General features: G+C 70.3%; 42 protein-coding genes and 4 pseudogenes. 25 read left to right on the top strand and 21 right to left on the bottom strand.

The features are described from left to right. Together ACZ7LK_RS29280 and ACZ7LK_RS29275 are read right to left on the bottom strand one after the other, a co-directional pair. Positions 1–2,336: lipase family protein (locus ACZ7LK_RS29280; RefSeq protein ID WP_471144397.1), on the bottom strand; the 2,336-nt coding region annotated here is incomplete at its 3' end. 654 nt (positions 2,337–2,990) lie between these two features. Next, entirely contained in the window at positions 2,991–3,236 is a 246-nt protein-coding gene (locus ACZ7LK_RS29275) for a hypothetical protein (protein ID WP_471144243.1), read from the bottom strand. A 175-nt stretch (positions 3,237–3,411) separates the two neighbouring features. Here ACZ7LK_RS29275 and ACZ7LK_RS29270 point away from each other — a divergent pair. The 4 genes from ACZ7LK_RS29270 (at position 3,412) to ACZ7LK_RS29255 (ending at position 6,144) form a co-directional block, all read left to right on the top strand. Continuing rightward, a protein-coding gene (locus tag ACZ7LK_RS29270) for an IS5 family transposase (RefSeq protein WP_471144242.1) occupies positions 3,412–4,241 on the top strand; the annotation gives its coding sequence in 2 pieces (ribosomal slippage) (positions 3,412–3,754 and positions 3,754–4,241; 831 coding nt in all). Positions 4,242–4,845: 604 nt separating this feature from the next. Continuing rightward, positions 4,846–5,061: a DUF6207 family protein gene (locus ACZ7LK_RS29265; protein ID WP_471144240.1), complete on the top strand. Its 216-nt coding sequence runs from the start codon at positions 4,846–4,848 to the stop codon at positions 5,059–5,061. A gap of 415 nt (positions 5,062–5,476) precedes the next feature. Continuing rightward, positions 5,477–5,614 (top strand): hypothetical protein, encoded by a 138-nt coding sequence (locus tag ACZ7LK_RS29260; protein WP_471144238.1) that lies wholly within the window; start codon positions 5,477–5,479, stop codon positions 5,612–5,614. Between the two features lie 23 nt (positions 5,615–5,637). Further along, positions 5,638–6,144, top strand: a complete 507-nt coding sequence (locus tag ACZ7LK_RS29255) for a hypothetical protein (protein WP_471144237.1) — start codon at positions 5,638–5,640, stop codon at positions 6,142–6,144. 298 nt (positions 6,145–6,442) lie between these two features. On the opposite strand, the gene ACZ7LK_RS29250 is transcribed toward ACZ7LK_RS29255, so the two are convergent. Next, positions 6,443–6,931, bottom strand: a complete 489-nt coding sequence (locus ACZ7LK_RS29250) for an IS5 family transposase (RefSeq protein WP_471144236.1) — start codon at positions 6,929–6,931, stop codon at positions 6,443–6,445. A 40-nt stretch (positions 6,932–6,971) separates the two neighbouring features. Further along, positions 6,972–7,571 (bottom strand): TetR/AcrR family transcriptional regulator, encoded by a 600-nt coding sequence (locus ACZ7LK_RS29245; protein WP_471144234.1) that lies wholly within the window; start codon positions 7,569–7,571, stop codon positions 6,972–6,974. A 115-nt stretch (positions 7,572–7,686) separates the two neighbouring features. On the opposite strand from ACZ7LK_RS29245, the gene ACZ7LK_RS29240 reads away from it, so the two are divergent. Together ACZ7LK_RS29240 and ACZ7LK_RS29235 are read left to right on the top strand one after the other, a co-directional pair. Further along, complete coding sequence (locus tag ACZ7LK_RS29240) at positions 7,687–8,301, top strand: flavodoxin family protein (RefSeq protein ID WP_469464535.1); 615 nt, start codon at positions 7,687–7,689, stop codon at positions 8,299–8,301. Next, positions 8,298–9,410 carry an NAD(P)H-dependent flavin oxidoreductase gene (locus tag ACZ7LK_RS29235; RefSeq protein ID WP_469464534.1) on the top strand — a complete coding sequence of 371 codons (1,113 nt, stop codon included), beginning with the start codon at positions 8,298–8,300 and terminating at the stop codon, positions 9,408–9,410. The genes ACZ7LK_RS29240 and ACZ7LK_RS29235 overlap by 4 nt, the downstream gene beginning before the upstream one ends. A gap of 206 nt (positions 9,411–9,616) precedes the next feature. Here ACZ7LK_RS29235 and ACZ7LK_RS29230 read toward each other — a convergent pair whose 3' ends face one another. Together ACZ7LK_RS29230 and ACZ7LK_RS29225 are read right to left on the bottom strand one after the other, a co-directional pair. Then, a complete protein-coding gene (locus ACZ7LK_RS29230; protein ID WP_471144232.1) occupies positions 9,617–9,748 on the bottom strand; it encodes a hypothetical protein in 132 nt (43 codons plus the stop codon). Between the two features lie 88 nt (positions 9,749–9,836). After that, positions 9,837–10,700 (bottom strand): alpha/beta fold hydrolase, encoded by an 864-nt coding sequence (locus ACZ7LK_RS29225; protein ID WP_471144230.1) that lies wholly within the window; start codon positions 10,698–10,700, stop codon positions 9,837–9,839. 484 nt (positions 10,701–11,184) lie between these two features. Between ACZ7LK_RS29225 and ACZ7LK_RS29220 the strand changes: the two genes are divergently transcribed. From ACZ7LK_RS29220 to ACZ7LK_RS29205, 4 genes are read left to right on the top strand one after another with little or no spacing between them, the layout of a single operon-like run. After that, a complete protein-coding gene (locus ACZ7LK_RS29220) occupies positions 11,185–12,456 on the top strand; it encodes a phenylacetate--CoA ligase family protein (RefSeq protein WP_471144229.1) in 1,272 nt (423 codons plus the stop codon). 46 nt (positions 12,457–12,502) lie between these two features. Then, entirely contained in the window at positions 12,503–13,639 is a 1,137-nt protein-coding gene (locus ACZ7LK_RS29215; protein WP_471144228.1) for a GNAT family N-acetyltransferase, read from the top strand. Further along, the gene (locus tag ACZ7LK_RS29210) at positions 13,636–14,784 is read left to right on the top strand and encodes a LuxE/PaaK family acyltransferase (protein ID WP_469464528.1); all 1,149 of its coding nucleotides are present in this window, start codon (positions 13,636–13,638) and stop codon (positions 14,782–14,784) included. Before ACZ7LK_RS29215 ends, ACZ7LK_RS29210 begins: the two co-directional genes overlap by 4 nt. Next, complete coding sequence (locus ACZ7LK_RS29205) at positions 14,781–17,300, top strand: acyl-CoA reductase (RefSeq protein WP_471144226.1); 2,520 nt, start codon at positions 14,781–14,783, stop codon at positions 17,298–17,300. Before ACZ7LK_RS29210 ends, ACZ7LK_RS29205 begins: the two co-directional genes overlap by 4 nt. Positions 17,301–17,913: 613 nt before the next feature. Here ACZ7LK_RS29205 and ACZ7LK_RS29200 read toward each other — a convergent pair. Both ACZ7LK_RS29200 and ACZ7LK_RS29195 read right to left on the bottom strand, forming a co-directional pair. Then, entirely contained in the window at positions 17,914–18,384 is a 471-nt protein-coding gene (locus ACZ7LK_RS29200) for a hypothetical protein (RefSeq protein WP_471144225.1), read from the bottom strand. Between the two features lie 31 nt (positions 18,385–18,415). Further along, positions 18,416–18,631: a hypothetical protein gene (locus ACZ7LK_RS29195; protein ID WP_471144224.1), complete on the bottom strand. Its 216-nt coding sequence runs from the start codon at positions 18,629–18,631 to the stop codon at positions 18,416–18,418. A 104-nt stretch (positions 18,632–18,735) separates the two neighbouring features. On the opposite strand from ACZ7LK_RS29195, the gene ACZ7LK_RS29190 reads away from it, so the two are divergent. Both ACZ7LK_RS29190 and ACZ7LK_RS29185 read left to right on the top strand, forming a co-directional pair. Then, positions 18,736–19,107: a hypothetical protein gene (locus ACZ7LK_RS29190; protein ID WP_471144223.1), complete on the top strand. Its 372-nt coding sequence runs from the start codon at positions 18,736–18,738 to the stop codon at positions 19,105–19,107. A 41-nt stretch (positions 19,108–19,148) separates the two neighbouring features. Further along, entirely contained in the window at positions 19,149–19,493 is a 345-nt protein-coding gene (locus ACZ7LK_RS29185) for a DUF6233 domain-containing protein (protein ID WP_471144222.1), read from the top strand. A 101-nt stretch (positions 19,494–19,594) separates the two neighbouring features. Here the strand turns inward: ACZ7LK_RS29185 and ACZ7LK_RS29180 are convergent. The 4 genes and pseudogenes from ACZ7LK_RS29180 to ku form a co-directional block, all read right to left on the bottom strand. After that, positions 19,595–19,777 (bottom strand): annotated as a pseudogene (locus ACZ7LK_RS29180) (DUF6207 family protein); the annotation flags it as partial. 186 nt (positions 19,778–19,963) lie between these two features. Continuing rightward, complete coding sequence (locus tag ACZ7LK_RS29175) at positions 19,964–20,437, bottom strand: hypothetical protein (protein ID WP_471144220.1); 474 nt, start codon at positions 20,435–20,437, stop codon at positions 19,964–19,966. A 163-nt stretch (positions 20,438–20,600) separates the two neighbouring features. After that, on the bottom strand, positions 20,601–20,807 hold the full coding sequence (locus tag ACZ7LK_RS29170; RefSeq protein WP_471144218.1) for a DUF6207 family protein: 207 nt from the start codon (positions 20,805–20,807) through the stop codon (positions 20,601–20,603). A 260-nt stretch (positions 20,808–21,067) separates the two neighbouring features. Continuing rightward, a complete protein-coding gene (gene ku, locus ACZ7LK_RS29165) occupies positions 21,068–21,982 on the bottom strand; it encodes a non-homologous end joining protein Ku (protein WP_471144217.1) in 915 nt (304 codons plus the stop codon). 938 nt (positions 21,983–22,920) lie between these two features. Between ku and ACZ7LK_RS29160 the strand changes: the two genes are divergently transcribed. From ACZ7LK_RS29160 to ACZ7LK_RS29150, 3 genes are read left to right on the top strand one after another with little or no spacing between them, the layout of a single operon-like run. Then, a complete protein-coding gene (locus tag ACZ7LK_RS29160; protein ID WP_471144215.1) occupies positions 22,921–23,115 on the top strand; it encodes a hypothetical protein in 195 nt (64 codons plus the stop codon). A gap of 2 nt (positions 23,116–23,117) precedes the next feature. Next, on the top strand, positions 23,118–23,759 hold the full coding sequence (locus tag ACZ7LK_RS29155; protein WP_471144214.1) for an RNA polymerase sigma factor: 642 nt from the start codon (positions 23,118–23,120) through the stop codon (positions 23,757–23,759). A gap of 4 nt (positions 23,760–23,763) precedes the next feature. Further along, a complete protein-coding gene (locus ACZ7LK_RS29150) occupies positions 23,764–24,399 on the top strand; it encodes a hypothetical protein (RefSeq protein WP_471144212.1) in 636 nt (211 codons plus the stop codon). A 597-nt stretch (positions 24,400–24,996) separates the two neighbouring features. Here ACZ7LK_RS29150 and ACZ7LK_RS29145 read toward each other — a convergent pair. Beyond that, positions 24,997–25,686: a DapH/DapD/GlmU-related protein gene (locus ACZ7LK_RS29145; protein WP_471144211.1), complete on the bottom strand. Its 690-nt coding sequence runs from the start codon at positions 25,684–25,686 to the stop codon at positions 24,997–24,999. A 135-nt stretch (positions 25,687–25,821) separates the two neighbouring features. Here ACZ7LK_RS29145 and ACZ7LK_RS29140 point away from each other — a divergent pair, with 135 nt between their 5' ends. Beyond that, positions 25,822–26,649: a glycosyltransferase family 2 protein gene (locus tag ACZ7LK_RS29140; protein WP_471144209.1), complete on the top strand. Its 828-nt coding sequence runs from the start codon at positions 25,822–25,824 to the stop codon at positions 26,647–26,649. Here ACZ7LK_RS29140 and ACZ7LK_RS29135 read toward each other — a convergent pair. After that, positions 26,646–27,737 (bottom strand): NAD-dependent epimerase/dehydratase family protein, encoded by a 1,092-nt coding sequence (locus ACZ7LK_RS29135; protein ID WP_471144207.1) that lies wholly within the window; start codon positions 27,735–27,737, stop codon positions 26,646–26,648. The genes ACZ7LK_RS29140 and ACZ7LK_RS29135 overlap by 4 nt on opposite strands. A 513-nt stretch (positions 27,738–28,250) precedes the next feature. Here ACZ7LK_RS29135 and ACZ7LK_RS29130 point away from each other — a divergent pair. From ACZ7LK_RS29130 to ACZ7LK_RS29120, 3 genes are all read left to right on the top strand, one after another. Further along, complete coding sequence (locus tag ACZ7LK_RS29130; protein WP_471144205.1) at positions 28,251–29,279, top strand: tetratricopeptide repeat protein; 1,029 nt, start codon at positions 28,251–28,253, stop codon at positions 29,277–29,279. A 176-nt stretch (positions 29,280–29,455) separates the two neighbouring features. Then, a complete protein-coding gene (locus ACZ7LK_RS29125) occupies positions 29,456–29,578 on the top strand; it encodes a hypothetical protein (RefSeq protein WP_471144204.1) in 123 nt (40 codons plus the stop codon). Between the two features lie 140 nt (positions 29,579–29,718). Next, complete coding sequence (locus ACZ7LK_RS29120) at positions 29,719–29,883, top strand: hypothetical protein (RefSeq protein ID WP_471144202.1); 165 nt, start codon at positions 29,719–29,721, stop codon at positions 29,881–29,883. 143 nt (positions 29,884–30,026) lie between these two features. On the opposite strand, the pseudogene ACZ7LK_RS29115 reads toward ACZ7LK_RS29120, so the two are convergent. After that, positions 30,027–30,696: pseudogene (locus tag ACZ7LK_RS29115) on the bottom strand (HNH endonuclease family protein). Positions 30,697–30,962: 266 nt separating this feature from the next. Beyond that, a complete protein-coding gene (locus ACZ7LK_RS29110) occupies positions 30,963–31,451 on the bottom strand; it encodes a hypothetical protein (protein ID WP_471144201.1) in 489 nt (162 codons plus the stop codon). Positions 31,452–31,538: 87 nt separating this feature from the next. On the opposite strand from ACZ7LK_RS29110, the pseudogene ACZ7LK_RS29105 reads away from it, so the two are divergent. Then, a pseudogene (locus ACZ7LK_RS29105) lies at positions 31,539–31,625 on the top strand (IS5/IS1182 family transposase); the annotation flags it as partial. A 48-nt stretch (positions 31,626–31,673) separates the two neighbouring features. On the opposite strand, the gene ACZ7LK_RS29100 reads toward ACZ7LK_RS29105, so the two are convergent. The 3 genes from ACZ7LK_RS29100 to ACZ7LK_RS29090 are packed head-to-tail and all read right to left on the bottom strand — an operon-like array spanning position 31,674 to position 34,282. Then, positions 31,674–32,777 (bottom strand): recombinase family protein, encoded by a 1,104-nt coding sequence (locus ACZ7LK_RS29100; RefSeq protein ID WP_471144200.1) that lies wholly within the window; start codon positions 32,775–32,777, stop codon positions 31,674–31,676. Continuing rightward, positions 32,774–33,628 carry an alpha/beta fold hydrolase gene (locus ACZ7LK_RS29095; protein ID WP_471144198.1) on the bottom strand — a complete coding sequence of 285 codons (855 nt, stop codon included), beginning with the start codon at positions 33,626–33,628 and terminating at the stop codon, positions 32,774–32,776. Before ACZ7LK_RS29095 ends, ACZ7LK_RS29100 begins: the two co-directional genes overlap by 4 nt. Positions 33,629–33,661: 33 nt before the next feature. Further along, positions 33,662–34,282 carry a TetR/AcrR family transcriptional regulator gene (locus tag ACZ7LK_RS29090; RefSeq protein ID WP_392277591.1) on the bottom strand — a complete coding sequence of 207 codons (621 nt, stop codon included), beginning with the start codon at positions 34,280–34,282 and terminating at the stop codon, positions 33,662–33,664. 115 nt (positions 34,283–34,397) lie between these two features. On the opposite strand from ACZ7LK_RS29090, the gene ACZ7LK_RS29085 reads away from it, so the two are divergent. Next, positions 34,398–35,069 carry a DUF998 domain-containing protein gene (locus ACZ7LK_RS29085; RefSeq protein WP_471144196.1) on the top strand — a complete coding sequence of 224 codons (672 nt, stop codon included), beginning with the start codon at positions 34,398–34,400 and terminating at the stop codon, positions 35,067–35,069. Positions 35,070–35,147: 78 nt separating this feature from the next. Then, the gene (locus ACZ7LK_RS29080; RefSeq protein ID WP_471144195.1) at positions 35,148–35,360 is read left to right on the top strand and encodes a DUF4287 domain-containing protein; all 213 of its coding nucleotides are present in this window, start codon (positions 35,148–35,150) and stop codon (positions 35,358–35,360) included. Positions 35,361–35,486: 126 nt separating this feature from the next. On the opposite strand, the pseudogene ACZ7LK_RS29075 reads toward ACZ7LK_RS29080, so the two are convergent. Then, positions 35,487–35,685, bottom strand: a pseudogene (locus tag ACZ7LK_RS29075) (hypothetical protein); the annotation flags it as partial. Positions 35,686–36,142: 457 nt separating this feature from the next. On the opposite strand from ACZ7LK_RS29075, the gene ACZ7LK_RS29070 reads away from it, so the two are divergent. The 3 genes from ACZ7LK_RS29070 (at position 36,143) to ACZ7LK_RS29060 (ending at position 39,080) form a co-directional block, all read left to right on the top strand. After that, positions 36,143–36,370, top strand: coding sequence for a hypothetical protein (locus ACZ7LK_RS29070; RefSeq protein WP_471144193.1), 228 nt, complete (start codon positions 36,143–36,145; stop codon positions 36,368–36,370). A 60-nt stretch (positions 36,371–36,430) separates the two neighbouring features. Next, positions 36,431–37,600: a hypothetical protein gene (locus tag ACZ7LK_RS29065; protein WP_471144192.1), complete on the top strand. Its 1,170-nt coding sequence runs from the start codon at positions 36,431–36,433 to the stop codon at positions 37,598–37,600. A 274-nt stretch (positions 37,601–37,874) separates the two neighbouring features. Then, positions 37,875–39,080, top strand: a complete 1,206-nt coding sequence (locus ACZ7LK_RS29060; RefSeq protein WP_471144190.1) for a pentapeptide repeat-containing protein — start codon at positions 37,875–37,877, stop codon at positions 39,078–39,080. 99 nt (positions 39,081–39,179) lie between these two features. Here the strand turns inward: ACZ7LK_RS29060 and ACZ7LK_RS29055 are convergent, their stop codons facing one another. After that, the gene (locus ACZ7LK_RS29055) at positions 39,180–41,435 is read right to left on the bottom strand and encodes a hypothetical protein (RefSeq protein WP_471144189.1); all 2,256 of its coding nucleotides are present in this window, start codon (positions 41,433–41,435) and stop codon (positions 39,180–39,182) included. Positions 41,436–41,509: the final 74 nt, after the last annotated feature.

Here is a 41,509-nt window from a genome sequence, read left to right as displayed (position 1 = left end):
TTGGCGACGCCGGAGGGATCGCTGAGCTCGGCATGAGTGGCAGCTCGCTGGCCCAGGGTGTTGACGGCCTGGTCCGCGCCGGCCTCCCGCAGGGCCTTCAGCAGCGTGACGACGCCGTACGAACTGCTGAGATCGGCGTGAGCAGCCGGATCGCGGTCCAACAGCAACGCCAGTTCCCGGTCCGCACCAACCGCCCGCAACGACTCCAGCAGCCGGGCGACGCCGACTCGCGTGCTGAGGTTGGCGTGGGCGGCTGGGTTCCGGTTCAACAGCGTCGTCACTGCCTGGTCTGCCCCCGCTTCCCGCAGCGACTCCAGCAGCCGGGCGACGCCGCTTCCCGTGTTGAGGTTGGCGTGGGCGGCTGGGTTCCGGTTCAACAGCGTCGTCACTGCTTGGTCTGCCCCCGCTTTCCGCAGCCTGTCGAGTAGCTGGGCGACTCCGAACGGATGGCTGAGCTGGGTATGGGAGGCAGCCCACTGGGCGGCATGGTGGTGAGGATCGAGGGGGCCTTGAAGGTGGTCAATCATCTCGCTCGGCGTCCGCACGTCACCCGCAAGGACGGCTCTGCGTCCGATTTGAACGGCCTGTTTGCGTAGGCCAAGGCGCCAAGCGTTGTGAGACAAAAAGCCGAGGTCGTCAGGGTCGGTGGTGTGTGTGGTGAGCGCCTCCCACAGAGCGGGGGTACCGAGCTGGTCGGCGCGCAGGGCGCGGGCTTGCTGGTCGAGATAGTCGGCAGGCTCATATCGGGCGGGGGCGCCGGAGCGGGAGCGTAGGGCCGTGAGTGGGGGCAGGCTGTGGCGAAGGGTGCCGTCGGGGCGGTTTCTACTACTCAGGGCGTGCAAGGCTTGCTCCGCCCAGTCGGGGTCGGCACTGCGGTGGCGAGGGGCGAGGGATCCGTCGGCGGCTTCAGAGAGAAGGGCGGCGGGCAGAGGAGAGTGGTAGCCGAAGCGGCGGGCGTCCAGTGCAGCGTTGATCAGCGCGTGCTCGGCGTGGGTGAAGGCCGCTCCGGGCCCCTGCAGGTAGGCGTCCAGCAGTTGGGGGCCACCGCTGAGCTGTTGAACCACTCGTCCGTCACCCGCTCCGGCCTTCAACGCGTGGGCCAGCCGGTCGTCCATCCGGGCGGGGTCGAGCCAGCGATCACTGTCGCGCTCCGACAACTCAGCCGGAACAGGGATGCGCCGGGCGATCGGTCCCGTCAGCAGGGCCCTGGCCTGGCCGTGCGGATCCCCGGATACCCCTTCGGCTGTGAGTTCGCGCCAGTACGGCTCAGCCCATAGCGTCGCCACCGCCGCCACACCGGGCTTCCGCCCCAGGTGGTCCCGCAGCGCTGCGGCTGCCCGCTCGCCAGCCTCTCCGTACAGGCATCGCTGAGCTTCGTTGAGCCACAGCACTGTTCCTGCCTTGATCTGGCCCTGCTCGATGAGGGCGACAACGTCCTCCGCGGTGCCCGGGCGCAGGAGCCGACGGTCAGGGGCAAGAGCAAGGAGGGCCTCGTACAGGGCGCGAGTCTTGCCGGTGGAGGATTCGCCGGTCAGTACTGCCAAGACTGACGGACCGCTGTCCAGCGCCGGAGCAAGGACTCGGCGCAGATCGGCATCGTGATCGCGCAGAACGTAAGGCGTGAGGAGTGAGGAGGCGGCCGGTGTGCCGGGCGAAACCGCGGTATGGACTTCCAGCGTCGCCGCCGTGACCGATCTAGGAGTCTCTATTGGTCTGTCATTGAACGCCTTGACCAGGTGCCTTTTCAGGGCGGTGTAGGAACGGTGCTGCGATGAGTCGGGGTGCACGATCGAGTGGTGGTCCCCGGGGAGGGCACCCACGTCGTCAAAGTAGCCACGCGCCGAGGCGGCCGTGACGATGTCGTCCTCCTCAGCGGCATAGACCTTGATCGGGATCGGGCACGTGGACCCAGTGATCGTCGTGGCGTGAACGATCTTGCTGATCACAATGCGCTGAGCGTCAGCCACTGGCTCACTGAACGGGCGCAGTTGCTGTTCCTGAGGATTGAAGGGCAGCCCCCGGCGCAGGGCCCGGCCAAGATCTGAGCCGGTGTGTGGGCAGGCGAACATGACAATCAGACGGATGCGGCTCAGATCTTCCCCACGTCCCTCACCGAGCATTCGCGCTAGATAGCGCTGAACGACCAGCCCGCCCTGACTGTGGGATACCAACACCAGATCCTCAAAGCCTCCGCCCTCCGTCTCCAGGAATTCTTTGAGACTGTCGGCGACGGTCTCAAAGGTCGGGTTTCGGCGAAGGGGATGGAAAGACACCAGCGATGTTGCGTACTCGAAGCGCAACGGGGCGACGAACCCAAGATCGGGGTCGTCCGACATCAGTTCCACGAACTCGTCCCACACGGCGGGGTTTGACCCGAAACCATGGACGAATACCACGCCAAGCTGCTCATCAGTCGGTACCATCGCTCGCCCCCACGCATTAGTGGGATGTGGAAAACAGGCTCCCCGCCTGGGCCCAGCAGCCGGAGTGCAGCCTAGGCTTCTGCTTCCCTTACCGCGCCTGCTCGTGACACCGGCCACGCCCCTCGCCGAGTCGTGGAGCCCCCTTCGGGAGCATTCATTTCCAACCTATCCCCAAAAGTCGTGAGCGACGAGCCGTCACTGGCGCTCTCCCCCCTGAGCCCATCTGACACCCTCCTGGCCGATCAAGAAGCTTTCCGGATGTTGGCGGCTGAGACCTCGACGACAAGGCGCAGCCCGTGTGCGGACGTGCACCATGGAACCCGGCTTGCCCCTGTCCGCGGAGTTCGGACCTGTATGGGCCCGCTGTTTCTTAAAGCCCCGGGGCCGGCCGCTCGGCGGTCCGATCCGTCTCGATGTCGGAGCTGAGCATTCGTAGCGCCGGGACCGGGAACAGTGAAGGGACTACGGCGATGCTCCCAGTAGGGGTCAGGCAGCTGGTCCGCGCGCGGTCAACGATCCGTATCCGGCGCCAAGCCGGCAGAGCGAAGAACGTCCCCCCGGGGGGCACTACTCCCCGTCCCGCACCTCCGGCACCTTGTGCTTCAGCTCTCCGACGAGCTCGTTACTGTGGGCCATCATCTCGGCGGACCGTCGCTGCTTTGCCGCGGGCAGACAGGCCGAGAATCTGCCCTCGGGGATCGAGCCGAGGAAGCGGGGTGCCTCCAGGAAAATGCGGGCCGCCGGGTCGACCTCGGCATCGTCCCGGAAGAGGGCCTCATCGACCTGGAGGGCCCGGGCTAGGCCAGCACGCACTTGCATCGGAAATCTCGGTTGTGGCACCCGCGCGAAAGGCGGCGATGCCATCGGCGGTGACAGCCACCATGCCCGCATGCTCATTGACCAGCCCTGCGCTTCCTCTAAGAACTCCTAACGAAATGATCTTCGAGGTGGTTGGATCTCTCCGGGACCGATGATCCGGGGGTGCAGGATGGCGCGACCGAAGCCGTGGGAGGTCGACGACGAGCTGTGGGCGGTGATCGAGCCGCTGCTGCCCAAGGTCGAGCGCCGCATCCGGAATCCTGGGCGCAAGCGGCATCCGGACCGGCTGGTGTTCCAAGGCATCCTGTTCGTCCTGCACACCGGGATCAGCTGGGAACACCTGCCGCAGGAACTCGGCTTCGGCTCGGGCATGACGTGCTGGCGCCGTCTGGCGCAGTGGACCGAAGCCGGTGTGTGGGCCCGGCTCCACGAGGTCCTCCTGGCGAAGCTCCGCAGCGCGAACGCCCTGGACTTCTCCCGGGCGGCCGTGGACGGCTCCCACATCCGGGCGCTAAAGGGGGATCCAAGACGGGACGAAGCCCTGTCGACCGGGGCAGGACGGGCAGCAAGCATCACCTGATCACGGACGCGACCGGCATCCCGCTCGCCGTCACCCTGACCGGCGGCAACCGCAATGACGTCACCCATCTGATCCCGCTCCTCCAGGCAGTGCCACCGGTCCGGGGCAAGCGAGGCCGGCCCCGGCGGCGCCCCGATGTGGTGCTGGCCGACCGCGGCTACGACCACGACAAGTACCGCCGCCTGGTCTGGGACCTCGGAGTGAAACCGCTCATCGCCCGCCGGGGCACCGAGCACGGCTCCGGACTCGGCACTCAGCGCTGGGTCGTGGAACGCGCCTTCGCCCACCTGCACTGGTTCCGTCGCCTGCGCATCCGCTGGGAGATACGTGACGACATCCACGAAGCCTTCCTGAGCCTGGGATGTGCACTCATCTGCTGGCGCCGCCTCTCACGGCTGGCCCGGGACACTCCTGCCTAGTAGCCATTCCCTGACGCTCGGGGAGCTGTCTAGGAGTCGGCCGACCTCCATACCCTCGTCCCGGGAGATCACTCTCGGCAGAGGGGCGAAGTCATCAGGCAGGACGTCCAGCAAGTTCATCACGCGGTCTCCCCCATGAAGCGTGATGAGCAGTTCGCACCGCAACTGGCGCGGGATGCCGGGGCGATGGGGCAGGCTGTTCCACAGGGGCTGGCCACAGGTAGTGGGTCCCATCGGACGCTGCATTCGCCTGCACCCATGCCGGGTCCAATCGCTGGTTGAGGCGGAGCCCAGATGCCCGCTCCTCAAGCCTGACCAGCGAGGCCGTATCGAGAACCTTCAACTCCCGAGGCACCGGCTCATCCGAGTTCATCACCCCATGCTGCCCGACAACACTCCAACACCTGGAACCGGCCCATCAAAGATCATTTCGTTAGGAGTTCTAAGAGCTACGCGGCTCGTGGCCCCCGTCCTGTCGTATGGGGCCACGAACCGCACCTTCTGCCTACCTTTCCGCTCGCAGTGGTGCGACTGCGGGCTCGCCCTTTGGCGGCGGGGCGTCGCTCGTCCGGGTGGTACCGGCGGTCGGCGCCGAATCGGACCCGTGTCGGCCGTCGGTTGGGGCTTGGACATCGCCGAGCCGGGTCTCGCGGTTCTGGACGTCACCGGTGCCGACGAGGAGATGGTGCGGTTGGTGATGAAGGCTCTCCAGCAGCTGTGGTCGACATCGGGGGTGACCGCGGTGTGGCGGGTGCCCGGCGAGGCCGGGGTCAGGGCCCGGGTGTACGCCGACGTACGCCGCCACCCCGACGACACGTGAAGTCGCGAGCACCCGGCGGAGGGACCGCAGCACGACCGGCCGGGCCGCCGGAACGTTCATCCGGTGAACCTCCCGGCCCGCGCGAGTGATACGCCCGCCAAGAGCCACCCGGCGTACAGCCGGAGCCGGTACACCAAGCTGCGTGATCACTCCTCTTTTCGCACCGCCACGGCGGCCGCGCTCACCGTCCTGTCCCAGACGGCCCTCCCCACCACCGCCCCAGCCGCGCCGGCCCCCGCACCCCGCGTGGCCGTGACCGTGCCGCTGGCCAGGCCATCGCCTTTCTGCCGCGCGCCGCCGAGTCCCGCGACGGCTACACCCGCAGCAACTTCCGCCACTGGGTGGACGCCGACCGCGACGGGGCCCGTACGGCTTGCCCTCATCGGGTGTGAGTAGTCGGGTACAGGAAATCCCGGTGAGAACGATCACGGGCTCGGTGTGGGGTGCTGACGCGGTTCTCGTACTCGCGGCGGGCCTTGCGCTGGGCTGGGACCGCCGGAGCGCCCGGGCCGCCGTCGAGCGGCTGGCAGCGGGCGAGGCGGAGCTGACGTGAGGCAGCTCTGACAAGATGACGCGATGTTCGATTTTGGAATCGAGGGCTACCAGCCGTTGTGGTTGAACCGCCGGAGTGAGGTCGTGCGGGAGCATGCGCATCGCCTGCGTGGTCTTGCCGGCCGGACTCTGACGAGAGTCTGGATGGTCTGGGACCGTCAGGACGACAAGTGGTTCTGTGACTGCCCGGTCTTGTTCGACTTCGAGGGCGAGCAGGTCGAAATCAATCATCACAAGTTCGATGATCTTTCCCTCACGTGGAACACGATTGACCCCAGTGGCCCTGTCCGGTGGCCCGGCTTCGACCTGCAGTGGCGTTCCGAGTCTCTTCCCGGACTTCAGGCTGTGCGGGGCCTGTCTCTCAACGGGGTCGAACTGCTCGAGTGGACAGGCAGGGATCTGGCTCAGGGAAACGTCGACGTCAGCTTCGTCTTCGAGACGAGTCGGGTGACCGTTTTCAATGCTCTCGACGAGAATGGGCTGAGCTTCGCCCCGCCTGATCAGCGTCAGCGCTCGCACCCGCTCCACTGAAGCCTCTGGAGTAAGGCATACCGCCAGTTCAGGGTGGATTCTTGGGTGAGCCTGCGGCTCACGAGGTCGATCCTTGGAATGCGGATCACGACTTCGGAACGGTGTGAATGCCCACGACCGGTACTCGGCCGCCTCAAGGTGTCCGGGCTCGCTGATGTTCCAGACCAAGATCCCCACCAGGTGCACCCAGGTGTCGGGCCTCTGCTGGCCGCTCATGGAGCACGCCGTTGATCTCCTGGCCGTCGGGCAGAAGCACCGTGATCGGCGGCGGGGCATCGGCGCTGGACACCGCTCCACCCTAGGGGTTGTCGTCAAATGTCACACCCACATCAGCAGCGATGCGAGGGCGACGGCTCGGCGGTCTTGTCGTAGCGGGTGGCGATGCCGCGCCACTGCTTGAGGCGGTTGAAGCCTCTGGACCGGCCGAGTCCTGGGTTGCGAAGCCCCCTTTTCGCGCTCCCGCCGCGTGCTGGTGGGCCCGAACGATCGTGGAGTCGACCGACACCAGCCACTCGATGTTCCCGGCCGCGTCGGCCTTGGCCTGGGCGGCCCTGAGCATCCGCTCGAAGGTGCCGTCCTTGGCCCACCGGCGGAAGCGGGTGCGCAGCGCGGCCCAGGAGCCGTACCGCTCGGGCACGTCCCGCCAGGCCGAGCCGGTCCGAAACTTCCACACGATCCCGTTGAGGACCGTCCGGTCGTCCAGCCGTCTGCGGCCCCGCTCGGGCCGGGGCAGCAGTGGCTGCACGAACGCCCACTCGGCATCGGACAGTTCATGGTGGCGTATCACCCGACCATGATCCCGACCGAAGATCATTTGACGACAAACCCTAGCCCGCGGCTCCGAGCAGCAGCAGTGTGTGCGGCCACAGGTCGTCGAGGACACTGGGGTCGTTCTTGAGCTTGGCGAACATGACCAGTCCTTCGATGTGGGCGACCACGGCCCGCGCGGTGGCCTCTGTCGCTCGCTCGCGGGGGACGGTTCCCTCATCGGCGGCGGCGCCGAGGGTGGCGGCGACGAGTGCGATCTGTTCGTCGAAGATTTCTTCCAGACAGGCCCGCACGGCGGGCTCCTGCGTGGAGAGCTCCAGTGCGAGGTTGCCGAGGAGGCAGCCGTCGACCGTTCCCGAGGTCTCCTTCATCCGACGCTGCAGCTGCGCCATGGTGTTCAGGAGTCGCCGCAGGCGGTCGAGGGCGGGGCCGGTGGCGGCCAGCTCGGTGGTCCAGCAGGTGCGCTCGGCGTTCCAGTAGGCGTTGACGGCCTCGACCGTCAACGCCTGCTTGGACTCGAAGAAGTGGTAGAAGCTGCCTTTCTTCACCTCTGCCTTGGCGCAGATCTCGGCGACACCGAGGCTGCTGTATCCACGGGTCCGCATCAGCGCCCCGGTGGCGTCGATGAGGCGGTCGCGTGCGGTGCTGGTGCGTCCCATGGACCGAGTATACGGCCGGTCAACTATTTGACCGACGGGCTGGGAAATAGTTGACCGGTCGCCTAGTGTCAGCCGTGTTGATCCGCACCGGACCACAGAAGACGAAGGGACACCCATGTCCGCACCACTTTCCGTCGTCATCGCCCATCACAGCGGCTACGGCCACACGCGGCGCCAGGCCGCCGCCGTCGCGGCTGGCGTGGATACGGTCCCCGGCGTGCGCGCCGATCTGCGGGACGTCGCCGCTCTGGACGACAGCCTCTGGGCGGCTCTCGAGGACGCTGACGCGATCATCTTCGGCTCGCCCACCTACATGGGGTCAACCTCCGCCGTCTTCCAGCGTTTTGCCGAGGCCAGCGGCAAGGTATGGGCCGAGCAGGGCTGGCAGGGCAAGCTCGCGGCCGGCTTCACGAACTCCGCCGGCATCAACGGCAACAAGGACAACGCCCTGCTCTCCTTGGCCGTCCTCGCCGCACAGCACGGCATGACCTGGGTCTCGCTCGGCCTGCTCCCCGGCTGGGCCTACACCTCCACTGGCAGCCCGGACGACCTCAACCGTCTCGGCGGCTTCGTCGGCGCCATGGCTCAGTCCGCCTCCGACCTGGGCCCCGACCAGGCCCCCACGGACTCGGACCTGCGCACCGCCCACCACCTCGGCGCCCGCGTCGCCCGCACCGCTCTCCAGTTCGCCCGCGGCCGCGAGGCCGCCGCCCCGGCGGTGACCGCGTGACCCTCACACACAGCCCGGGCCGGCTCGGCAGTCTGCTGGGCATCGACCACCCCATCATCCAGGGCCCCTTCGGCGGCGGACTCTCCTCCGTCGCCCTCGCCGCCGCGGTCAGCGAGGGCGGTGGCCTCGGCTCCTACGGCGCGCACATCCTCACGCCCGAGGCGATCACAGGGCTCGTCACCGAGCTGAAGGCCGCAACGAGCCGGCCGTTCGCCGTGAACCTCTGGGTGCCGCTGGAGGGCGAGCGCTCCGCGCTGCCGGACCGAACGGAACTCACCGCCCACACCGAGCGGCTCCGCCCCTACTACGACCAACTCGGCGCCGCCGCCCCTGCCTACGAGGCCCTCGAGGCCCTGCCTAACTTCGACGACCAGGTCGACGCGCTCCTCGCCGCCGCGCCGCCCGTCATCAGCTTCGTCATGGGTATCCCGCCTCGCCGTGTCGTCGACGGGGCGCGCCGCCGAGGCATCGCCCTGATCGGTACGGCGACGACAGTGGACGAGGCCGTCGCCCTCGATGACGCGGGCCTCGATGCGATCGTGGCCTCGGGCAGCGACGCGGGCGGGCACCGCGGGGCGTTCCTCGCGCCCGTACGGGAGTCGCTGGTCGGCACCTTCTCGCTGGTGCCGCAGATCGCCGACGCCGTGACCGCGCCCGTCATCGCGGCGGGCGGCATTGCCGACGGCCGCGGCATCCGGGCCGCCCTCGCCCTCGGCGCCGACGCCGTGCAGATCGGTACCGCATTCCTCGCCACCCGGGAGTCCGGCGCAAGTGACGTCCACAGGCGTCGGCTCGGGACCCCAGCGGCCCGTACGACCGTCCTCACCCGGCTCTTCTCGGGCCGCACCGCCCGCGGCATACCCAACCGGTTCGTCCGCGACATGGCGGCGTACGAGGACGCCGTGCCGCCCTACCCCGTCCAGAACGCGCTGATGCAGCCCATCCGCCGGGCAGCCGCAGCCCAGGGGAGGCCGGAGTACGTGAACCTGTGGGCCGGGCAGGCAGCGGCGCTGGCCGGCGATGGCCTGCGCGCAAGGGAGTACCTGGCCCAGCTGGTCAAGGAGCTCCCGGGCCGAGGCGTTCCCTTCGGATCACCTCGCGCCCGTTGAAGATGCCCCTGCGGTGAAGCGCGGCCACCGGCCGCTGTGATCGAGTGGCGGTGTCATGCCACCGCCACTCGGTCACAGCATCGGCGTCGGGCGATCCGGTCGAGCGGATCCCTTCCACCGGACCAGCAGCACCGCGCAGCGCCGCTGACGAGAGCGCCACACACGGCACTTCGGTGTCGCTGGTCTCCTGCGGCGGCGACTGCCGCCTATTTCTTCGTCTCCTCGGTCGCCTGCTGGGTGCGGAGCGTCACCTCGATGCGGTCGTTGCTGAGCCAGCGGAACAGGATCGGCCCGAGAGCGACGACGAGAGCGCCGGCGACGGGGAAGGGCCATGACAACCCGAGTGCGCGGGCCAGCAGTCCGCCCAGCAGGAGCCGGGCCGGGCTCGTAGGCGACGTACGCCCCGGCTGCTCGAGTACGCCGCCGTCAGCGCGCGTGGTCGAGCAGGGTGCGCAGGACGGCTTCCGTGTGTGTCCAGAGCAGGGATCCCGCTGCGTCGGGGAGCAGATGCCGGGTTGCCGTCGGGAGCGTTCCCGCCAGCGATGCGCCGAGGTCGGGAGAGTGGACCGGGCTGGTGTCGTGCTGCCCGTACCAGAGGTCGATCGGGACGGTGGTGCCGGCGAGGTCGAACGGCCAGCGGGCCATGGCGAGAGCGGTGTCGCGGGCGTGGCCCGCCGGGCCCTGGCTGAAGGCCTCGTCCATCGCGTGCCGGAAGGCTTGCCGGAAGGCCGGGTCGGTGTAGACCGCGCGGTCGGCCTCGGGGCTCGTCGTGATGATCAGATCCCACAGTGCGTCGGCGCTGCCGAAGTCTGCGAAGGAGGCCGTAGCGGCGTGGGGGTCGGCCGCGACGGTGTCCACCATGGCTTTCACCTGCGGGGTCAGTGAGTGGGTGAAGCGAGGATGGGCGAGTTCGTCGCTGCCCGACACCACGGCGACGGCTTTCACCAGGCCGTCTGCCGCCAGGGCGAGGGCAAACGGAGCCCCCTGCGAGAACCCCACCACCGACGGCGCGTGGAGGGCCTGGTCCTGGATGATGTGCCGCAGGTCGGTGGCCCAGCTGGACAGGGTGCGGCCGGGGGCCGGGTCGGAGGCTCCCAGGCCGGGCCGGTCCACGCTGACGAGCCGGACCCCGAATGTATCGACGGCATCGCCGCCGAAACCGAGCCACCTGCTGGTCGCCGCCCCCGGGCACAGCAATACGGGAGTGCCGTCGGCCGGCCCCCACTCCGCCCAGCCCATGTGCCTGCCGTCCGGCAGCCGGGTCCGTCCGAGCCGAGCCGGCTCCCTCACGCCGTAATCCATGATCCGTATCGCCCCCTGCACCGCACGCATCGTCGGCTTCCGCCTCTGACGGGTCACGTCGGCCCAGCATCAAACACGATGATCCACCTGCCCGGCCGAGCCGCGCATCCCTCAGCCCGGCGACGGTGGCACCTCGTGGACCGCGGCCCGGGCGGACGGGGCCGGTGCCGCGCAGGTCGCCTCAAGCACGGGGGCGCGGCACGCGTTCCCGAATCGGCAGAAGAATGATCGGAATGGTTGATTCCGTAACAACTCTTGTTTCAGCCACCCAAAGCGAAATAATTGCTGTCAATTTTGCGATGAGCCGACGAATGATTCATCATCATGACTGCGCGTCAGATGTCGGCGCGCCACGGGAGCGGGGGATCCGGAGTCTCCCCCGCACAACGCTCGATCCCGCCGGCGGCGAGTTCGTGGGCTTGCCCCGCCGCGGTGACTCCCACCCAGACACCTTCACCTAGGCAAAGGCCGCATGTCCGCCCATCAGCTATCGGACCTCATACGTTTCGCCCGTCACAACTCGCCCTTCTACCGGGAGCTCTACGCCTCCCTTCCGCCGGACGCCCATCGCCTCACCGACCTGCCGGTCGTCGACCAGGAGGCGTTCTGGGCGGCCAACACCCGCCACGGCAACCGTGTACTGACCGGTCCGCTCAGCGAGGCGACCGTCTACCAGACCGGCGGGACGACTGGCGCACCCAAGTTCTCCGTCTACACCCGTGACGAGTGGCGCACCTTCGTGACCGCCTTCGGTCACGGGCTCGTGGACGCAGGACTGCGCCCGGGGCACCGGGTCGCGGACCTGTTCTACGCCGGTGAGCTCTACGCCAGCTTCCTGTTCGTCCTGGATGCGCTCGCCCACTGCCCCGTCGACAACGTCCGTCTGCCGATCGGCGGCGCGGCACCCCTGGAGTCGACGGTCTCCACGCTGCGGGACTTCGCGGCCCAGGTCGTGGCGGGCACGCCGACCACCCTGTGCCGGCTGGCCGAGCACCTGATCGCGGCCGGTCTGCGGCTGGACGACGTGGAGCTGGTGCTCTTCGGCGGCGAGGCGCTCTTCGCCGACCAGCGGCGGCTGCTGGCCAGCGCGTTCCCGAACGCCGCCGCGCGGTCCGTCGGTTACGCCAGCGTCGACGCCGGCCTGCTCGGGCGCCCCGTGCCGGGCCCTGACCCCCGGGTGCACCGGGCGTTCGCACCGTACTCGGTCGTCGAGATCCTCGACGACGCGACGGACGAGCCCGTCACCGAACCGGGGCGTCCCGGGCGGGTCGTCGTGACCAGCCTCTTCCGCCGCCTCATGCCCGTCATCCGCTACCCGGCCGGCGACCGCGCCGAGTGGACCGACACCGAAGCCGGCCACTTCCGCATCCTCGGCCGCGCCGAGGAGGGCGTACGGGTGGGGCCCGTGTCCCTCTACGCGCGCGACGCGCAGGACGCCGTGGCCGACGCGGACACCACCGGCCGCGTCATCGGCATGCAGTTGGTCGTACGCCGCTGGGACGGCCGGGACGGGCTGGTCCTGCGCTTGGCCACCGCCCCGGGCGACGACGACCCGGCCGGCCTGGAGGAGCTCACCGGGACGATCACGGCACGGTTGGAGAAGGCCCGGCCGCTGTACCCGGACAGCGTCCGCGCCGGCTTCGTGCACCCGCTCGCCGTCGAGTGGGCGCGCCACCGTGACCTCGCCGTCAACGCGCGTACGGGCAAGCTCGTCCGCGTGCTCGACGAGAGGCCGACGACATGAGCGGCCACCGCGCGGACCGCCCGGGCTCGCCGTCGGGAGGCGGACGGTGAACGCGGTGATCGCACCCGCGCACGGCGCCGACATCGCCGAACTGCGCCAGCTGTACTACGCCGTCTACGGGCCCCACTACCCCGTCGCCCTGGGCACCGACCCGGTGGCGATGGCCCGGCTCATCGAGGACCCGCACACGCTGTGGCTCGTCGCCCGCTGCCCGGACACCGGCGCGCTGGCCGCGTCGGCCGCCGTCCGCGGGGAACCGGGCGGGCGGGTCGGCCGGCTGGAAGGGCTCGCCGTGCACCCCGACCACCGGTCCGGGGGCCTGGCCGCCCGCCTCACCGAAAGGCTGTGCGCCGGGACGCTGGCGGCGGGACGGCTGGACTCGGTGTACGCCACGGTGCGCACCGTCAGCCCCGGCCCGCAGCGCGTCGTCGCGCGCAACGGCTTCCGCCCGCTCGGCGTCCTGCCCAACGCGGTGGATCTGAGCAACCGTGAGAGCCTCGCGCTCTACGCGCGTCACCGCCCGGGTGTGCTGGAGCGCCGCCATCCAGTGCGCGAGGTGCCCGCGCCGCTGCTCCCGCTCCTGCGGACCGTCGAGCGCTCGCTGGGCATGCGTTTTGCTGGCACGCGCGCGGTGGCCCCAGCCCGTGCGACCGGGGGCGGTTCGACCGAGCAGCTGGAGACGATCGAGGCGCCCGCCTTCGTGCGCCGGCGCTTCCGCGAGCGGTTCCCGGACGCGGAGCGCTGGTTCTACCCGCTGCACACGCCCAACGTACTGCTCACGCCGGAGGACGGGCGATTCGAGGTGTACGCCTACCTCAACCGCACCGGCCGCTACTGCTCGCTCGTCGCCGCCCATCCCGATCCGGCCGCCGCGGCCGCGTACCTGGAACCCGTCACCCGGACCCTGACCAGGGCCGGCGCCGGGTACGTCGAGGCGCTGGTGCCGCTGGCGCACCACGACGCGCTCTCGGCCTTCCTCGCCCAGGGGTTCGTGGCCGGTGCGCTGTACCCGGCGATGCGGCGGGAGGGGGACGGCTTCCACGACTACGCCGTGCTGTCCCGTTCCACGGAGCGGATCGACTTCCGTGACGTCGTCGTCGAGCCGCCGCTCCAGCCGTACCTGGACTGCTACCTGTCGGCCTGGGCATCGGCCCACCTGCCCCCTTTCGAGGTTGCCTCATGAACCCTCATCTCGCCCCAGTCGAGGTCCCCGACCCGGCCCTCCTGCCGCACGTGCAGCAACTGTGCGACCTGGCCGACCCCTACGCCCACGGTCCCGCCGAGGACGGGCTGTTCGCCGCGGCCATGGCGGAGATCAACGCCTGGCACGCCGAACGGTCGCCGTTCTTCCGCTCGTTGTACGAGGCGACACCACCGGCGCTGCCGTACCGGACGCCGCTGGTGCACGCCGCTTTCTTCAAGCGCCACGAGGTGCTGTCCATCCCGCGCGACCGCGTGGACCTGCACCTGACGTCCTCGGGCACCACCGGCCAGAAGTCGCAGATGTTCTTCGACCGGTGGACCATCCGCGCGGCGCAGCGCATGGTGGCGCGGATCTTCGAGCGCAACGGGTGGATCACCCCGGACCAGGAGGTCAACTACCTCCTGTACAGCTACGAGCCGGCGCCCGCCCTCAATCTCGGCACCGCCTTCACCGACAACTACCTCTGCGACTTCGCGCCCGCCCGCTCGGTCGCGTACGCGCTGCGCAACACCGGCAAGGAGCACGAGTTCGACCCCTTCGGGTGCGTGGCGGCGCTGCAGCGCTTCGAGCGGGACGGCGCGCCGGTCCGCATCCTCGGCTTCCCCGCCTTCCTCTTCTTCACCATGGAGCGGATGCGGGCCATGGGCCTGCCGCCGCTGCGGCTGCCCGAGGGTTCGCTCGTGGTGCTGGGCGGCGGCTGGAAGGGCCATGCGGACCGGCGCATCGGCAAGGTGGAGCTGTACGCCCGCGTCAGCGAGCAGCTGGGCATCCCGGGGGAACGGATCCGCGACACGTTCGGCTCCGTCGAGCACTGCATCCCGTACATCGAGTGCAACCACCACCGCCTGCACGCACCGGTCTGGTCACGGGTGACCATCCGTTCCACGCGGACGCTCGAGCCGCTGCCGTACGGGGAGACGGGCTACCTGCACCTCGTGTCGCCCTACATCACCTCCGTACCGGCCCAGAGCGTCGTCATGGGCGACCTCGCCTCGGCGCAGCCCGGGGCGGCGTGCGGGTGCGAGCTGACCACCGACTGGTTCACCGTGCACGGCCGCGCCGGAGTGAGCCGCAACCGGAGCTGTGCGGTGGCCGCCGCCGAACTGATGAAGGGGATGTCATGACGACCGTGCAGCCGCACCGCGCCGACGCACACCACTGCTGGCAGGGCGCTTTCATCGACGACGAGGAGGCCGGGCGACGGCTGGCGGACCTCGCGGGGACGGTCGAGGACGCGCTCGGCACGCCGCTGGAGACGGAGGCCCTGCTCGGCGCGTGCGACGCCCTGGCCACCGCCCTCGCGGACCCGGTGCACCCGGTGCACGCCCGGCTCGCGCCCCATCTGCCCGAGGGTGAGGGTGCGGCGGTGCTCGCCGAGATCGCCGGCGCCCTCAGCCGGCGGGAGCTGACGCGCAAGCTCCGCCGTGAGCTCGGCGGTGCCGCGCCGCACCGGCTGAACCGTCCCGACGCGCGGGAAACGGTGTACGAGGCGTGGGCGCCCGTCGGACTGGTCGCGCACATCGTGCCGGGCAACGCCGCGACCGTCGCACCGCTCGGTGTCGTCGAGGGCCTGCTCGCCGGGAACGTCAATGTCCTGAAGACCAGCGGCGGTGACACGCTGCTCGCCCAGCACCTGCTGGCCGAGCTGGCCGCGCTGGACCCGAGCGGCGCCGTGGCCGCCCGTGTCATCGTGCTGCGCTTCCCGTCCGCGCGGCAGGAGTGGCTGCGTCTGATGTGCGCGCCGGCCGACGCGGTCGCCGTCTGGGGCGGCGAGAGCGCGGTGGAGGGCGTTGCGGCCCATGTGCCTCCGGGCTGCCGGCTGGTGGAGTGGGGGCACCGCATCTCCTTCGCCTACCTCACGCGGGAAGCCTGGAGCGATGCCGGCACGCTCGAGTCGCTGGCGGACGACGTCTGCCTGTACGAGCAGCAGGCGTGCGCCAGTCCGCAGGTGGTCTACCTCGACACGGAGGACGACGCGGAGCTGTTCGCGTTCGCGGAGCGTTTCGCCGCGGTGCTGGCGGCGCGGGAGCCGGCCCCGGCCGATCATGCTCCGGACCTCGCCGAGGAGGCGGAACTGAGCACCACGGAGCTGCTCGCCCGGCTGGAGGAGCACCTCGGGCTGACCCGCGTGTTCGCCGCGCCGGACGGCTCGTGGCGGGTCATGGCCGACACCCGGCCCGCCCTCACCGCCTCGCCGCTGCACCGCAGCGTGTGGGTCAAGCCACTGCCGCGCAAGCGGCTGATCGGCACGCTGCGACCGATGCGCCGGTACCTGCAAACCATGGGTCTGGCGGGCGGTCGCGGTGATGTCGCCGAGCTCTCCCGTCTCGCACTGGCCGCCGGGGTCACACGCGTCACGCCCCTCGGCTCCATGCACGCGAGCTACTCGGGTGAACCGCACGACGGGGTGTACGCCCTGCAGCGCTACAGCCGCCGCGTGGCGGTGCGGGCCGACGAGCGGTTCGCCAACACCGCCTGCCTGGACGACCTGGCCAGGCCCGTCGTCCTCCCGCCGCCCTCGGGGCCCCTGGTCGGCAAGGAGGAGGCGCAGGAACGCGGGCGTCACGTCTCGCGGGAGGACGCCGAGCTGTACTTCCGCAGCGGCGGCACCACGGGCCTGCCCGCCCTGTCGCTGTTCAGCTACGACGACTACGACACGCAGATGCACGCCGCCGCCCGCGGTCTGCTCGCCGCGGGTTACGACCCGGTGCGCGACCGGACGGCGAACCTTTTCTACTGCGGCGGCATGTACGGCAGTTTCATCAGCTTCTTCTCCATCCTGGAGCGGCTCGGCGGCGTCCAGCTGCCGCTAGCGGCGGGCCCCGACCACCGGGCGACGGCCGAGGCGCTGATCGCCCACCGGGCGGACACGCTCTTCGGGATGCCGTCGTACCTGTGGCAGCTGCTGCACGACCAGGCGGACGCGCTGCGCTCCTACGGCGGCATCCGCAAGATCTTCTACGGCGGCGAGCACTTCACCGACGCGCAGCGGCGCACGCTGCGGGAGACCTTCGGCGTCGACGTCGTCCGTTCGCTGACGTACGGCAGCACCGATCTCGGCCCGCTCGGCTACCAGTGCACGGAGAGCACAGGCGGCGTGCACCACCTCCACGCCGACCTGCACACCATGGAGATCCTGGCGCTTGACTCGGACCGGCCGGTGCCGCCCGGCGAGACGGGCCGCCTGGTCTTCAGCACCCATGCCCGGCGCGGCCAGGACCTGGGCCGGTACGTCATCGGCGACCTCGGCCGCGCCGTTCCCGGACGCTGCCCCTGCGGCAGCCACGCCCCTCGCTTCGAGCTGCGCGGGCGGCTGGGTGACGTGATGCGGGTCGCCACGTACTTCCTCGACCACAGGCGCTTCGTGACCCTCGCCGGGGAAGAAGGCGGCTACCAGGGCGAACTGCAGATCGTGCTCGCCGGGCAGGACGCGCGCGAACGGCTCACCGTCCGCGTGGAGCGGTCCTGCGCGCCCGATCCCGAAGGGCTGCGGGCGGTCCTGCTGAGCGGCTACCCGGAGCTGCGCACGGCCGTGGAGGAGCGGCTGCTCGACCTGTCGGTCGAGGCGGTGGACGGCGCGGCACTAGACCGCAGCCCGAGGAGCGGCAAGCTGCGCTCGGTGGTGGACACGCGGGGGTAGCGGGCGGGCACGGCGCGCGTCCCGGCAGGTCCCGTTCCCCCGCGTGACGCGGGGCGGGCGGGGCGCCGGACCGTCTGCCCGACGCCCTGCCCCCTGGTGGGGAGGGATCCTTGTGGCGGGGACGGCTGGGCGGCCGAGTGCGTGGGCATTGATGGCATACCGAGGCGCCGTGTGCCGAGGGGGATGCATGTCCGCGCAGCAGGACCCGGTGGCCAGTCCGGCCGAGCAGCTTTACGTCCAGAACCTGAACGCGCTATTGGAACGTACGGATGTGTCCCAGAGGGCCTTCGCCAAGAAGTACGCCTTCAGCCCCGCGATGGTGTCCCGGTATCTCTCGGGGCAGCGCTTTCCCTCGCACCAGTTCGCCTCCGCCCTCCTCGACGCTCTCGTGCTGGCAGGCTGCCCGCCCCGCCCAGCCCGGCCGACTCGGCCGGGCCTCGCACCTATGGGTCAGGGACCATCAGGGCGGCGTCGAGCCAGGCCGCGCCGCGGTGGACGAGGGCCCAGTGGACGAACAGCGGGCCGTACTCGCCGAAGGCCGCCGTGCCAGGGGTGTGGAAACGGCCGCCTCCGTAGAGGAGGCGGCCGCTGGGGCGCTCAGTCAGGCGGGGCTTTAGACGCGGTCCTGGAAGATCGTGTACCAGGGGTACGTCCCCACCACGGCGCCGTCGGCCGTCACGGCGTCCAGTGTGTAGAAGTACGTGTTCCCTTTCGTTGCCGTGAGGTCCGTCCACGTTCGGGCGTCGGCCGGGAGCAGGCCGTCGTGCTGGGGGTCGTACGCCTTGGTCGCGGGGTTCCACCGATTCACGCGGTAGCCGGTGACGGCGCCGCACCGGGTCGTGTCGGTGCACTGCCAGTCGCCGGACGGGCGGGTGGCCGTCGGGTTGTGGCTGAGGCTGCCGAGGTTCCAGTCCCGGGTGACCGTCACGGAGGGCCGGACGTCGAGCTCGGTGGCCTCGACGGCGGTGATCTTAGGGTCGCTCGGGTGCAGCCCGTTGCCCCAGTGGTCCTTCGCGATCACCGCGTACACGCGTGTCTCGCCGTCCGGCAAGTTGCCGCAGACGATCGCGAGCGGGCTGCTCACACCCTCCCAGCAGTGGTCGGGGCCGAGCCACTTAACCGTGCCGTCGGCCTGCCTGGCGCCGGAGGAAGGTCTGGCCGGTCGCGGGCGGCGCGTCGACGAAGGAGGGGGTGGTGAGCAGCGAGCTACCGCTGACCTGCGCCCACGGGGTGTTGCTCAGCCGCCGGTAGACGCGGTACCCGGCGAGGTCCATCTGGCGGTCAGGGGCTTCGGCGGGTGGCCGGGGCGGGCAGCTCCCGGTACGGGCCACGGGCCGTGGGTGGCCGGGTGCGGGTACCGACTCGGCGCCTGTCGGGTGACCGGCGGAGGGCCGGGGCGTGTCCCAGATAATCGAACAGGCGTATGATTCTGGCCATGGCTGAGACCGCGTTCCCCGATGACCTGCGTGCCGCGCAGACCCGCCTTCACCAGGCCACCGCCGAGCTGGCCGCGCTGTGTGAGCGGCTGCCATGGAGTGTGGAACCGCTGCCCGGCTGGCCGGGCACGGAGCACCCGCACACCGGTGAGGTGACCGGCGGCCGCGAGGCGAGCCCGGGCTGGACCGAGGAGGAGAAGGCGGCCGTCGACCGGCTCCGCACGCGGTGCCTGAAGCTGTCCGTGGAGGTCAGCGGCCACCCCTTCTGGCAGCAGGTCGAGAGGGAGAAGGTCGCCATGGCCCGCTCGGAGCTGAAGCAGGCCACCCGAGCCGCCGCGGCGGCGGCCTTGGACGTCGCCGAAGCCGCCTGACCACTACCCCTTCGTACGACGATCCCGACAGGACCGAGACTGTGTCCGACCCGCTGCCGCCCCCGTATCCGCCGGACGACGAGCGGCTGGCCGACATCGAGACGTACCTGACCGTGCAGCTGATGTACGTCCGCCAAGCGCGCGCGGCCGAAGCCCGGCGCCGCGAGACCCAGCAGCGCACCGCCCCACCGCCCCCGCCCGCCTACCGGCTCCAGCGCGGCCTGGACGCCGCCCGCACCGTCGTCCGGGTACACCTCGGCGACTGCGCCCTGGCGAAGAAGGGACCAGGCGTGGACGACCTGACCGCCCGGCGCGCCCTGGTGGAGGGCGTCGAAGCGTGTGCGGTGTGCCGGCCGGACACCGAGCTCGGCCTGATCGACGGGTAGAGGACCTCCCGCCCCGCGCGGGCTGCGGTCGCCCGGTCGGGCGGCGGCGGGCGTTGAGCTTCGGGTCGTGTCAGGCGTCGTGGTACGGGGTGGCGGCGGATGTCGGCGTACACCCGGGCCCGCACTCCCGCCTCGCCCGGGACCCGCCACACCGGGGTGACGCCGGAGGTCGCCCACAGCCGCTGAAGACCCTCCATCACTGCCGCGACCGTCTCCTCGTCGGCCGCGGTGACGTCCAGGACCACCAGCCCCGGCTCGCCGATGTGCTGCTCGCCAATGTCCATGCCCCAAACGACGGCTGGACACGGGCGGATCGCCCATGTTCGACGTCCCAGTGAACGGCTGAGCGCCCATCTAAGCCCTCCGGACACCGTCGAGCCTACGAGGGGGCCTTGATCCGGCGTCCGCCCCCCGCATCAACGCGGCCGACGCCTGAAGGAACCCGCCGCCGCGCCGCCGTGCGGCTGGATTCAGCGGTGGTAGAGGTAGCCGGTCATGCGGAAGCTGGCTTTGTCCGGGCTGATGCCCAGGGCGGTGCCGATCGTCTCGGGTGACAGGTCATCGGCCTCGACCGCGTGCGCGGCCTGGTGGGCGACATCGCGGACCAAGCCTTCGAGCGTGCTCACGGCCTTGAGGACGGCGAGGGGCGCCTGCCCGGCGAACCGGTACAGCTGCTCGTCCAGCTGCGTGATTGTCTCGGCGAGTTCCTCGGGCAGGGGGACTGTCTGCCGCTCGACGGTGTCGATGTGCGCCCTCCAGTCGCCGTAGGCGTGGGAGGTGTCGAGGCCCTGGCCGGCGTAGGCCCACCATTCGCTGGTCCACCAGCCCGTTCCGGCGCCGCTGCCGCAGTCCAGGTAGACGGGTTTGGGCTCGCTGCCGTCGGCCAGGACCGCCCCGGTGATGCCCTCGTGGCACGACCCGAACGGCTCCACGCTCCATCCCACCGCACACCTCCCCCGGGGCCGGACACGCGCCGGCTCCCGTCGCCGACGATGCCCGCCTCTGCTGCCCGGCCGGGGGGTGAACGGGCGAAGACGACCGGAACGAGTACCGCCGGCCGCCGGTGGCCGCAAGGATCCGCGCCGCCCTGTCCCGGCGTGCGGCCGGTCATGCTCCGAGTGGGCGGCGGATGTCGGCGTACACCCGGGCCCGCACCCCCGCCTCGCCCGGGACCCGCCACACCGGTGTAACGCCGGAGGTCGCCCACAGCCGCTGGAGGCCCTCCATCACCGCCTCGACGCTCTCCTCGTCCGCGGCGGTGACGTCCAGGACCACCAGCCCCGGCTCGGCGATGTGCTCCTCGTCGATGTCCATGCCCTCACCGACGGACCCGGCGGGGGAATCGGTTCGCCGCCCACCGGCCGCGCCACCCGGACGAGCGATTCACGACGGCCGGACGCCCCCTCCCGCTCGCGCGGCCGCGGCCCGGCGCGTAGCCAGAGGGTGCGGCCCTGGTGGTTCGGGATGACAGGACGGGATCCTCGGCGGCCGCACCGTCGCCTGGTGCCCGCTTCCCGATGCCCCTCGCGGGGCGGGCACCGGCACACCCCACGGCCAGACCCCTGTCGGCGGGGTCAGCCGGCCTTGCGGGGCTTGCGCGCCGGGGCCTTCGTCGCGGTGGTCTTCTTGGCGGTCGTCTTCTTCGCCGCGGTCTTCTTCTTCGGCTGGGGCATCTCGTGGACGGTGGCGTCCTCGCCGCTCTCGGCCCGCGAGGCCCTGGCCTGCTCGACGGAGGCGTTGAGGGCGGCCATCAGGTCCACGACTTCCCCGCCGGCCGCCTCCGGGGCCGCGCCGACCGGCTGCGGCTCGCGGTGCTCGGCCTTCGCGTGGAGAAGCTCCTCCAGCGCGGTGCGGTACTCGTCGCGGAACTGGCCCAGGTCCTCGGTGGTCATGGCGTCGATCAGCGCGACCGCTCCGTCGACCTCGGAGTCGTCGATGTCCGTGGCCGGCGGGGCGACGGCGGCCGCGTCGCGGATCTCGTCCGGCCAGCGCATCGCGTGCAGCGCGATCACGTCACCCTCCAGCACCTGGAGCAGACCGAGGCGCTCCCGGTTGTGCCAGGCGAATTTCGCGATGGCCACCCGGTCGGAGCGTTCCAGGGCGGAGCGGAGGAGCTTGTAGGGCTTGGCGGCGACCTGCCCGTCGGCGGCGAGGTAGTAGGAGTCGCCGATGCGGATCGGGTCGATGGAGGAGGCCGGGACGAACGCGACGATCTCGATCGCCTTCGCAGTCGGCAGCGGCATCGCGTCCAGCTCGGCGTCCGTGATCGGGATGACCGTGTCCTTCGCGATCTCGTACCCGCGGCCGATCTCGTCCTGGCTCAGCACCTTGTCGTCCAGGGTGCAGACCTTCTGGTAGCGGATCCGGCCGCCGTCGGTCTCGTGCACCTGGTGGAAGGAGATGTTGTGCGACTCGGTCGCGGGCAGGACCTTGATCGGAATTGTCACGAGACCGAAGCTGATCGCGCCGGACCAGACAGGCCGAGGCATCCTGCACCTCCCAGGTTGCCCCCCTGGGTGGACGACCAGCCTAAAACGGTGCAGGTCACAAGGCACCCGCAGCTACTGCGCTGGGCGGGGTGCACGTTGGCGCGGTGCTGCCAGCGTGTGGGGCCAGGGCACCGGGCTCCGCACTCGGGCACGGGGCTCCCGCAGCCGGGGCATCCCGCCACGCGGTGGCCGCTTGAACTGGTGGACCCGTCGCTGTGGCGCCGGTCTGGGCCGCCGTGCCGCCGCCGCACGGGCCGTCGTGGTGGTACGGCTACGCTCCGGCCCGCTGACAGCGGGCCGGAGCGGCGGGATCACTGCGCGGGACGGAAACCCTCGGAGGAGAAGTTCATCTCGACCTCCTCCCCTGGGGCAAGGACCCGCTGCGCCACCTCCTGTATGAGGCCGATTCCGTATCCGCCCGCGCTGGGCGCCGAGCGCCTCCCGCTCGGCGTCGGGCCGGCCGCGACGAGGGCGCGATCACGGGTGAACCGATTCGGGCGCGTGTTGCCGGAGCGCGGACAGGTGTCGATCAGCTCCGGCATTCCGCGCGTGGCGGTTTCATGGAGGTGCTGTGCTGCTGGGGAGCGCACGACCGGGGCCGAGGTGCGCCTGAAGGGGGGCCACCTCACACATTGAGGCTGTGATCTAGGTCACCGCCGACCGGCTGGGTGGTGACGCCTCGGCAGGGAGTCGAGCAGGGGGTCGCAGAGTCCCGCCTGGTCAGATGCCCGTACCTCACGGTAACCATATGAGCACATAAGGCAATGGTCTACTCCAGAGTGTCCTGTCATGATCACGCACAGTGAAGAAAGTTTGGCGGTCGGTACGCGTTTGACCCCCGTGATCCGCAAGTCTGCGGGTGAGGACGTGAAGTCCTTCGGCGCCCTTACGGGCAAAGGGAGTTGGGCGCCGTCCGTAGGACACGAGGACAGGACTCTGTGACCGTTAACGACGCGCTGAACGTGGTGGTCGTGGCCACCGCGTTGCGAGCTTTCGCCCCGGACGTACGCACGCTGGTACGGCGTGCGCTCAGCGCCGGCGTGCGGGTCGGTGCCGCCGATCTGCTGCACGACTCCTCCGCCCCCATCCGCTCCTCGGCCCTGCCGAGGGGCGTGCGGGACGAGGAGGTCTGACCATGAACATCCCACCGTCCCCGGACGAGAGCGACGGGGCAGGCGAAGCGCAGTTCACGCTGCCCACCAGCTTCCTCGACGAACTCAACGACCTCCAGGGCGTCGAGTACCGCATGCAGCCCGACCTGGAGGCCTTCTACGACCTCTACGCCAGGGCCCACCTCCGGTACGCCTACACCATGCTCGGCAACAAGGAGGCCGCCAAGGCCGTCGTGCGACGGGTCTACTCGCACCTCGCGCTGAACTGGGTCGTCGTCCTGGAGGAGGAGAGCCCCGAGGCGTACGCCTTCGCGCTGCTCAAGCAGCGCGTCGAGACCCATCTGCGGCTGACGGGCGCGACGGACGAGGCGATCCAGACCACCAGCTACCAGCAGGCCGCGCGCGCCACGCTGGAAGCGATGCGCCGCCAGTTCGAAGTCATGGACTCGGCTCTCGGCCTGTACACCGCCATAGCCTCACTGCCCGACCGGCAGTACGACGTCGTCGTACTCCACTACGTCCTGGGCTACACCTGCTCCCGGATCGCGAACATCATGGGGATCAGGCCCGACACCGTCCGTTCCCACCGGCGCCTGGCGAGGGAGCGCATCGCCACCAAGCTCGGCCTGTCTGACCACCCAGCCACCGACGAAGACAAGGAGTAACACCGTGCCGCGCAGCATCAACCAAGTCCTCGCCGACGCCGCCGAGCCCGATCCGTTCACCGAGGAGGACATCGCCGGTCTCAAGCAGGACGTCGTCCGCGACGTCACCGCCAGCCTCATGTTCGGCACCCGGCTGGCCCCGGTGGGCCACTTCCCCACCGTGCACGACCGGGCCATGAAGGACCTCCAGGCCCTGGCAGCCCAGCTCCTGCACCGCGACGACGTCGCCGACCGGCTGCACAAGCTGTGCGACGAAGGTATCGACCCCGACGGCGCCCTGCACTTCGCCTGCGTCCTGAGCCTCGCCGACGAACCCACCGGCGCCCAGTTCTGGTGGCAGTTCTCCGCCGGCGCCGGCAACGCGCTGGCCGCCTACTGCCTCCACCTGTTCCACCTCAGCCACGGCGAACTCCGCGACGCCGACCACTGGGCCCACCAGGCCATCAACCTCAGCGACCACTACCCCAGCCCCCTCTTCGAACCCGCCACCGGACCCCAGCCCCGCTTCCCCAGCGCCGCGCTTCGCGAAGCCGTCGACCGGCTGAAGGTCGACGAAGTCGAAGAGTTCGGTCTCGGCCGCGTCCTCCATCCCGACCCCCACCTCGCCGAACAGATCGAGGAACTCGCCGACGCCCTGTAACCGCACCGAGGGGAGCGGCCGCCGCGGCCACCGCGGTCCGGGATGGCGGGCCGCTTTCGAGCTGGTGCCCGCTCGGCCGTTCCGGCACTTCGCCGTGCTGGGACGCGTCACCGCTGCGAAGCGGACGTGAAGGGGGAGGCGGCCGATACCGAAGGGCGGCACCCGTCGAGCGGCATGCCGAGGACTCCTGATCTCCAGCGGACTTCGGGGTGCGTCCGCCGAACAGCGCAACCTCTCCCATCCGGCGTAAGGCTGAACCGTCGGACACGCGGCCGCGTGTCCGTCCTTGGTCTCATGGTTGGCTCGGTGCAGGCGTACCGTTCAGGCGGCCTGGCTGAAGCCCTCGCTGGTCAGGCCACCCTCTCGCAGTGCGATGAATGCGAGGTCGAGCTTCGGGTCGTACGCGTCGGGCTTGATGCCGAGCTCGTGGGTGGAGACTCGCCGAACCGGTTGATGCGCTCGGTCAGGTACGGCGAGATGTGGGCCAGGTCCTCGGCCCGGCGGTCACCTACAAGCCGATGCTCCGCCGGGCATCCCCGAGGATGGAGTGCAGCGCGGCGATCCGCGCGGCCGACGGGACCGAGGGCCGAGTGGCCGTCAGGACCGTCGGCGGCGGATGCTGGTCTCGGCGGCGTACGGGGCGGTGGCGGTGCAGTCGTTCGGGATGGCCCGTATGGCCAGGGTGACGCCGCTGGTGATCTGGCAGCGTCGGCCGATCGCGGCCCCGGGGCCGATGCTGATGTTGTTGCCGGTCTGGGTGTCGTCGCCGATCACGGCGCCGAACTGGGTGGTGCCGCACCGGTACAGCCCGGTCGGGGTCCGCATGATGACTTCCCGGTCGGGGTTACGCATGTCGGTAGTCATGTTGATGGCGGCGACGGTGACGCCTGCGGAGAGGTGGGTCCGGGCGCCGAGGATGGTCCGGTTAATGCCGATGCGGTGTCCAAGGACGGCGTCTTCTCCGACGAAGGCGGCGGTGACTTCGCAGTTGAAGCCGACCTGGGCCCCGGCGCACAGGATGCTGCCTTTGCGGACGGTGGTGAATTCGTGGACCTTGGCGTCCGGCCCGATGATCACGTCGTCCCCGATGATGGCCGTCGGGTGGATGTAGGCGGAGGGGTGGATGCGCTGGTCCTCTCCCAGCAGGACCAGGGCCTCGCGCTGGAGGCCGGGCCATTGGGCGAGGAAGTCGGCCAGCTCGAACGTCTCCAAGGCCTGGTAGGTGGTCGCCGCGATGGCTCCGCGGGTGGGGGCGGTGACGTAGTCGCCGAGGATGATCCGTGCCATGGCGGGGGCCTTTCTCTCGGGTTCGGGACCGGTGTTCGTCGGCGGTAGGCTCGCCGTTCACCTGGCCCCCGGAAGGAAGTGGTGGTTGTGTCCCGGCCGCGTGTGGGTGTCGCTGTGCTGACGATGGGCGACCGGATGCCTGAGCTGCTGGCCCTGCTGGACTCCGTGGCCAAGCAGGACGAACCAGCGGCCCGGATCGTGGTCGTCGGGAACGGCACGGCCCTGCCGGGCCTGCCCGAGGGTGTGACCGGGGTGGAGCTGGAGGAGAACCTGGGCGTGTCCGGCGGCCGGAATGTCGCCTGGCAGCGACTGCGCGAGTTCGGGGACGTGGACGTCCTGGTGGACCTGGACGACGACGGCCTGCTCATCGAGGCGGACGTTTTCCGGCGGATCGCGGACCTGTACGGGGCAGACACCCGGCTGGGCATCGTCTCCTTCCGGATCGCGGACGAGTCCGGCGCTACCCAGCGCCGCCATGTGCCGCGCCTGCGGGCGGGTGACCCGATGCGGCGGGGCCTGGTGACCACCTTCCTGGGCGGCGGGCATGCCCTGTCGATGCCGATGCTGGAGGAAACCGGCGGCTGGCCGGACGCCTTCTTCTTCACCCACGAGGAGACCGATCTGGCCTGGCGAGCCATCGACCGGGGCTGGGACGTCCTGTACGAGCCGCAGCTGGTTCTCCAGCACCCGAGGACGTCCCCGGCCCGGCACGCGGTCTACTACCGGATGACAGCCCGCAACCGGGTCTGGCTGGCCAAGCGGCACCTGCCGGCGCCGCTCGTTCCCCTCTACCTCGGCGTGTGGATCGGCCTGACGATGGCCCGCACGCGGTCTCTGGCCGGTCTGCGGGCCTGGTTCGGCGGGTTCGCCGAAGGGGTCAGGACCTCCGGCGGCCCGCGCCGCCCGATGCGGTGGCGGACGGTGTGGCGGCTGACCCGGCTTGGCCGCCCGCCGGTCATCTAGACCGCGGTGGCTGGCCGGAGCCAGTCCGGCACTGCGGCCGGAGTGGTCTGAAGCCACTTCACGTAGCGGTCGACGCCTTCGGCGATGGTGACCTTCGGTTTCCAGCCGAGGATGTTCTCCATCTTGCGGACGGCCGCATAGCCGCCCAGCGGGTCACCGGCCGGCAGCGGGGTGTCGAGAAAGGCCGTGTGCGGGTAATGGCCCTGGACGAGTTCGGCAACCTTCCGCACGGAGGTGGGCACGCCGGTGCCGATGTTCACCGTCTCGGTGTGGGCCCTCGGGCTGACCAGGGCGCGCAGCGTGCCCTCGGCGATGTCGTCGACGTGGACCAGGTCCCGCACCTGCCGTCCGCCGCCGTTCAGGTGCAGGGGCAGCCCCAAATGTGCGCGGGCGGCGAACCAGGCCACGACCCAGGAATGAGAGTGCGGCTTGATGGTCTGGGGTTCGCCGTAGACGGAGAAGTAGCGGACGATCGTGTACGACGTACCGACCTGGCCCAGTACCAGGGCGGTCTGCTCCTCGCCCCACGCTTTGGTGTTGCCGTAGACGGACTTGGGCCGCATGCGGGCGAACTCGTGGAACTGGGGCGGGATGCGGCCGTGCACGGACTCCAGAAGCTGCCGCATGGTCAGCAGCTCGGGGCTGTCGGTCTCCTCGGGGTTGCCGTCGCCGTAGACGCTGGCGGAGGAGACGAACACCATGCGGCGCACCCGGTCCGTCGCGGCCACGGCATCAAGCACGGTCTGGGTGCCGGCCACATTGGTGTCGATCGCCGCGAGCGGTTCGCGGGTGCACGCCGCGACGTCCGCCAGGGCGGCGGCATGGATGACGTAGTCCGCCTCGCCGACGAGCTTGCGGACCAGGGCCGCATCCCGAACGTCGCCCAGCACCACGTCCGGGTCCGACGCGTGCACACCGAAGAGGTCGGCGTACACGTGGTCGGGGTAGGCGTTCATGGCGCACAGCGACACCGGGCGGGCCCCCAGGGCACGCAGTTGGGCGGTGATGCGGGAGCCGACGAGTCCCGCGCCTCCGGTCACCAGGACGGTGGCACCGGAGAGGACGGCAAGGTCTGAGCGGTGATGCACGATGCCTCCACAAAATGGGTTCGGGTGGATCTCGTGACGTGGCCCGGGCCCGGGCCACGGTCACCCCATGCCGGGTCAGGGCCCGCCCGGGGGCGTCGGACGTGGACGAGGCGAGACCGGGCGGGTGAGCATCAGTCAACCGCCTGTGACCAAGCAGGAGGAGGGGCCATCCTGTAGGTCTCTGTAAGCCCGCGTAGGCCAAGGGGGGCAGCGGTGCAGACGGTGACCATCACGGACCTGATCCGGACGGCGTGCGAGGAACGCGGGTGGGGCCCGACCAAGCTGGCCCGCGAAGTCGCCGTGGCTGCCGGTCGCGGGCCGGACGGCCTGGAGCGGCAGTACGCCCGCCGGTGGATGAAGGGCGAGCGCACTCCGTCGCCGGACGGGTGGCTGCCCTACGTCGTCCAGGTCTTACATCTGGACCTGTCTCGCATTTGCGTTGCTGATCGGGGTGCTCCTGAACCGCCCGCCCCCGATACCGTGGGATCAGTCCTTGCCCTGGGGAGGAGTGACATGGAACGCCGTACCATGCTGGCCACGACCGCCGCGTTCGCGCTATCGGCGTTGAACCTCCCCGACGCCGAGGCCATCAACCGCCGGGTGATGGCCGCACCGGCCGGCGCCTTACGGGTCGGGGCCGGTGAAGTCGCGGCGATCCGGCAGATGACACGCACCCTCGGCGACACCGCAGCCGAATACGGCGGCGCCCACGCCCGCCGGCTGGCCGTCCAGTACCTCGTCGGCAACGTCGGCCCCTGGCTGGAAGGCCGGTACACCGAAAACACCGGCCGGGCCCTGTTCGCCGCCGCGTCCGAACTGGTGCACCTGTGCGGGTGGATGGTCCAGGACGAAGGCAACGACGACCACCACCAGGGCCTCGCCCAGCGGTACTACGCACACGCCTTCGCCCTCGCCGAAGAGGCAGGCGAGCCCGAGCTGGCCGCCACCGCCCTGCGCGGGATGGCCACCCAGGCCATCGACCTCGGACCACGCGGCCGGGCCGTTGCCCTGCGGCTGTCGGAGAAGTGTGTGGAGTACGCGGACCAGCTCGATGAGCCGAAGGCCATCGCCTACTACCAGACCACCCTCGCGGACGCCGCCGCCCTCGACGGCGACCAGCAACTCGCCCGTGGCGCCCTCGCGAAATCCCAGAACGCCATCGAAAAGGCGACGGCTACCCCCGGTGAGTCCTGGGCCTCCCACTTCTCCACCGGCCGGTGGGCCCACCACTCCGGCATGATCCTGGCCCGCCTCGGCGACCTGGACAGCGCCCGCGAACACCTGCAGCACGCACTCGACATCCACGGCCTGGACCGCCGGCGCTCCCGCGCCATCGTCCTGGGCGACCTCGGCCACGTGCACCTTCGCCAGGGCGACCTTGACGGTGCCCTGACCGCGTGGGGCGAATTCATCGACTGCGCCGAAGGCGTCCAGTCCGTGAAAATCACCGACGCGCTGACAGACCTCCGCGTGCGGCTCTCCCGCTACGGCAAGACCCCCGGCGTGGCAGAACTGGATCAACGAGCAGCAGCACTGCTGTGACGTCACACGGCCGGGAGCGCTCGGCAGCGCCCCTGGCCTAACGGCTCATTCAGGGCCGCGGTACACGCTCTGCTTGATGAGCAGGCCGGGCCGCGGTAGCGAGGAGCGCCGCGCCCGCTGTCGGGCCGTCAGGGATGAGACCCATCATGTGGAGCCCCAACACGCCGGCCAGTCCGATGAGCGATCACACCACCGCCGGCGACCGCTACACGAGCACCACCGCCGAGCTGGAGGTGGAGGTCGCCAGCGGCGCGACCCGCCACGCGGTGGTGACCGTCCTTCGCGTCTGCATCCCCTGACCGCGCCGCTACGGCGTCGGGGCCTCGGCGCTGGTCCGGGCCTCCAGCGGCCCCCACCTGCGTTGTCAGTGCTGCGTGCGAGCCTGTACGGGCCCGGCGGTCACCCACAAGCCGATGCTCCGCCGGGCATCTTCGGGAGTTTGGAGAGCAGCGATGGTGAATTCCGGCTGACGTGGACCCAGGACGGGCGCCAGCACACGTCGGCGGTCTCTTACGACGAGGCGTCCGCCATGACGGCCAAGGCGCGCCTCGAAGCTGAGGGGGCCACGGCCGTGGAGATCGTGCGGGTCAAGCCCGGCGAGTAGTACCCGTCTGTCCTCCGGGGGCTCCTGCGGGCCTAGCCCGCTGAGCAAGGTCGCGGACGTGCCGGCGCCGTCGCTCCGGAGCGCGGGGCGAGGGCACGTGGCGGGGGACAAGGCGCTCACCGGGTGGTGATCCCGCCAGGCGGTTACGGTACCTGCTCGTACGTCACCGTCGCCCCGGACACTGCGCGGCAGTGGCGGCCAGGGCCTGGCGCTCGGCGTCATCGACGGTGAGCTGCCAGCGCAGCTTCGTGGCGGTCCAGTCGGCGACGCAGTGCTGGGCGGCGGCATCCACTGGGCCGGGTCCTGGTCGGCCTTCGAGCGGTTCGTCTTCGCGGTGACGGCGATCAGGGACCGCTCGGCGTCCAGGTCGTTGGCGTAGGCCTGGCGCCGCCCCGCCGTCCAGCCGCTCGCCCCGGAGTCCCAGGCCTCCGCGAGCGGCACCATGTGGTCCACATCCAGGGCGGACCCCGCAGTCACCTGCTGCTCGTCGTACATCGACCATCACACCCCGCCGGTCAGCGCGCACCGGGCGCCGACGGTGGGCGGCTCGAACGCCTCGGCGATCAGGACCTCGGCGCGGGTGTTGCACCCGTCGCGGTCGGCGTCCACCCAGTGCCGGAAGCTGCTGCGGGTGTAGCCCTCGCGGGACTCGGCGGCGCGCGGCAGGGAGGCGATGGCCTGGCCCAGCGGCATCGCCACGGCCGCGCGCGGCGCCGGGGCGGCGGCCGCGTGGGCGGGGGCGGTCGTGAGGGCGGTCAGGGGCAGCACGGTGAGCGCGGCCGCCGCGGTGGCGCGGAGAAGAGGAGTGATCACGCGGCCGGTGTACCGGCCGCGGCCGCACGCCGGGTCGATCGCAGAGGGTGCATCACTCGCGTGGGTCGCGGAATTCACCGGGTGAACGTTCCGCCCGGCCGGCGCACGGGGTCCTCGGGGGACACCCGGTGTAGACCGTCCAGACCTTCGGGACCGACCGGCTCGGCCAGGATGAGGCGCCCGTCCGCGTGGAGAATCCGAGGCTTGAAGTCACCTCTTAACAAGCCCTAACAGAATGATCGGCGGCGTGGCGTGGGGTGGCCCCGTCAACGGGCTGGGCGTAGCACGGCTGTGTAGTCTTCTCCGCCATACAGGGACTCGTAGCGGATCTTGAGTGTGAGCCGCCGATTGATCAGGTCCTCGATTTCGGCGTGGTTCTGCGGGTCATAGCTCGCGACACTCAACAAGTACTGTTCGTAGTCGGTGGCGATGACCTCTCCTTGGTTGAAGGTCACAGCGGACGGCTGCACCGACAGGCGGTCGCGGACACGGTCGACAGTGAGTGAGTTCCAGGCGCCGATCACTTCGTCATCAACGGTGAGCGTGCTGTCGACGATGACCGCAGGCCCAAGTCCGGAGTTGATGAGCCGGATCCCTGCTCTGCCTCCCGTCGGCCAGCCGCGGTGTAGTTGGAGTATCGGGCGCACCGAGTGGCGGTTGTGTTGCCGCGTGGCGTGCGTCTGGTAGACCGAGACGACCAGCGACGCGACAGCAATCACGACCGCGCATATCGCGGTGACGTTCTCTGCGTTCATCCCATCCCCCTGGTGGCGTCTCTTCACTCGGACGGTATCCGAACCGATCATCGTGTCCCAGCCCGGCCTTCACCGGTTGGTCAGGTCATGGGGGCGTCGCCATGGGTCGTGTCGGATGAACTGTGGGAGCGTATCGAACCGCTGTTGCCGAAGGGGGCGCGGCGGTTCCGGTATCGGCTTCGGGGATCAATCAGGACGTGTTTAGCGGTAAGCCCCTGATGATCAGGTCACGGCCGTGATGCGGGTGGCGTAGACCCGGTGGGCCTTGCGCTCGGCGGGGCCGGCGGCTTCGGCGGCGAGGGCAGCGGCCTGCTGCAGCGCGGTGCGGTGGAGTTCGAGCGGGGCGGTGACGCGGAGGGAGTGGCTCTGGCCGCGGTGGATGGTCCGGCCGGAGGCGAGTGCCGCGCGGACGGTCTCGCCACCAACGCCGGCGAGGTGGTCGGCGAGCAGGCCGGGCAGGTCGAGGGTGATCTCCGGGTCCGGCTCCAGCTGCTGCTTGGCGGGCTGGTCCGGGAGGACGTCGAGCTGCTCGGGCAGCTGGCGGGCACCGGCGGCGTCCAGGACGCGGCGGATGGTCTTCGGGTCCACCCCGTGCAGCCGGGCGAGCGCCTTGACTGCGGCGCCCTGCTGGTACGCCTGCACGACGTCGGCGGCCTCGGCCTCGTCCAGCGCGGCGGGGCGGCCCAGTACCTTCCCGGCGGCTTCGGCGGCGGCGACGCCCTCGCGGGTGTTCTCGCTGATCATGTCGCGCTGGAACTCCAGCACGGCGGCGAGGACGGAGACCATCATCTTGGTGCCGGGGTCATCCGAGGCGAGGTCGATGCCGGACAGCAGCCCGGACTCGACGCGCAGGTGCAGCCCTCGGCGGATCAGGACCGGCCGCAGGGCAAGGATGTCGGCCAAGGACCGGAAGAGGCGGGCGGCGTCAGCAATGCGGATGGTGTCGCCGACGGCGGCTTCGTGCAGAAGCTTGGTGAAGCCGGCCCGGTCGAGGGAGAGCTGGCGGGTGGACGTGGCGGGGGTCGTCGTAGACGGAGGCGCCGGCGGCCAGCAGCGGCGCGAGGGCGTGGCGCTGGCGGGCGTCGGTCTGCTGATCGGTGGAGTGCCGCAGGTAGATCCGGTCAGCCATACGCTCTTCGCCTTCCCCGGGGTGGGCCGGTCGGTACCCGGCGACGTCCGCAGCCCATCTTCGGGGCCGGAATGGGGAGGCGGAATTACGGACTGGATCTGATTGGATCGGCGCAGGCATTTCCGCTGGCCGGGGTCCTGTGGCGATTGGATCGACCCATGGGGGCGGAATCGACCGATTCCGCCCCCACGGATCAATGGACGTACGGCGTCACGGTCGCCGGTCGGCTCGGCATGGCGCTAGGGGACTCGGTGGTGTCCCGGAGGAACCGTTCGAGCGCCTCCAGCAGGATGTCGGGTCGTTCCAGATGGAGGTCGTGTCCGGTCCCGGGAACGCTCATGGCCACCGTCTCGGGCCGATGCTGGAACATCCTGCCGCATTCCGCCGGAGCGAAGAAACCGGACTGGCCCAGCACGGCCAGCGTCGGGCAGGTGATGCTTGCCCACTCGTCCCAGTAGGAGCGATGGGCGTTCTCCGTCAGGGAGTCGACTATCACGTCGCGGTCGAAGCGCGGCCACCATCCGCCGTCACGCTCCTCCAACCCGGCGGCCCAGCCCTCGCCGACCGGGCCGCCGCCGAAGAACGCCGCAGCGGCGTTCCTCGACGGGAACGGTGCAGGCCATGAGTCGAGCCATCTGCCGATCTCGGCGGGAACTTCCGGACTCGGCCCGCCAGGCCCGGCCTCGACGAGTACGAGCGCGCAGACGAGGTCGGGATGCGCAGCGGCGGCGAGCATCGCGGTATGGCCGCCGAGCGACTGGCCGATCAGGGCAGGCTGCCGGAGGCCCAGTTGTTCGAGGACCGCGACGACGTCGGCGACGTATGCGGCGCGCGATCGGTCGTGAGGGTGCCGCTCGCTGGCGCCGTGGCCGCGCTGGTCCACTGCGACGACACGGTGCCGGGTTCTCAGGTGCCGGGCAATCGCGTCCCATTCGCCAGCGTGGCCGGCCAGGCCGTGCAGCAGGACGACGGACGGCCCGGCCCCGCCCCAGTCCCGGCAGGAGATGCGTACGCCGTCGCGCACCACTGTGCGCTCGGACCAGGTCATTGGGCCCCCTCAAGGGTGTGTCGGGTCGGTGTGTCAGCGGTAGGCGGCGAGGAATGCCCGGATGCCGGCGGTGGCGTAGTGATCGAGGTCGGCCTCGGTGTGCTGGGGGCTGCCGTGGAACATGGCCCTGTTCACGGGGATCCACAGCAGGAGTCCGGAGAAGTGGTGGGCGGCCAGGAGTGGGTCGTCGCATCGGAGCAGGTCCTGGTCGGTGAGGCGCTGGAAGGTGGCCGCCAGGGTGGCCAGGACCCGTTCGAAGCCCTGTTCGTACCAGGCCGCGCCGAGTTCGGGAAAGACGTCGGCGTTGGCGATGATCAGGCGGCGCAGCTGGATGACCTGCGGCTGGGTGAGGGCGGCGAGGAACTGGCGGGCAAGCCGGGTGAGGCTTTCGTCCAGGGTGTCGGCTTCCGCGGGGATGTCGGCCACCAGGTCGACCATGGCGTCGATACGGTCGGTGGTGGCCAGCACGATCTCGGCGAACAGCTTCTCCTTGTCCTCGAAGTGCTTGTAGACGGTCTGCTTGGACACCGCGGCCAGCTTCGCGATGTCGTCCATGCTGGTGCCGGAGTAGCCCTTGCTCATGAACGCGCTGGTCGCGGCCTCCATGATCGCCTGGCGCTTCAGCGCTGACCGGCTGTGCTCGCGTGCTTCCACGCCACCTCCCGAATTAAGTACTGGACAGTCCAGTACTTGAATGAGTACCGTACCGTCCAGTTCCAATCAGTACCACACCGTCTAGTTCCGATATGGGCTTCGCCGAGGAAGACACATGACCCAGACCATCAGCGCCCCGATCTCTGCGTCCGCTCCGGCCCGGCCGGCAACGCGGGCCCTGCTGAGCGGCGCCGCCGTGGCCGGCCCGCTGTTCCTGGGCACGGGCTTGATACAGGGCCTCACTCGCGACGGCTTCGACTTCACCCGCAATGCCCTCAGCCAGTTGAGCCTCGGCGACCTCGGATGGATCCAGGTCACCACCTTCCTGCTCACGGGAGTCCTGGTCATCGCCGGTGCGGTCGGAATGCGCCAGGCGCTGCGTGATGCGCCTGGCTGCACCTGGGCACCGCGGTTGATCGGCGTGTTCGGCGCTTCGTTCCTGCTCGCCGGTACCTTCGCCGCGGACCCGGGCGCCGGGTTCCCCGCTGGCGCCCCCGAGGCCCGCGCCGCCTCCCTGAGCACGCACGGCGCCATCCACATGTTCAGCGGCATGGTGGGATACCTGGCGCTGTGCGCCGCATTCACCGTGTTGGCCCGTCGCTTTGCCGCCCAGAACCGGCGCGGGTGGGCCGTCGCCTCCCGCATCGTCCCGGCGGGAATCCTCATGGGGTTCGTCGGCTCGTCCGCCACCGTCCTGGCCTTCACCGCCGGAGCCGGACTCGGCCTCCTCTGGCTCACCGTGGTCACCATCCGGCTGAGGGCCGCGGCGCCCCCGGCGCGGGGGTAGCCACCCCTTCCTTGCCCGCCACTCCCGGCAGGGCGACGATCCAAGATCACCAAGTATGGGCAGATGGGATTCAGCAGCATGACCGAACCAGTGAAGGGCCCCGCCAGCTACTTCCCCTCGATCGAGAAGAAGTACGGCCGCCCGATCGCCGAGTGGAAGGACCTGATCCGCTCCTCGCCCCTGACCAAGCACATGGAGCTCGTCGCCTGGCTCAAGACTGAGCACGGCCTGGGCCACGGACACGCCAACGCCCTCGTCGCGCACACCCTCGCCGAAGACAGCAAAAAGTGACCCCCGCCTGAACCCCGAACAGGGGAGACAACGGCCTCTCGCGTGATCAACTGCGGGAGGCCGCAGTGCTTGACCGACCTCCGGACAACCCGGAGCGGAGCATGGCAACCGGCAGCCCGAGGTCGCCTACTCGTTGGGTTCTTCGTCGGCCGGGTCGCGCAGGGGTCGTAGGCCGCCGCCGGCCGTGCCGGAGTGGCGGAAGGTGTAGCGGCCGAAGCACGTTCAGGTTGGCGTGCTTGAGCGGGGAGAGGCGGGCGACGTCCTCGTCCCGGACGTCGTGCTCGCGCTGGTCGGCGGGCAGGGCCCGCAGCTGCTCGACGGCGGCGTACTCGCGCAGCGGGGACGGCTTGCCCTTGGCCACGCCGCGGGCGGCCTCCTAGTCCACCCCGGGAATGTCCCGCAGGTCGCGGACGTCGCCGAGCCGGTAGAGCACCACGGTGACGGTTCGGTAGCGGCCGACCTCGCGCTCGTACGTCTCCGCCCGCGCGATCCACCCGGCCGCCTCGACGTACTTCCAGTCCGCGGGCCGGCAAGCCGACGGGTTCGCGGATTCTCGGGGTGGAATCGCGGGGAACCGGAGGGGGACGTGGCGCCCGCTGGCGGAGTAGCCGACGGGTTGGGGTGTGAGACTGGTGAGCTCGCATGTTGAGGTGTCGCGTATTCCAGCTCAGAGCGCCCCGATCGGTCACTTTGGGTCATGCGGGCGGTGTCCAGGGTCCGGCCCGGAGTGAGTATGTTCGTCCGATGGCGCGTTCGAAGCGCTTCGGGAGGGGAGAGTGCCGGTGGACGTCGTCGCGATTATGGAAGCACTGGCTGAACAGGGCGTAACGGTGCTGTTCAAGGCCGACGCTAAGCGGATGGCAGAGAGGGGCAAGCCCTGGACCTTCGCCGCCAGTGGAGCGCCGTTGCGCGAGGACGTCCTGGTGCGAACCGATGCCGCGTCTGTGGAGCAATGCCTCGCAACGTGCTTGCCCCGCCTACGTGAGCTGGGCTTTTCGTTCCCTGAGTGAGAGAGCGGGTGTGACCGAACCGCCGCCCTGGATGTCAGTGCCGGCTGCTTACATGAGCCCATGGACACCGTGCACACGACCGCCGCCCTCCTCCCGGACCCCGCCGAGCTCCGCGCGCACCTGCGCGCGCTGGCCGTGCTGGACCAGGCGATCTGCCGCGACCCGCAGTTCTCCCGCTACTCCTTCTCCACCACCTGGGGGCCTGGGACGGAGGCGGCCCTGATGGACAACGGCTCGGGTGACGACTTCTCCGTCCTCTTCACCCCGGCCGGTGTGCTCGTCCGCGGCTTCGACCACGAGTCGGAGATGAGCCCGTACGCCACGGACGACGAACAGGTCTGGCCCGGTGTCATCGACGAGGTGCCCGCCGCGCTGCGCCCGCTCCTGGACGACCCGGCCTTCGTCGACGAGGGCCTCGGCGCCCCGCGGGTCACCGCCTGCCTGTGGTGGGAGACCGGCGGCAGCGCCTGGCGCACCGGCTCGGGCATCGAGTTCCCCTCGGGCAGCCCGGACCCGGACGGCTCCGGGCACCTCTTCCGCCTCCTCACCGACCGCTCCCCCGAGGCCGTCCAGGCGCACTTCGAGGAGGACTACGGGCGGCCCGTCCCCCTCGACACCGTCCGCCACGTCCTCGCGGGCCACCCCCTGACCCCCGAAGCCGCCCGCGGCCTCAACCCGGCCGCCCTCTCCGACGAGGCCCTGCTCCGCCGGATCGCCGCCGACCCCGAGGTCGAGGCGTACCTCGCCTGCGACGGCGAGTTCGACCTCACGCGGACCGACCCCATCGAGTCGATCGCCCTGCCGGCCGGTCTCCCGGTGGAGCCCGTGGCCGGCTGCAACGCGGGAGGCACCCACTACCTCTGCGGCCCGGCCGGCTCCGACCGCGTCCGCCCCGTCCTCTACACCGACTCCGAGGGCCAGGCTTCCCTCATCGCGGAGTCCCTCGCCGAGGCCCTGACCCTGGCCATCGTCCTCCCCTCCTGGCACGACGCCCTGGCCGGCTTCCGTCCCCCCGCGCTCAACGCCGACTACCTTGAGGACAACCCGGACCACCCCGAGGTCCGCGACCGCCTCCTCGCCGCCCTCCGCCTCCCCCCGGCCACCGAGCCCGAGGTCCTGGCCCGCCTCCTCACCACGGCCGCCCGCACCGTCCCGGACGGCTTCCTTCCTTCGGTCGAGGGCGAGGAGGACGCGACCTTCGAACCGATGCTCCGTCTGCCGACCGAGTAGGACAGCCCCGCCGCGCGCCGCCTTCCGGACCCGACGCAGCGCTAGGGCGAAGCATGACCGCACTGCCCGACTGGATGCGCCCGCCCCGCGCGGAGGGCTGTCCGCGGAGGACGTGGACCGCCTCGCCAAAGGCGGCAACGAGATGATCTAGAAGCCCTTAGGGCTCGGCCCCCGCATTTGCGAGGTTCGGCCCCGCCCCCCGTGCGGGTGGTCTTGCTGCGCGTTGCACCGAGCCGCGCGGCTGGGCGAACAGCAACGCGCTCTGCTGGATGGCATGAAGGAGTCGAAGCCGCGGGGCAAACAGGTCCGGGTGACAGTGTGGTACGTCCTGGCAGTACTCGCTGGAATCGCCCTGGCGGGCGTCGCCATGTGGCAAGTGCCTTGGTGGATCGACGACCACTACCTCAACGACAACTTGAAGCAGCCCGTGGCAACTACCGTAACCGGGGTGCGCACCGCCCTCCTGGCGATCGGAGCCGGCGGCTTGGCCGCAGTCGGCATCCTGTACACCCACCGCACCCTGCAGCACACCCGAGAGAGGGACGACGAGCAAGCGGAGCTGACCCGGGAGGGGCAGTACACCGACCGGTACACCAAGGCTGTCGATCAGATCGCCTCTGCCAATCCGGTCGAACAACTCGGTGGCATCTACGCGCTGGAACGCATCATGCGTGACTCGGAGAAGGACCACATCACCGTGGTCGAGGTCCTCGCCGCGTTCGTTCGCGAACATGCACCGGCCCCCCTTCAGCCCCCCTCAAACCAGCACCGCTTGCAACTCGCTCGCCGACGCCTGCGCGTCGGAACACCGGACACGACTGTGCAGCGCGGAAGCCTTACGAAGCGGGATCTCTGGGATCCGCATCATCCGGCCGAACCGGTCCAGGCGGCATTGACCGTGCTCGGCCGTCGGCCAGAGGGCCGCGACGAGCCTTTCCGCATCAACCTGGCTTGGACAGACCTACGCGGAGTGAACCTAGACGGAGCCTGTCTTGAGAGGGCGCACCTGTCCAAGGCTCACCTTGAGAAGGCGACGCTGATCAAGGCGAACCTGAAGGGGGCAAACCTGACCGACGCCCACCTGGAGTGGGCGGCCATGGATGCCGCTCACCTGGAGGGCACGGACCTGACCGACGCCCACCTGGAGCATGCGACCATGCACAGCGCCCACCTGGAGGGGGCGAACCTGACCGACGCCCGCCTTGACGGGGCGGTCATGTACGGTGCCCATCTTGAGGGCGCAAACCTGACCAACGCCTACTTGTGGGCCTATCTGCTCGGCGCCCACCTGGACGGCGCAGATCTGAACGGCACCCACCTTGAGCTAGCGCCAAGCCTGGGGGTTGACCAACTGGTATCCGCCCGGCCCCGGCACTCTACCCATCTGGGCGAAGGCGGCCTTGCCGCAAACGACGCGGTCAGGGCACGGATCACCGCCGTGGAAGAGGAAGAGCGCCGCCGCGCCCCCGACTTTCGATAAGCTCATAAATAGGGCACGCCAGTCGGGCATCACGCGGTCCCGGACGAGCCGTAAAGGCGATCATCGCCGAGCTGGTCAACAGCCGGACCGGTCGGCAGGTCATCGTCGAACTCGCCACACGCACGGAGTTTGGGTGGGCTCTGGCCCGAATCGGTGAGGGTGGGCTGCTCTGACGTACTTCAGTGCGGTCGTGTCGGAGACCCCGAAGACGCGCATCAGGTGCACGGGGTCGGCAGTTTCGTGTGCCTCATCGAGCAGCCGGTCGATGCGGAGCCTCCGGGGCTGGATACCGAGCTTTCTGAACACCAACCGCAGCCCGTCCTTGGACACCGGCGGGCCGTTGGGGTCGACCGCGGTGACCTGCGTGACGATCAGGTGCGGATTGGTGCTGCGGGGCCAGCGCTCAGCCCGTTCGCGAAGCCAGTCGCTCAGGAGCTTCATGGTCATTTCGTCGAGATAGACGACGTGATCACCGAAGCGACGGCGGACGACCAAGCGCCCTGCCGGACGGTCGAGGCCGGTCAGGAGCTGATGACGGATCTCCTGTGGCCCCAGAGCGTGGATGGCCACCAAAGCAACGACGACCTTCGCCATCGCGGTCGGTGCCTTGTCCAGCAGACCCACGAGCCGGTCCGACGGGATGCGCCGGGGTGCGTTGACGGTGGAGGCCACGGAGACACCGCGGGCTGGATCGCGGAAGATCACGCGCTCGCGCTTCAATGCGCGGAAGAGCGATCGCAGGCTTGCGTGGAGCGAACGGGCTTGTTCTCCCGTGCGGCTGCTGAGTATGTCCTCGATGTCCTTCTGGGTGATCTCACGGAGACTGCTGACCCGCTGGCCCCACTGCTGCAGGGCCGGGACGTTGTAGTGCGCATAGCGTCGGATGGTGACCCAGTTCATCGTGAGGGAGGGCTTGCGGCCTTCGCCGCGGAGCACGCGGACCCAGGCGTCCGCCTCGTCCCGCAGGTGATCGGGAACACCCTGCAGGAGCCGTTCGAGCGCGGCCTGATCCGGATCCGTCCGCTCCAGGGGAACGAGTAGTCCGCGCTGGGCGAGGAAGGCTGCGACGCGACGTCCTGACCAGTTCGGGCCGAGTCTGGTGACGGCGCGGACGTCGGCCTCGAGGAGGGGGGCGTCGATACCGAGCCAGGCGACGAGAAGCCGCAGGACTTTGACGTTGATGTCCCGGGAGGGGGTGGTCCAGTGCTGGTCAGCTGTGAACTGCCAGAAATCGGCGACGAATTGCTCCGCCTCTGGTGTCATCGTGGGCAGCCGGATGTACTGTGCCCGCTTCCAGACACGCGCCGGGGGCGAGAACAGCTCCAGCTGGTGCGGGTTGATCAAGTGCGGGGACAGCCGGCGGTCGGCCTGCCGGGTCTGCTTTTCCCGACGCTCCATTTCCCGCCGACGGCTCTTGCGGCTGCCCTGGCTGTAGTCGCCGGGCTGCTTCGTGTAGAGGCCGTGGCCCAGGCCGGCTCCGAACCAGAGTTGCTCGACCGCCGGGCCGTCTCCGACGTGCTCGTTCAGCACCAGGTGGCAGAACCGGCACCGTCCGTCCTTCAGGGGCCATGTCCGGCCGCACCGCAGGCAGGGGCCAATCGCCCGGTCCAGTTGACGAGCCCACTCCCGGCATGAGTCACACAGCGGCCTGGCATCCCCGCTCCAGGCCAGGCAGTGCTCGCAGGAGACCATGCGCCGGCGCTCACGCCGGTAGCCGTTCTGAGCGAGTCCGGAGCCGAGTCGACGCCGCAGCAGCCCAGCCTCCCGCAGGACCTCGGCGACGGCAGGTCTCATCCGGGGCAGCTCGGCGACGACGTACTCGTCGACCAGCTGCTCGCTGGCCTCCCGGGAGGCCAGCGCCAGGCGCATCATCTGCACCACGCTCTCGCTCCACCCCGCGGACAGATCGCGCCGGACGCGGACCCGCTCGACGGCCTGGAGGACGTCCGCCCACTCGGGGAAGTTGCGGGCCGCGATCCGGTAGCCGTGCTGGCGGGTGAACGTCCTGGGAAGGCGGGGCAGCAGCGGAAGCTGGCCGGTGACTTGCGGAGGGCAGACCTGCAGGTCATCGCCCTTCCTGGCCCAGGTCCAGGGGCCTGCCGAGCGCTCGGTCCGCAGCCGCTCGCGCACCAGCGGCCGGTCATGGTGGCGCGCAAGGACCACGGGCAGCCGAACACCCTCCAGCAGCAGCGGCAGCTGCAGATCCCGGACGGGGCCCAGCGTCCGCCTGGCCGCCGCGTCGGCCCACTCATGATCGGGGACCATGCGGATCTCCAGCAGGCAGAGCCGGCACAGCCCGTCGCGGTTGACCTTGCCCTCGTGCCGGCACCGATGCCGCCGCGTCGGCCCACTCATGATCGGGGACCATGCGGATCTCCAGCAGGCAGAGCCGGCACAGCCCGTCGCGGTTGACCTTGCCCTCGTGCCGG

This window comes from Streptomyces sp. NPDC039423, assembly GCF_055598725.1.
Note: the sequence above shows the minus strand (reverse complement) of the source record. Positions and strands in the feature narration are given on the sequence as shown.

Coding starts and splice junctions, on each gene's coding strand:
- ACZ7LK_RS29255 (WP_471144237.1), top strand. CDS start 5,638: ATGTTCGATTTTGGAATCGAGGGCTACCAGCCGTTGTGGTTGAACCGC.
- ACZ7LK_RS29245 (WP_471144234.1), bottom strand. CDS start 7,571: ATGGGACGCACCAGCACCGCACGCGACCGCCTCATCGACGCCACCGGG.
- ACZ7LK_RS29240 (WP_469464535.1), top strand. CDS start 7,687: ATGTCCGCACCACTTTCCGTCGTCATCGCCCATCACAGCGGCTACGGC.
- ACZ7LK_RS29220 (WP_471144229.1), top strand. CDS start 11,185: ATGTCCGCCCATCAGCTATCGGACCTCATACGTTTCGCCCGTCACAAC.
- ACZ7LK_RS29210 (WP_469464528.1), top strand. CDS start 13,636: ATGAACCCTCATCTCGCCCCAGTCGAGGTCCCCGACCCGGCCCTCCTG.
- ACZ7LK_RS29205 (WP_471144226.1), top strand. CDS start 14,781: ATGACGACCGTGCAGCCGCACCGCGCCGACGCACACCACTGCTGGCAG.
- ACZ7LK_RS29190 (WP_471144223.1), top strand. CDS start 18,736: ATGGCTGAGACCGCGTTCCCCGATGACCTGCGTGCCGCGCAGACCCGC.
- ACZ7LK_RS29170 (WP_471144218.1), bottom strand. CDS start 20,807: ATGGACATCGACGAGGAGCACATCGCCGAGCCGGGGCTGGTGGTCCTG.
- ku (WP_471144217.1), bottom strand. CDS start 21,982: ATGCCTCGGCCTGTCTGGTCCGGCGCGATCAGCTTCGGTCTCGTGACA.
- ACZ7LK_RS29155 (WP_471144214.1), top strand. CDS start 23,118: ATGAACATCCCACCGTCCCCGGACGAGAGCGACGGGGCAGGCGAAGCG.
- ACZ7LK_RS29145 (WP_471144211.1), bottom strand. CDS start 25,686: ATGGCACGGATCATCCTCGGCGACTACGTCACCGCCCCCACCCGCGGA.
- ACZ7LK_RS29140 (WP_471144209.1), top strand. CDS start 25,822: ATGCCTGAGCTGCTGGCCCTGCTGGACTCCGTGGCCAAGCAGGACGAA.
- ACZ7LK_RS29130 (WP_471144205.1), top strand. CDS start 28,251: ATGGAACGCCGTACCATGCTGGCCACGACCGCCGCGTTCGCGCTATCG.
- ACZ7LK_RS29125 (WP_471144204.1), top strand. CDS start 29,456: ATGAGCGATCACACCACCGCCGGCGACCGCTACACGAGCACCACCGCC.
- ACZ7LK_RS29110 (WP_471144201.1), bottom strand. CDS start 31,451: ATGAACGCAGAGAACGTCACCGCGATATGCGCGGTCGTGATTGCTGTC.
- ACZ7LK_RS29095 (WP_471144198.1), bottom strand. CDS start 33,628: ATGACCTGGTCCGAGCGCACAGTGGTGCGCGACGGCGTACGCATCTCC.
- ACZ7LK_RS29085 (WP_471144196.1), top strand. CDS start 34,398: ATGACCCAGACCATCAGCGCCCCGATCTCTGCGTCCGCTCCGGCCCGG.
- ACZ7LK_RS29080 (WP_471144195.1), top strand. CDS start 35,148: ATGACCGAACCAGTGAAGGGCCCCGCCAGCTACTTCCCCTCGATCGAG.
- ACZ7LK_RS29065 (WP_471144192.1), top strand. CDS start 36,431: ATGGACACCGTGCACACGACCGCCGCCCTCCTCCCGGACCCCGCCGAG.
- ACZ7LK_RS29060 (WP_471144190.1), top strand. CDS start 37,875: ATGAAGGAGTCGAAGCCGCGGGGCAAACAGGTCCGGGTGACAGTGTGG.
- ACZ7LK_RS29055 (WP_471144189.1), bottom strand. CDS start 41,435: ATGAGTGGGCCGACGCGGCGGCATCGGTGCCGGCACGAGGGCAAGGTC.